Genomic DNA, 57671 nt, shown 5'->3' on the forward strand with positions numbered 1-57671 from the left:
CGTGTCGTATCCGGTATTAGCACCGGTTTCCCGGTGTTGTCCCAGAGTGCAGGGCAGATTGCCCACGTGTTACTCACCCGTTCGCCACTGATCCGCCCCGAGGGGCTTCACCGTTCGACTTGCATGTGTTAAGCACGCCGCCAGCGTTCGTCCTGAGCCAGGATCAAACTCTCCGTGAATGCTTCATCAGCAATCAGCGGAAGAGCGGCGCGGCCCCGGGCGGAATAGGCCCGGTCCGCGCACAGCGTCCTCGCTGCTGTGTATCTTCAAAGGAACCCAGAGGGTTCAAATATCTGGCGTTGACTTTTGGCACGCTGTTGAGTTCTCAAGGAACGGACGCTTCCTTCGCGGCCCCTGCGGGCCCCTCCGGGCGCTTCGTTCTTCCGTGTCTCCAGCTTATCAGACCCGCGGAGTGTTCTCTCCGCTTCGCTGACCCCCGCCGGCGGGGTTTTCCGCTTTTCTTCGTTCCGAAGCCTATCAGGCTCTCGGCACTCCGTTTAACGGATTCACCGTTCCGGACGCACGCCTCCGCAGAGGAATTCTGAATTCACTGCGGATTCGGCGGTCTGCAAACCGGACCGGCGGTGTCGTAGACACTAACGCCGACTTCCGACCTTGTCCAGTCGGAGGCAACCGTTCGAATCTACTGGTTCGCCCGACCGAAGTCAACGGTCCGGCGGACGATCACGAGACTACCAGCTCGGCCGCGCCGTCCCGCGCAGGCCCTCACGCGGCGACGGGAAGTTCGTCGGCTCGGTCCGCGGCCTCGACGTCCCCGACGTGTCCTGCGCGGAACGCCCGGCGGCCGACCACGAAGACGTAGGCGAGGAAGAGGGCCTCGGCAAGCCCTCCGATGCCGATGCGTGCCCAGGTGGGCAGCGGGGAGGGAGTGACGAAGGCTTCGAGGACCCCGGAGACGAGCAGGACGGCGGTCAGGCCCACGATCGTCCCGATGATCGCCCGCCCCTCCTCCGCGAGAGCGACCGCACGGGTGCGCGGCCCCGGGTCGATGACGGTCCAGGCAAGGCGCAGGCCCAGGCCCGCGGCGACAAAGACGGCGCTCAGTTCCAGCATGCCGTGCGGGAGCAGCAGTCCGAGGAAGAGGCCGAGCCGCCCGGCCGAGGCCATCACGCCGACACCGATGCCGAGGTTGACGACGTTGACCACCAGTGCGTAGAGGACCGGCAGGCCCAGGAAGACGCCGCCGACCAGGCAGAGGGCGGCGGCCCAGGCGTTGTTGGTCCACACCTGGGCCGCGAACGAGCTCGCCGGATGGCTGGAGTAGTAGGCCTCGTACTCGCCCCCGGGACGGGTCATCTCCCGGATCTGCCCGGGTGCGGCGATGGCCGCGCGGACGTCCGCGTCGGTGGCCACCCACACCGCGACGACCGCGACGAGGGCGAGCGACGCCAGAGCGGTGGGCACCCACCAGTGCCGCGTCCGGTACAGCGCCGCGGGGAAGTCGGCGGCGAAGTAGCGCCCGGCGTCCCGCCAGCCCGCCGACCTGGCACCCGTCACGGCGCTGCGCGCGCGGGCCACGAGGGAGGTCAGGCGGCCGACGAGCAGGGGGTCGGGGGCGGCCGACTGCACCTGGGAGAGGTGGGAGGCCACCCGCTGGTACAGGTCGACGAGTTCGTCGGCCTCGGCGCCGGTGAGGCGGCGGCGTCCGCAGAGCTGTTCCAGGCGGGCCCACTCCGCGCGGTGGGTGGTGACGAAGACGTCCAGATCCATGCGCGGGCTCCGGGCTCGGGGGCGTTCGGGGTCGGGGACAGCTTGCCAGAGCACCGTCCCGGCTATCGGCGGTCCGCACCGCGGCCTTATCTTGGGCGCCCGGAGAGCACGGGGGCGAGGACGGGTGGGAGCGGCAGTGAGCGACCTGGTGACCGGCGAGGCCGTGGTGCTGGGGGTGCAGCCGGCGAGGCTGCCCAGCAGGATGCTCGCCTGCGCCCTCGACCTCACGGCACTGTTCGCCCTGCTGATCGCCCTCACCGCCGGTCTGGCGTTCGCCGTGCCGGACCTCGACTCGGCTGCCGCCGCAGCGGTCACCCTGAGCCTGACCGTGGGGATCCTGGTGGGCATACCCGTCGCGGTGGAGACCCTCTCGCGGGGGCGCTCGCTGGGGAAGCTCGCCCTGGGACTGCGGGTGGTCCGCACCGACGGCGGGCCGGTCCGCTTCCGGCAGGCGCTGGTCCGCGGCCTGGTGGGGTTCTTCGAGATCATCGCGCTGACCGGGGTCCCGGCCGTCGTCTGCTCCCTCGTCTCGGACCGCGGGCGCAGGCTGGGGGACGTCTTGGCGGGGACCCTGGTGGTGCGCGAGCGGGTGCCGGGGGCGGGCGCCGGGCGGGCACCGCTGCCGCCCCTGCCGCCGCAGGCCGCGGGTGCAGCGGGAGGGGAGCTGTCCTCGCTGGACCTCTCCGCCGTGCCTGACGCTCTGTGGCTGGCCGTGCGGCAGTACCTCGGACGGATCCGGGAGCTGGACCAGCAGGTCGCCTGGAACCTCGGCCGGCGGCTGTCGGCCGACGTGGCGGTGCGGACGGGCCGGGCCGTTCCCGGGGGAGTGCACCCGGCCGCCTACCTGGCGGCGGTGCTGGCCGAACGGCAGCACCGGGAGTGGGTGCGGACGGCCGCCGCGCACCGGGCCGCCGCAGCACCCGCAGCACCCGGCGTGCAGACGCCCGCGTCCGGAGCCGGACCGGCCGCACCGGCACCCGGGCCGTGGGCCGGGCCCGGCGCGGCCCCGCAGGCTCCGGTGCCGACGCCGCCGATCCGGTCGGCGGCGGAGCCGTCGGACACCGGTGCCGGCCGGAGCGGCGGCGGTACGGCCGGAGGGGGCTTCGCGCCGCCGGCCTGACGGCACGCACGACGGCTCCGCAGCCCCTCCCGGTCCTGCCCGGTCCTGCGCGGCCTGTCTTCCCGGCTTCCCGCTCCCCCGTTTCCCGTTTCCCCTGCGGTCAGTCCGCGGAGGCCGCCGGGCGCTGCTGGTTGGGCGGACCGTCGAGGGCCTCCAGCTCGACCCCGGGCGCCGCGAGCACGACGTCGCCGGCCAGGTGCACCGTCTGCTGCTCACCGGTCTCGAGGTCGGCGACGGTGTAGCGGTGGACGAGCAGCGGGCCGTTGTCGGTGGCGTGTGATTCGATGCCGTCCAGTGACCAGCCCTGGTCGAGGGTGCGTGGTGCGAGTACGGGTTCGGTGAGGGCGACCAGGCGCAGCCTCGTCCTGTCGCCGGGTTCCAGCCGGAGCAGCCGGGCGGTGGCGACCAGGAACGCGGGCGAGCGCCCGGTGAAGGTGTGGGCGCGGTCGTGCCCCTCGGTGGCGTCGGGAGGCACGTCCCCCGCGTCGGGGGCGGCGGCCCGGGTGCGTACCCAGGCGAGGCCGTCGAGCATGCCTCCGCGGACCTGCCAGTCACCGGTCCGCAGGTGGAGGCGGAGCGGTCGGCCGCGGGAGTCGAGGGTGAGGTCGACGGAGCCTGCGGGTGCGCCGTCGGGGGTGAAGGTCTGCGAGGTGTAGCGCCAGCCGGCGGGGCCGGGGGCGCAACTGAAGTGTTCCTCTCCGAGGGGGGTGTCGTCGTGGGGGTCGTACAGGGAGTACCGGCCGCTGGGCATGGTCGCATGCTACGGCGGGGACGGGCCGGGCCCCGGACCTGGCTGCAGGTCCGGGGCCCGGGGTGGCGCGCTGCCGCGCGGCGGCTGTCAGTAGCGGTAGTGGTCCGACTTGTACGGGCCCTCGACCTTGACGCCGATGTACGCGGCCTGCTCCTCCGTGAGCGTGGTGAGCTTGACGCCCAGCGCGTCCAGGTGGAGGCGGGCGACCTTCTCGTCCAGGTGCTTGGGGAGCGTGTAGACGCCCACCGGGTACTCCTCGGTCTTCGTGAAGAGCTCGATCTGGGCGATCGTCTGGTTCGCGAAGGAGTTGGACATCACGAACGACGGGTGGCCGGTGGCGTTGCCCAGGTTGAGCAGGCGGCCCTCGGACAGCACGATGATCGTCTTGCCGTCCGGGAAGGTCCAGGTGTGGACCTGGGGCTTGACCTCGTCCTTGACGATGCCGGGGATGCGGGCCAGGCCGGCCATGTCGATCTCGTTGTCGAAGTGGCCGATGTTGCCCACGATGGCCTGGTGCTTCATCCGCTCCATGTGGGAGGCGAGGATGATGTCCTTGTTGCCGGTGGTGGTGATGAAGATGTCGGCGGTCTCGACGACGTCGTCCAGGGTGGTGACCTGGTAGCCGTCCATCGCGGCCTGGAGGGCGCAGATGGGGTCGATCTCGGTGACGATCACGCGGGCGCCCTGGCCGCGCAGCGACTCGGCGCAGCCCTTGCCCACGTCGCCGTAGCCGCAGACCACGGCGACCTTGCCGCCGATGAGCACGTCGGTGGCGCGGTTGATGCCGTCGATCAGCGAGTGGCGGCAGCCGTACTTGTTGTCGAACTTCGACTTGGTCACCGCGTCGTTCACGTTGATCGCCGGGAACAGCAGGCTGCCGTCGCGGTGCATCTCGTACAGGCGGTGGACGCCGGTGGTGGTCTCCTCGGTGACGCCCTTGATCGCGGCCGCGGCCTCGGTCCACTTGCGGGGCGACTCGGCCAGGGTGCGGTTGAGGAGCTCCAGGATGATCCGGTACTCGTCGTTGTCGGCGGTGGAGGGGTCCGGGGCCGCACCGGCCTTCTCGAACTCCACGCCCTTGTGGACGAGGAGGGTGGCGTCGCCGCCGTCGTCCAGGATCATGTTCGGGCCGACCTCACCGGGCCAGGTGAGGGCCTGCTCGGTGCACCACCAGTACTCCTCCAGCGTCTCGCCCTTCCAGGCGAAGACGGGGACGCCCTTCGGGTTCTCCGGGGTGCCCTCGGGGCCCACGGCGATGGCCGCGGCGGCGTGGTCCTGGGTGGAGAAGATGTTGCAGGAGCACCAGCGGACCTCGGCGCCGAGGGCCGTCAGGGTCTCGATGAGCACGGCGGTCTGCACGGTCATGTGGAGGGAGCCGGTGATCCGGGCGCCGGCCAGGGGCTGCTGAGCGGCGTACTCCTTGCGGATGGCCATCAGGCCGGGCATCTCGTGCTCGGCGAGCTGGATCTCCTTGCGGCCGAACGGGGCCAGGGACAGGTCGGCGACCTTGAAGTCGCCGGTGGTCTGGGACGCCATGCGTCTGCTCCTCGGGCTGGTTGTGGGGCGTTGCGGGCGCGCCGGGCGTGCCCGGCGCTGTGGGCTGGTCCGGTGTGCTGCAGCGGGACGGGATCGGGCTCGGGCAGGTGCGGCCGCGGAGCCGGCGGTGCCCGACGGCGCGGACACACCGATCCCCACGGGGTGGTGCACTCCCGTGGTCCACGGGGCCCGGCGGACCGGTCCCCTCGCTCCAGCACAGCCCGTCGGAGGCCCTCTCTCCCTCGACCGGAGGACGCGTCGGAGCGCGCACCGTCCGATCGACCGCCATCAGCAGCGACGTCTGGCTCTGCCCACGAATCTACACCGGCGGCTCCGAAGAGGACCCGGGACGCCGGTCGATCCGGCCATCCGGAGTGCCCGCCGCCCCGGGGCGCGGGCGGGACGCGCCGCTACGATCGCGGGCGCTCCCCCGCAGGGAGGAGCACCACGGGAAGGGACGGCGTCCATGGCGGAGAACGGGTGGGACCAGGTGTGGGCAGCGCCGCAGGACGGTCCGGGCCGGGGAGTCGCCCCATCGGGGGTGCCGGTGCAGGGCGGTCCGGTGCAGGACGGTCCGGCACGGTGGCCGACGGGACAGCCGTGGGCGGGGCAGCGGCGTCCCGCCCGGCCCGGCCGCCGGGCGGCGGCCGTCTGCCTGGCGGTGGCGGCGGCGGGCGTGGTGGCCGCGGTGCTGGGTGCGGCCCTGCTGGTGACCGGCTACCACCGCTACACGATGGGCGGCGCCTCGATGCAGCCGACGCTGCGTGCGGGCGACCGGGTGTGGGTCCGCAGGATCAGCACGTCGGAGGTGCGGCGCGGCGATGTGGTGGCGCTGTCGGTCCCCGCGTGGGGATGGGGACGGCAGCCGGTCGTCACGCGCGTCGTGGGGGTCGGCGGGGACCGGGTGTCCGCACGTGCCGACGGACGGCTGACGGTGAACGGCAGGGCGGTGGAGGAACCGTACACGGCGGGGTCGGGGCAGTTCTCCGGTCCTCCGTTCGCGGTGACGGTGCCGCGGGGGCGCTTCTTCGTGATGGGCGACAACCGGGAGGACTCCAACGATTCCCGCTACCACCTCGGGGACGGCATGGGCGGCGTGGCCGCGGCGGGCTTGCGCGGGCGCGTGGAGCGGGTGGAGGACGTCTCGGGCTTCCACGCCCTGGTGCCGACGCGGGCGTTCGCCGACGCGGGCGTCGGGCCGGCTGCCGGGCCGGGGACCTTCGGGGCGTACGTGACGGTGCTCGGCTCGGGTGTGATGGCCGCGTTCACGGGCCTGGCCGCGCTGCCGGTGTCGCTGTGGACGACGCGGAGGCGCGCCCGGTCCCGGGCCGCTGGAATCCCCGGGTCCATGGCGGCCTGACGGCTCCGTACCGCCTCGGGGGCCCGGGAACCCGAGAACCAGGGAGCCCGGGGGCCGGAGTGCGGCACGGACGCGGAGGCACGGGACGCGGAGGCACGGACGCGGAGACCGGGACCGGCGTGGGAGCCCCGGGCCGGACGGGGCAGGTCCGCACGCGCCGGAACCGGGAACGGCGCCGCCTCCCGGGGCACGGGGTCCCGGGAGGCGGCGGGTGCCGACGGGCGCCCGGGTCCGGCACGGGTGCCGGACCCGCAGGACGGCGGGCGTCAGTGGGTGTCGGCGGGCGTCGGTGGGTGTCAGTGGGCGCCGGAACCGGGAGCGTCCGGAACGGGACCGCCGGGGGTGGCCAGGCGGTCGGGGCCGGCGGCGGCCTTGTCGGCGCTGTAGACGTCCGGTTCGAGGTAGATGACGCGGGCGATGGGCACCGCGCGGCGGATGCGGGCCTCGGCCTCGTCGATGGCACGGGCCACGTCGGCGGCCGTGTCGTCGTGCCGGACGGCGATCTTGGCCGCGACCAGGAGCTCCTCGGGGCCGAGGTGGAGGGTGCGCATGTGGATGAGGCCCGTCACGGTGTCGTGGTCGACCAGCGCCCTGCGGATGTCGGCGACGGTCTCCCTGGTGGCGGCCTCGCCAAGCAGCAGGCTCTTGGTCTCCACCGCCAGCACCAGGGCGATGGCGATCAGCAGCGAGCCGATGCACAGGGTGCCGACCCCGTCCCAGACGCCGTTGCCCGTGAGGACGGCCAGTCCGACGCCGAAGAGCGCCAGGACCAGGCCGATCAGGGCGCCGAAGTCCTCCAGCAGGACGACGGGGAGCTCGGGCGCCTTGGCCCGCCGGACGAACTGCGACCAGGTGAGGGAGCCGCGGATCTCGTTGGACTCCCTGATGGCGGTGCGGAAGGAGAAGCCCTCCGCGACGATGGCGAAGACCAGGACGCCCACGGCCCAGTACCAGCTGTCCAGCGGGTGGGGGTGGACGACCTTCTCGTAGCCCTCGTAGAGGGCGAACATGCCGCCGACGGTGAACAGGACGATCGACACCAGGAAGCCGAAGATGTAGCGCTCACGCCCGTAGCCGAACGGGTGCTCCTCGGTGGCCTCCCGTTTGGCCCGCTTGCCGCCGAGCAGCAGCAGTCCCTGGTTGCCGGAGTCGGCGACGGAGTGCACGGCCTCCGCGAGCATCGAGGAGGAGCCGGTGACGACGAACGCCACGAACTTGCTGGCAGCGATCGCGAGGTTGGCCCCCAGGGCCGCGACGATCGCCTTGGTGCCGCCGGATGCACTCATGGTGCGGTTCAGTCCTTCCGCCGGGCCGCTGCGGGCCTGCTGTCTCGTCGCCGCGGCGTCCCGTGCCCGGGATCGCCGCCGCGGCGCGCCATTCTCGCACCAGGCGCCGCCGGTTGCTCCTGCCCGCCCGGGCGCGGCGTCAGTCGCGGCGCAGGCCCCCGCGCGGCGCGGACGTCACCCGAGGGCGACGGTGGCGCGGAAGACGACGGCGCCCTCACCGGTGAGGACGGCGTCCTCACCCGCCGGGAGGTACGCGGACCCTCCCCTGGGCAGGACGAGGGACGCGCCCCCGGGGCCGGTGACCACGGCCTCGCCCGCGGTGCAGAGCAGGATCTGCGGCGCCCGGCCCGCCACGGACCGGTCGGCACCGGTGAGGTTGTACCGGGAGAGGCGGAACTCCTCCGTCGGGGCCGGGTAGACCTCCTCGCCGTCCGCCCCGGGGACGGGGACGGGCTCCAGCACGGCGGGCTCGGCGGCCCGGAAGTCGACGACCCGCAGCAGCTCGGGCACGTCCACGTGCTTGGGGGTGAGGCCGCAGCGCAGCACGTTGTCGGAGTTGGCCATGAGTTCCACCCCGAGGCCGCGCAGGTAGGCGTGGGGGACGCCGGCGCCGAGGTGGAGCGCCTGGCCGGGCCGCAGCGTGACGTGGTTGAGCAGCAGCGCGGCGACGATGCCGGGGTCGCCGGGGAAGTCGCGGGCGGCGACGGCGTAGGCGGCGCAGGCGGCGGCGTACGGGCCGTCGCCAGCAGCGGCCTTCTCCAGCGCCTCGGCGACCTCGGTGGCGCAGGCGGCCGTGCGGTCGCGGTCACCGCCGAGGACCTCGGCGAGGACCGTGCGCAGGGCGGCCTCCTCCGGCTCGGAGCGCAGGACGGCGATCCACGGGGCCAGGGAGGGGACGCGGAGGGAGTCCATCAGGTCGGCGGTGGCGGCGGGGGCGCGGAAGCCGCAGAGCCCGTCGAAGTCGCTCAGCGCGCAGATCATCTCGGGCTTGTGGTTGGCGTCCCGGTAGTTGCGGTGCGGGGCGTCGCGGGGGACGCCCCGTGCCTCCTCGTCGGCGAACCCGGCCCGGGCCTGTTCGAGGGTGGGGTGGACCTGGAGGGAGAGCACGTGGCCGGCGGCCAGGACCTTGAAGAGGAACGGCAGGGCCGGTCCGAAGCGGTCCACCACCGCGTCGCCCAGCTCGCCCCGCGGGTCGGCGGCGATCACGTCGGCGAGGGAGCGGTCGCCGTCGCCGCGGTCGACCCGCGACGGCGCGCCGGGGTGGGCTCCCATCCACAGTTCGGCCTGCGGCTCACCGGTGGGCTCCTGGCCGAGCAGCTCGGGGATGGCGGTGGTGGAACCCCAGGCGTACGGGCGGACGGTGTTCGCGAGGCGGTCCATGCGCGCTGCTGCCTCTTCCTGTGTCGGGTGCCGTGGCGGGCGGTGGTCCGGGAGCCTGCCGGACGGGCGCGCCCGGCACGCCCCCGAGGGGCCTGCCGGGCGTCGCCGTACCGGAGGCACGACCCTAACCGACGTGGATGACATCGGGCCGCGGCATCGGGAAGGTGTCCACGATGCGGCCGCCGGGTGTCGGCGGGGCGGCGGGGCGGCACACCGGTGAGGCCGGTGAGGCCGGTGAGAGCGCGGCACCCGGCCCCGGCGGGAGGGGGGCCTGGGCCGGCCCCAGGAGGGTCCGGGCCGCGGGGGCCGGGGCTGCGGGGAGGCGCGGGGCCGGGGAGCACCGCCGGGGGCACGGGCGAGGGGGCCGATGCGGCCCCGGTTCAGGAACCGGTGGCGAGGCCGAGGTAGACGGCGGCGAAGTCGGCGGTGCCGACGAGCTCGGCGAACGCCCCGACCGGGTCGTCCTGGGCGACGGCCAGCTCGCTCAGCACGACGCCGTGGTCCTCGGCGAGCCGCTGGGCGCGGGCGACGGCGCGGTGCAGCGCGGCCGCGTCCCGGTCCTCCCGCGTCGGCGCGCTCCCGCCCTCCGCACCACCGGCGGCGGACGGGCCGGAGCCCTCGAGGTCGGGCTCCTCGGCGGGGACGGGCTCGGCGACGCGGCGCAGCAGCAGGACGTGGAGCCGGAGCGGGTCGGGCTCGTCGACGCGGTCGCGGAAGAAGTCGTCGGTGCCGGTACCCCCGCCGAGGCGGGCGGAGAACAGGCCGCGGTGGCCGGTGAGGACCTGCGGCAGGACGCCGGTGAGGGCCGGCTGCCCGGCCCGGTCGGCGAGGAGGGAGGCGAAGCGGCGGGCGGCAGCGGCGGTGAGCGGACCGTCGCCCCAGAGCAGGGGGAGGACTCCCGACAGGCGGCCGGCCAGGCTCTTGCCGGGGTTGAGGTAGGCGGCGGCGTCCGGCCGGCACCGCACCGCGACCTCGTCCAGCCGGTCGGCGGCCGCCTGGAGCGACCGCTCGTCGACGGCGGCGACGCCGATCCGCCCGGCGAGGGCGAGGAGCGGGGGGAGGAGGGACCACAGGGCGGCCGGGTCCTCGGCCGGCAGTTCGCCCGCGGCCTCACCGCGCGCTCCCTCCCGGTCCCGTTCCCGCTCCCCGTCGGGGCCTTCGGCCGCGGCGGAGTGCAGCAGGGGAAGGGCGCGGGCCTGGATCGCGGCCTCGGCGAGCGGACTCCCGGCGGGGGCGACGACGGCGGCCGAGCAGCCGCGGATGTAGGCCTGCTCGACGAGGGAGCAGAGGCCGGGTTCGGCTCCGTCCGCGGAGACGGCGACCACCAGGTCGAGGGAGCCGACCCAGCCCGGCAGGTGCCAGCCGAGGTCGAGGAGGCCGGCGGGGCCGGCGTGGGTGGAGGCCCCTTCCTCGGGGGCCGCGGCGGCCGGGCCCAGGGGCAGCACGGGGCAGGTGACGCCCCCGAGGGCGGCGAGGACGTCGGCGGCGGTCAGCGCGCTGCCCTGCCCGGCGACGAGGACGGTGCGGGGGCGGCCGTCGGGCCGGAGCCGGCCGAGCCCGGACTCCTCGGCGCGGCGCAGGGCGTTGCGGACCCGGGCACCGGCGCCGGCCAGGGCCAGCAGGGCGCCGCCGGTGTCGGCGCGCTCCAGCGCCGCCGGGTCGTCGAGCAGGGCGTCGTCGAGCATGCGCCGGTCCTTCCGGGGAGGGCGGAGGGCCCTGGGTGCCCTCCGCTGCGGGGCGCGGTGGCCGCGGGTGCCGGGCCGGGCGGCCGGGTCAGGCGGGGCGGCGGGCCTCGTCGACGAGCAGGACGGGGATGCCGTCGCGGACGGGGTACGCCAGCCCGCACTCGGCGGAGGTGCAGACCAGCTCGGGCCCGTCCTCGTGCTCCGCCTCGGTGAGCGGGGCCCGGCACTGCGGGCAGACGAGGATGTCCAGCAGGAAGGGTTCCAGCTTCATGCGCTGCGGCTCCGGAGTGCGGGGGCGGGGTGGTTCGTAGGGCATTCTCAGCCTACCGGCCGAGGGGTCCGGTGCCCTGCCGCGCGGCGCCCCGGTCGGGGAGCCGCGCGGCGGGGAGGGCCGGTCGCGGGCGGCGGCGCGGGGCGCACGGCACGGCCGGGCGGACGGGTCAGCCGGACCGGCCGGGCGGACGGGTCAGCCGCGGACCAGGGCGAGGACCTCGTCGCGGAGCTTCTCCATGGTGGCCGCGGAGCGGGCCTCGACGTTCAGGCGCAGCAGCGGCTCGGTGTTGGAGGGCCGCAGGTTGAACCACCAGTCCGGGCCGGCGACGGTCAGGCCGTCGAGCTCGTCGACGGTCGTCCCGGGCACGTCGGCGTAGGCGGCGCGGACGGCGGCGGTGCGGGCCGCCTGGTCCTCGACGGTGCTGTTGATCTCGCCGGAGGCGGCGTAGCGGTCGTACGCGGCGACCAGCTCGGACAGCGGGCGGTCCTGGCCGCCGAGGGCGGCGAGGACGTGCAGGGCCGCGAGCATGCCGGTGTCGGCGCGCCAGAAGTCGCGGAAGTAGTAGTGCGCGGAGTGCTCGCCGCCGAAGACCGCGCCGGTGCGGGCCATCTCCTGCTTGATGAAGGAGTGGCCGACGCGGGTGCGCACCGGGACGCCGCCGTGCTCGCGGACGACCTCGGGGACGGTCCACGAGGTGATCAGGTTGTGGATGACGGTGGGCTGCTCCTCGCCCGCGGCGCGGGCGCGGGCCAGTTCGCGGACCGCGACCAGGGCGGTGATCGCGGAGGGGGAGACGGGCTCGCCCCGCTCGTCGACCACGAAGCAGCGGTCGGCGTCGCCGTCGAAGGCGAGGCCGATGTCGGCCCCGGTCTCCTTCACGCGGGCCTGCAGGTCGACCAGGTTCTTCGGGTCGAGCGGGTTGGCCTCGTGGTTGGGGAAGGTGCCGTCGAGCTCGAAGTACATCGGCACCAGGTCGACCGGCAGGTCGGCGAAGACGGTGGGCACGGTGTGCCCGCCCATGCCGTTGCCGGCGTCGACGGCGACCTTGAGGCGGCGCAGCGAGCCGAGGTCGACGAGGCCGAGCAGGTGGTCGGCGTAGGCCTGGAGGAGGTCCTGGCTGCTGAGGGTGCCGTGCTCGCCCGGGTGGGCGGGGACGGTGACGGTGCCGTCGGCGGCGGTCCAGCCCTCGACCAGTTCGCGGACGCGGTCGAGGCCGGTGTCCTGGCCGACGGGGGCGGCGCCGGCCCGGCAGAGCTTGATGCCGTTGTACTGCGCCGGGTTGTGGCTGGCGGTGAACATGGCGCCGGGCAGGTCGAGCTTGCCGCTGGCGAAGTAGAGCTGGTCGGTGGAGCAGAGCCCGATCTGGACGACGTCGGCGCCGCGGGCGGCGGCGCCCTCGGCGAAGGCGCGGGCCAGGCCCGGGGAGGAGGGCCTCATGTCGTGGCCGACGACGATCGCGGTGGCCTCGGTGACCTCGGTGAACGCGGCGCCGAAGGCGCGGGCCAGGTGCTCGTCCCACTGGTCGGGGACCACGCCCCGCACGTCGTACGCCTTCACGATCTGCTTGAGGTCGCGCACTCCGGCTCCACCCTGCTCTGCGCGGCTGGGCCGCGGCGGTCTCCTGGCACCCACGTCCGTGGGGGACTGCACGGCGGACCACCTCCGCCCCGGCCCGCGGGCCCGGACGGGTGGCTGCGCCTCGGCGGCGGGCGCGCGGGGGCGCAGGTGTGCGTGCGGTGGAGAGACTACCTGCTGCGCGGCGGCCGGCCGGTTCCCGGGCGGGGGTGCCGTCGGGGCAGGCGGCACGGCCGGGGACGGCGGGAGCGGGCGGACCCGGAGTCCCGCCGGCAGCCGTACGCGCGGGCCAGCGGGACTCCGGGGGCCGCGGGACTTCAGGAACCGCGGGGAGCGGCGGCGCCGGGCCGCCCGGCGCCGTTCAGCTGTCGGGCGAGCGGAGCACCCGCAGATGTCCGCGGCGCGCGACCTCCAGCGGGTCGCCCGGTCCGTCGGGGCGCTCCCGGCCGCGCTCGGGGCGGGGCTGGGGACGGGCGGCCTCGCGGACCGCGTTGGCCAGCGCCTCCAGGTCGTCGCTGCTGGGCCGGGCGGGCCCGGCGTCCACGGCGAGGCGCACGACGTCCCAGCCGCGCGGGGCGGTGAGGCGCTCGGAGTGCTCGGCGCACAGGTCGTAGCAGTGCGGTTCGGCGTACGTGGCGAGGGGGCCCAGGACGGCGGTGGAGTCCGCGTAGACGTACGTCAGCGTCGCGACGGCGGGACGACCGCACGCGGTCCGCGAACAGCGACGTACAGGGCTCACGACGATGGACGGTACCGCACTCCTGACCGGGCCGCGACGACTCTCCCCCACCCGTTTGCGACGTGTCGCCCCGCAGCAGGGGCGCGGGGGCCGCCGCAGCCGTGCGCGGAGGCCGCCGGGGACGCGGCGCGGGGGCCCCGGGGGCCGCGGTTCGGATGCTCCGGCGGGCGGGTGCCGGCCGGAGCGGGCGGTGCCGTGTCGGCCCCGGGCGGGCTCCGCGGCGACTAGGCTCGTGCCTGCTATGGACAGGTCCGCACCCCACCGCCCCCCCGGTCCGCGCCCCCGGCGCCGCGACCGCCACGGCCGCGGCCTGCGCGGCCCCCTGGCCCCGCCGCAGGTCCCGATCGCCCTGACCCGCGCCGAGGTCTTCGACGACTTCGTGCGGGACTCGGTGGAACGGCTGGAGCGGCGCTGGCCGCAGCTGGGCGAGGTGGAGTTCGCCGTGCAGGAGGTGCCGTGGCCGCCCACGGCCCCCGAGGAGGCGGCGGGCGCCCTGGGCGAGAGTGTGCCGCTGGGCCGGCTCGTCCCCGCGGGCAAGGACCGGCCCACCCGGATCGTGGTCTTCCGCCGTCCGGTGGAGATCCGGGCCAAGGGCCGCGACGAGCGGGCGGCGCTGGTGCACGACATCGTGGTGGAGCAGGTCGCCGAGCTGCTCGGCCTCTCCCCCGACACGGTGGACCCCCGCTACGGCGAGGAGTGACCCGCCGCCCGGCGTGTCGCCGGGCGGCGGGGGCGGCGGGAGGCGGCCGCGGGGCCGGGTGCGGCCGGTTCAGCCCGGGAGGACCGCGATCCGCCCGGTGGTGGTGCCGTCGGCGACCCGCTGCACGGCGTCGGCCGCGCCGTCGAGGGGGACGCGCTCGCTGACCAGCGGCCGGACGACGCCCTTGGCGGCGAGTCCGGTGAGTTCCGCGTGGGCCCGGTGCACGGCCTGCGGGTCGTGGGTGTTGTACAGGCCCCAGTGCAGGCCGAGGACCGAGTAGTTCTTGATCAGGGCGTGGTTGAGCGCGGGCGCCTGGACGGCGCCCCCGGCGAAGCCGACGACGAGGATCCGCCCCTCGAAGGCGGTGCACCGGGCGGAGCCGGTGTAGGCGTCGCCGCCGACCGGGTCGAAGACCACGTCGGCGCCGCGGCCGCCGGTCGCCTCCTTCACGGCGGCGGTGAAGTCCTGCTCCCGGCGGTCCACGACCAGGTCGGCGCCGAGCGCGCGGGCAACGGCGGCCTTCTCCGGTCCGCCGACCACGCCGATCACGGTGGCTCCGGCGGCCTTGCCCAGCTGGACGGCGGCGCTGCCGACGCCGCCCGCCGCGGCGTGCACGAGGAGGGTCTCGCCGGGGCGCAGCGCGGCACGGCGGTGCAGGCCGAACCAGGCGGTCTGGTAGCCGATGTGGAGGGCGGCCGCCTCGGCGTCGTCGAGCGCCGGGGGTGCGGGGAAGGCGGCGGCGGCGTCCATGAGCGCGTACTCGGCGTACGCGCCGTGGGGCAGCAGCGGGGTGCCGATCACCCGGTCGCCGACGGCGGGCACGCCGTCCCCCGCGCCCTCCCTGCCGGGACCGCCGGGACCACCGGGACCGCCGGACCGGCCGCCCTCCGCCGGGCCGCCCGCGGCGACGACCTCGCCGCACAGCTCGACGCCGGGGGTGAACGGGAGCGGGGGCCGCACCTGGTACTGGCCGCGGCACATGAGCGCGTCGGGGAAGTTGACCGCGGCCGCCCGCACCCGGACCAGCAGCTGCCCCGGGCCGGGCTCCGGCCGGGCGGTCTCCGCGAGCCGCATCGCGCCGCGGGGTTCGCCCGGCTCCGCCACCTGCCATGCCTTCACGCCGTCCTCCTGTTCGCCGATGCCCTTACTAAGCGCTTGCTCAGAATAGGAGCGGCCCCGCAGGATGGGAACCCCGGACCGGGACCGCCCCGGACCGGCCGCCCGCCGAGACGGATCTGCGAGGATGCCCCCCATGACCGCGACGCCCCCCGCCGACCTCTGGCCCGAGGTCCGGCCCGAGGCCGCCCGGCGGCTGCTGCTGGCCGCCGTGGAGTCCTTCGCGGGCCGCGGGTACCACGCCACCACCACCCGCGACATCGCCACCGCGGCCGGGATGAGCCCGGCGGCCCTGTACGTGCACTATCCCTCCAAGGCCGCCCTGCTCTCCGAGATCAGCCGCACCGGGCACCAGCGGACCCTCGCCCTGGTGGAGGACGCGGCGGCGGGCCCCGGCGGTCCCGACGACCGCATGCGCCGCCTCGTGGAGGACTTCACCGCCTGGCACGCGCGCACCCACACCGTGGGCCGGATCGTCCAGTACGAGCTGCAGGCGCTGCCGCCGGAGGACTTCGCCGCCGTCGCGGAGCTGCGCCACCGGATCGAGGAGACCGTGCGGGCGATGATCGCGGAGGGGGCGGCGGCCGGGGTCTTCGCCGTGCCGGACGTCCGGACGGCCGCCCGGGCGGTGCTCTCCCTCGGCATCGACGTCGCCCGCTGGTACAACGAGCGGACGGCCGAGCCCCCGGAGGAGCTCGGCCGCCGCTACGCCGACCTGGTGCTGGGCATGCTGGGCGCCCGCGGCAGCGCCTGAGACGCCGCCTGGGACGCCGCCCGCGGCGCCGCCCGCAGGACCGTCAGGAACCTTGTCCGGAAGGCCGCCGGCCCCGCCGACGGCCGGGGCGGGCAGCGGGGGCCGTCAGCCCCCGACGAGGATCGCCGGGTCCTGCGCGGCGTGCGGCACCAGCACCGTGGAGCGGTCGTCCTGGAGCGGCTGGACCGTGAACGCCGCCCCTCCGCCCGTACCGCCGGTCAGGATGCGGGCGGCGGCGACCGGTCCGCCGGAGAGGGTCTCCACCGTCACGGCCCACGGTCCGGCCGCACCGGACGGCGCCGGGGGGGCCAGGGCGACGGTGCCCCCGGCGGGCAGCTGCACCTCCTTGACGGCGGGGCTGCCGCCCCGGGCCCCGGCCGACGAGGTCACCCGGACCTTCGCCGCCTCGCCGGTGGAGGTCAGGACGAGCGTCGAGGCGCCGGCCCGGTTCTCGGCGGCGGTGGCCCTGGCGCCGACCGGCGCGCTGGAGGCCAGCCAGGCCGCGTCGGACGAGCCGCCCTTGCGCCGGTCGACCCGCAGCCCGGCGACCACCGGTGCGGCGTGCTTCGGGTCGGTGGGGCTCAGCCGCAGCGCCGACGCGTTGCCGCGGGTGACGGCCCCCAGGTCGGCGGCGGCCACCATGCCGGCCTTGACGTGCAGGGTCTCGTGGCCGGCGGGGGTGAACCAGCCGTTGGGTCCGGAGAGCTGCACCTTGAGGTCCGCGTCGTCCTCGCCCGGGGCGAGGACGACCAGCCGGGCCGAGGCCAGGTCGCCCGGGAGGCCGGGGACGACCACCGTGCCGGCGGGCGCCGCCGCGGCGGGCAGCCAGTCGCCGCCCCGGCCGGCGTCGGAGGCGTGGAGGGCGGCGGCCACCCGGCCGGTGCGGGCGGCCACGTGGACCGCCAGGTCGGGCGCGGGCGTCCTGGTGAGCGTGGAGAGCAGGATCGGCATGGAGGCGCCGGGCGGCACGGTGACGCTGCCCGCGGAGCCGCCGTCCAGCTCGCCGTCGGCCCCGTACAGGACGACGTCGACGATGGCGGGCTGGTCCTCGGGGTTGACGAGGTCGACGTAGTCGGCGCGGCCGCTCGCGGTGGAGGCGCCGGCGAACCAGAAGCCGGTGCCGGAGGCGCCGCAGGTCAGGCCGGACATGCCCCGGCCGGGGCCGACGGTCGCGGTGGTGGTCTGCTGCACGGTGAAGCCGGGCGCGAGGCCGCCGTCGGCGACGGCCGCCACCGCGGGGGCCTCGTCGCCGCCGGGCGCCTTGGCGGTGACCGGCGCGCCCGCCTTCGCGAGGGTGGCGAGCGGGCCGCCCCGGGACGCCCCGGCCCGCGGCGCGGCCGAGGCGCTGCGGCCGGGCTTCGCACCGGCCCCGCCGCCCGGCGTTGCGCTCGCGGACCCGCTGGACGAGGGGGCCGGGGAGCCGCTGGGGACGGCGCCCGCGGCGACGGGGACGAGCGTGCCGTGGCCGCCCGCCGCCCCGCCGGCCGGGGTGAAGGCGGTGTACGCGGTGGTGCCGGAGAAGCCCTGGAAGGGCTGCGGGCACACGGCGGAGGTCCGCTCCACCGTGGCCCGGGTGGTGCCGGCGGGACCGTCGGCGGCCGGGTCCGCGGGCGGCCGCAGCTCGGCGACGCCGAACGCGGCGGCCAGCACCGCGGCGGCGGCGAGCAGCGAGGCGGTGGTGCGGTTGGAGGTCAGGTTCCTCATCACTCGTCAGCTCCCGGATCCGTCGCGGCGGCTGTCGCCCGGCCCGTAGGGGTCGGCGTGGCCGCCCTGCTGCAGCCAGGGGTCGTCGGCGTCCAGCGAGCCGTAGGCCCCCTGGTCGCCGTCCTGCCCGGCGCCCTGGGCGTAGGGGTCCCAGCCGTAGCCCGCGGCCTGGTCGTAGCCCGCGGCCTGGTCGTGGCCGGGGTGGGGTGCCGGGGCCCCGTAGGGCTCCTGCCGGGGCGCCGCGTACGGGTCCCAGGCGGCGGGTCCGGCCTGCTGGTAGGGCTGCTGGGCGTACCCCGGGTCCGCGTAGGCGCCGGCGGGCGTGTGCGGGTCGTAGCCGTACGCGTCGGCGGCGGCCTGCGACGGGACCGCCGCCGCGTACACCGCGCCGTCGGCCTCCGCACCCTCCGGCAGGGAGGCGTCGCCGGGGCCGTCGCCGTCCGGGTCCGCCCCCTCGGCGGCGGCGAGACGGCGGGCGCGGCGGCTGCCGGGCACCGGCGGCTCGGCGGCCTGCGGGGCCTCCTCCTCCGGCAGGTCGTCGTCGTTGGTGGAGCGCCGGGCGGGCAGGGCCAGCACGACGAGGGTGAGGGCGAGCAGCACCTGCACCCAGATCCGGCCGGTGTGCAGGGCGCCGCCGCGGTGGGTGACGGCGAGGGTGCCGCCGGAGGCGGGCAGCCGGAAGCCCTGCGCCCAGCCGTCGACGGCGGGGACCGCCGGGAGGGCGCGGCCGTCGAGGGTGGCCTGCCAGCCGTCGTCCGCACGCTCGGCGAGGCGCAGCACCCGGCCGTCGGGGCCGGCGGGGACGGCGGTGCGGATGTCGGACGGCCCGGAGGGCACGGGGGTGACCGTGCCGTCGGGGGCGGTGAGCACGGCGCGGGCGGCGGGGGCGCCGTCGATCCGCCACAGGGCCGTGCCGCCCTCCTGGCTGACCCGGGTGAGGCCCGGGGTGGTGTCCAGGACGTCCTGCACCTTGGCGGTGAGCGGGTCGTGGACCAGCACGTACTGCACCGCGTAGCCCGCGAGCCGCCCGGACTGGTCGCCGCCGGAGCCGGCCAGCAGGTTGCCGACCAGGGTGGTGAGGCCGGGCGCCGGGGTGTCGGTCTCGGCGTCGCCGAGGGACAGGCCGGAGCCGCGGACCAGCGCGTAGGTGACGGCGCTGCCGTCGGCGTCGCCGTGCAGGACGAGGGTGCGGGTGCGGTCGACGGTCCCGGACTCGGCGGCGACGAACGCCGGCACCTGCACCGGGCTGGTGCGCCGCAGCGGGTCGCCCGCGCCGCGCACCGCCCACCACAGGGCCGTACCGAGGGGGGCGAGGACGGCGGCGAACACCACCAGGGCGGCGACCGGCTGCCGCCAGCCGAAGTCGATGCCGGCGACGCGGGCCTGCGCGCCGTCGGCGCCGATGCAGGCCGCGGCGAGCAGGGCGGTTCCGGTGAGCAGGGTGGCGGGCCCGGCCCAGGCGGCGACCGGCAGGGCGCCCGGCCCGGGGGTGACCGCGGTGCCCGCGACGACGACGGCGAAGAGCAGGCCGACCGCGGCGCCGGCCCAGGCGGCCAGCACGGCGCGGCGCCGGTCGGCGCGCAGCAGGGCGGCCAGGGCGGCGAGCACCACGCCCGCCGAGAGGAGCAGGGGCGGGGTGCCGGCGCCGCCGGGATTGACCAGGACCAGGCCGAGGGGGGTGGCGGCCGCGCCGGCGCCGCGGGGCAGTCCGGCCTCCAGCAGCAGCCGGGAGGGCGAGCCGAGGACGTCCAGCGACCAGGGCGCCAGCACCAGGACCGGCGTGGCGGCGACGGCCAGGCAGCGCAGCCCGAGGCGGCGCACCGCGACCGCGCCGCTGCCGTACGCGCCGCCGCGGACCGCGGCCGCGGCCACCGCCGCGGCGCACAGCAGCAGGGCGAGCACCCAGACGGCGGGGACGAAGGCGGTGACCGCGGTGAGCAGCAGGGCGGCCGTCCACACGCTGCGCCAGCCGGGGCGGGCGCCGCGGGCGGCGGTCTCCCGGCGGATGCCGAGGCCGGCGGCGACGGCGGCGGCGCGGGCCAGCGGCGGCAGCAGCACGGCGAGGACGGCGGTGCCGATGCGGCCCTGGGCGAGGGCTCCGGTGGCGGCGGGGAGGAAGGCGTAGGCGGCGCCGGCCCAGGCGCGGACGGCGCGGGACTCCACCAGCGGCCGGGTGACGAGGTAGGCGGAGACGCCGGCCAGCGGCACGGAGAGCACGAGCAGCAGGGTGACCGCGAGGTCGGCGTCGCCGCCGAGGAGCCAGGAGAGCACGGCGAGCACGCCGAGGTAGGGCGGGGCGGTGGCGGTGGACCCCGCGCCGACGGGGTGCCAGGCGTCGGCGTACGCGTGCCACAGGGCGGCGGCCCGGTCGGCGGGCAGGAGGGCGCCGCCGAGCAGGGTGCCGCCGCCGACCAGGTCGCGGCAGGCGGCGAGGGCGACCAGCAGCAGTCCGGCGAAGAGCACCGGGGCGGGGCGGCGGGCGATCCGCTTGAGCCGCGCGAACTGCTCGACCTCCAGGAAGTCGGCGTCGTCGTCGGTGGGTCCGCTCTCCGCGCCGCCGTGGCGTCCGGCGCCGGAGTCGTCGCCGCGGCCGGCGCCCAGGGCGCCGGCGGCCTGCTCGACGGTGAGGCGGACGGTGGCGCCCGGGGCGGGGAAGAGCGTCCGGTCGTCGAGGGCGTCGGCGGAGCGGGTGCGGGAGCGGCGGACGCGGGCGCCGAGGACGCCGGGCAGCCGCAGCAGCACGTGGCCGAGGCCGGCGAGCTCGTCGAGCGACTGGCCGGGGGCCTTGCCCACGAGGTAGCCGACGGCGCGGACCAGGGTGGAGAGCAGCACCCGCAGCAGGACGTAGGGCAGCAGCAGGCCGCGGGAGTTGGCGAGGAGGGTGAAGACGGCGCCGGCCTTGTCGACCCGGTGGGGGTGGTCGGGGGCGCAGTCGATGGGGCGGCGCTCGCGGCTGGCGGCCTCGGCGTGGCGCAGGACGGCGTCGGGGGCGACGACGACGCGGTGGCCGGCGGCGTTGACCCGCCAGCACAGGTCGACGTCGTCGCGCATCAGGGGCAGCGCCCGGTCGAAGCCGCCGAGCTGCTCGAAGACGTCGCGGCGGACCAGCATGCCGGCGGTGGAGACGGCGAGGACGGGGCGCACCTGGTCGTGCTGGCCCTGGTCCTGCTCGCGGCGGTCCAGGCCGGTCCAGCGGCGGCCGGAGCGGGCGATGGTGACGCCGACCTCCAGCAGCTGGCGGCGGTCGTACCAGCTGCGGAGCTTGGGGCCCACGACGGCGGCGGAGGGGGTGGAGTCGGCGACCTGGAGGAGGCGGCGCAGGGCGTCGGGCTGCGGCTCGGAGTCGTCGTGGAGGAGCCAGAGCCACTCCACGGGCTCGCCGGAGCCGCCGTGCCCGCCGCCGTCGAGGGCGTCGTCGCGGCCGAGCGGGTCGCCGTACTCGTCCCAGGCGCCGGCGGAGGCGGCGGGCCCGGCCGGGGCGAGGTCGTAGGGCAGGTCCTCGGGGCGCAGCGGCGCGGTGGAGCGGACGGCCTCGCCGACGGCGGCTCCGAAGCCGGTGCGGCGGGCCAGGTGGAGGACGCCGCCGCCGAGCGCGTCGGCGAGCAGCCGCGGCGAGGCGTCGGCGGAGCCGGTGTCGGCGGCGACGACGCGCTGGACCGGGCGGTCCTGGCCGAGGAGGCCCTGGAGGGTCCTGGGAAGCCAGCGGGCGCCGTCGTGCGCGACGACGACGGCGGTGACCAGGTGCCTCGGGTAGGCCGGCGGTCGGGTGTGGCTGTAGGCAGTCATCGCGTGAGCGGGCCCCGGTTCGCATGGACGGCAGGTTGCGCGCGCTGTGCCTGCCGGGGGCGGGGACGGCCTGCCCGGGTGCCGGCGGTGCGCGGTCCGGACGACGCTTCTCCGGATGGCGCACCACACTAACGGCTCCGCCGGGGGCGGCGGGCCGCGAGGCCCGCACACGGCTGCGCCCCGCCGGTCGGGCGGGGCGCAGCCGTGGTGCTCGTGTGCAGATGTCCTGGCGCCGGTGTGCCGACGGCCGGTCAGGTCGCCCTGCCGGACCGCGGGCCGGGCGCGGCCGTCAGACCGCGCTCTTCTTCAGCCGGCGGCGCTCCCGCTCGGAGAGGCCGCCCCAGATCCCGAACCGCTCGTCGTTGGCGAGGGCGTACTCCAGGCACTCGGAGCGGACCTCGCAGGACAGGCAGACCTTCTTGGCCTCCCTGGTGGAACCGCCCTTCTCCGGGAAGAACGACTCGGGATCGGTCTGGGCGCACAGGGCGCGCTCCTGCCAGCCGAGCTCCTCCTCGGTGTCCTCACCGATCATCAGCTCAAAGAGCTCGCTCATGCGGCGCGCCTCCTAGCCCCTCTTCAGCTTCCCCGTGTGCCGCCCTCGTCCGTGGCGGTGAACGACACGAGTGAAATTACAAGTGCGTCACTCTGGCTCAGTCAAGCCGGGCTCTGGTATTGGCCGGTGGATTCACTCCCCGGAACCAAGGGGCCACGAATAGTGTGCATATTCGGGCAAACCGGAACCATCACCTCGGGGAGGAGCACTGCCGGCCGGACCCCCGCCGTCTCCTCGGGAAAGACGGTCTCCGCAGCCCGGCGGTTGCCCGGTCGGCGGCGGAGGCGGTGTGGATCACAGCCGGGCACGGGACCGCCCAGGGCTGATGACGCGCTGCTTCCCGGGGGCTCCGGCATGCAAACACCGTGCCCGCAACATCCGTCGATCGAGTGACGGCCGGCGGTACCCGCGCTGACGGTTTGACATCCGGCGGGCCTCCGGGGTCTCCTTGGCCCCATGTCCGCGCGCCTCGCCCACCGGAGCCTCCACGTCGAGCTCCGCCGTGCCGCCAGCGCGCTCTGTTGTCCTCGCACCCGCCGTCCGTAGCGCCCGCTCCGCCGGGCGCCGGCACGCACCCCAGGCCCCTGCCCCCCGCGCGCCCGGCCCTGCGGCCCGAGCACCGCCTCCCGCTCCCGGCCCGCGCGCACGCCTCCGCGAGGACCCACCCGTGCACCGCACCCCCGAGCACCCCGCCGCCCGTCCCACCGCGCCCGCGCCCCGCTGGTCCGACGGCCTCAGCGACCTCTCCGTCGCCGGCGACCCCCTGGCCTTCCCGCACCTCGCCGTGGACGCCGCGCCCGCCGGGCCGGCCACCGTCGCCGACTTCGCCGCGCTGGTCCGCGGGACCGCCGCCGACCGCGGCCGCTGGGAGCCGCTGGTCCGCTACGACGCCCTCACCCGCTGGTACGCCCGGCTGGCGACCGGCCCCGGCCACGAGGTGTGGCTGCTGAGCTGGCTGCCCGGCCAGTCCAGCGGGCTGCACGACCACGGCGCCTCGCTCGGCGTGATGACCGTGGTCCGCGGCGAGCTGGCCGAGCGCTCGCGGGACCGCTCCGGCGAGCGCTCCCGCACCCTGCGGCCCGGCACGGTCCGCGTCCTGCCGGGCCGCCCGGCGCACGGCGGCGCCGGGGCCGGGCGGGCCGGCGGCACCGGGGCCGTCCACGAGGTGGTCAACGCCTCCCTGGAGCCCGCCGTGAGCATCCACGTCTACGCACCCGGCCTGGTGGAGATGAACCGGCACCGGCCGTCCGCGGAGCCCGTGCGGCCCCCCGCGCGGCTGCCCGCCGGCGGCCCGCCCGGGCCCGGCGTGTACGAGGGCGCCTGACGGCGGGGCGCGCCGCGCCTGCGAGGATGGCCGCATGCGCATCGTGGCACTGGCCGGAGGGATCGGAGGGGCGCGCTTCCTGCGCGGCCTCAAGGAAGCCGTCGCCCCCGGCGGCGACCCGTCCCCGTCCGCTCCCGCCGAGATCACCGTCGTCGGCAACACCGGCGACGACATCCACCTCTTCGGACTGAAGGTCTGCCCCGACCTCGACACCGTGATGTACACCCTCGGCGGGGGCATCCACGAGGAGCAGGGCTGGGGCCGGGCCGACGAGACCTGGTCCGTGAAGGAGGAGCTGAAGGCGTACGGCGTCGGGCCCGACTGGTTCGGCCTGGGCGACCGCGACGTGGCCACCCACGTCGTCCGCACCCAGATGCTCGCCGCCGGCTACCCGCTGAGCGCGGTCACCGAGGCGCTGTGCGCCCGCTGGCGGCCGGGCGTGCGCCTGCTCCCGATGTCCGACGACCGGGTCGAGACCCACGTCCTCGTCGAGGACGCCGAGGGCCGCCGCGCCGTGCACTTCCAGGAGTACTGGGTGCGGCTGCGGGCCGAGGTCCCGGCGCTCGCGGTGGTCCCGGTCGGCGCCGAGGACGCCAAGCCCGCGCCGGGCGTGCTGGAGGCGATCGCGGAGGCCGACGTCATCCTGCTGCCGCCGTCCAACCCGGTGGTCAGCGTCGGCACGATCCTCGCCGTCCCCGGGGTCCGGCAGGCCGTCGCGGAGGCGGACGCGCCCGTGGTCGGCCTCTCCCCCATCGTCGGCGGCGCCCCCGTGCGCGGCATGGCCGACAAGGTGCTGGCGGCCGTCGGCGTGGAGTCGACCGCCGAGGCGGTGGCCCGGCACTACGGGCCCGGGCTGCTGGACGGCTGGCTGGTGGACACCTCGGACGCGGACGCGGTGCCCGGCGTGGAGGCGGCCGGCATCGCCTGCCGGGCGGTGCCGCTGATGATGACCGACACGGCGGCCGCCGCCGCCATGGCCCGGGCCGCCCTGGACCTCGCCGAGGAGGTGCGCGGATGACCGGCTACACGGTCCTGCCCCTCCCCGGCGTCCCCGAGGTGGCCCCCGGCGACGACCTCGCCGCCCTGGTCGCCGCCGCGGCCGCCGCGGAGGGCGGTCCGGGCCTGCGCGACGGCGACGTGCTGCTGGTCACCTCCAAGGTCGTCAGCAAGGCCGAGGGCCGGGTCGTGGCGGCCGCCGACCGCGAGGCGGCGATCGACGCCGAGACCGTCCGCACCGTGGCCCGGCGCGGCCGCACCCGCATCGTCGAGAACCGGCAGGGCCTGGTGATGGCCGCCGCCGGGGTGGACGCCTCCAACACCGCCCCCGGCACCGTGCTGCTGCTGCCCGAGGACCCGGACGCCTCCGCCCGCGCCCTGCGCGCCCGGCTGCGCGCGCTGACCGGCGCGGACGTCGCCGTCGTCGTCACCGACACCGCCGGCCGGCCCTGGCGCAACGGCCTCACCGACATCGCGATCGGCGCCGCCGGGGTCGCCGTCCTCGACGACCACCGCGGCCGCACCGACAGCCACGGCAACGAGCTGGCCGTCACCGTCACCGCCACCGCCGACGAGCTGGCCGCCGCCGGGGACCTCGCCAAGGGCAAGACCTCCGGCACGCCCGTCGCGGTCGTCCGCGGACTGGCCGGCGTCGCCACCGCCGAGGACGGGCCCGGCGCCCGCGCGCTGATCCGGCCCGCCGCCGACGACATGTTCCGCCTCGGCACCTCCGAGGCGCTGCGCGAGGCGGTCACCCTGCGCCGCACCGTGCGGCGGTTCACCGGCGAGCCGGTGGACGGCGGGGCCGTGCGCCGCGCGGTGGCCGCCGCGGTCACCGCGCCCGCGCCGCACCACACCACGCCCTGGCGGTTCGTGCTGCTGGAGACCGAGGCGGCCCGCACCAAGCTCCTCGACGCGATGCTCGACGCCTGGCGCACCGACCTGCGGGAGATCGACGGCTGGGACGAGGAGCGGATCGCCCGCCGCACCCGCCGCGGCGACGTGCTGCGGGACGCCCCCTACCTGGTGGTGCCCTGCCTGGTCGCGGACGGCGCCCACGCCTACCCGGACCCGCGGCGCAGCGCCGCCGAGCGGGAGATGTTCGTGGTCGCGATGGGCGCCGCGGTGCAGAACCTGCTGGTGGCGCTGGCCGGCGAGGGCTACGGCTCGGCGTGGGTGTCGTCCACCATGTTCTGCCGGCCGACGGTCCGCGGGGCGCTCTCGCTGCCGGACGGCTGGGACGCCATGGGCGCGGTCGCGGTCGGCCGGCCGGCCGAGGCCCCCGCGGTCCGGCCCGCCCGGCCGGCGGACGCCTTCGTCGAGGTCCGCTGACCCCGGATCCGCCCTTCCCGCCCCTCCCGGCGCCGCCCGGGACCTTCCGGCGGTGGACGCACGGCGCCGCCCGGACCCCGAGGGGTCCGGGCGGCGTGCGTACGGGCACGGGGACCGCACGGCAGCCGGCCCGCCGGAGGGGGAGAGGACGGCGGGCCGGCTGCGGGGCCCGGCCTGGTGCCGGAACGGCCGGAGAGTGTCCGTACCCGTGGGGCCGTTCCGGCGGCCGGGCGGTCCGTGGGACCGCGGCCTGCGGGGCCGCGGTCAGCGGGGCGGCATGCCGCCGCCGCGCGGGTCGGCGTACGGGTCGTGCGGGTCGGCGTACGGCTCCCGCGGCGCGCCGGCCGAGCCGGGCTGCCCGCCGGGGGTGTCGCCCCACTGCGGGGTGGCCTCGTGGGCCTGCGGGCCGGGCTTCGGTGCGCCGGTCCCGTACCCGGACGCGGCACCGCCCTGGCGCTCGGCGCCGCCGGGCACCTCGCCCCGCCAGGCGCCACTCTCGGCGCCCCGCGACTCGATGTACTCCTTGAACTTCTTCAGGTCGCCGCTCACCTGCCCGCGGACCACGCCCAGCTTGTCGCCGGCCTGCTCGACGATGCCCTCCGGCTCGAAGTCGAGCTGCAGCATCACGCGGGTGTGGGTGTCGTCCAGCCGGTGGAAGGTGACCACGCCGGCCTGCTTGGTGCCGCTCAGGCTGTGCCAGGCGATGCGCTCGTCGGGCCGCTGCTCGTCGATCTCCGCGTCGAACTCGCGGCTCACACCGGCGATCTTCGTGTGCCAGTGCGTCAGCCTGTCGGAGCGCTGCTCGATGCGCTCGACGCCGGACATGAACCTCGGGAACTCCTCGAACTGCGTCCACTGGTTGTAGGCCGTGCGGACGGGCACGTCCACGTCGATCGAATGCTCGACGGTCGTCACGCCGGATCACTCCTCACCCTGTCGGGGATCACTCTCGAAGGTCGCTCACTGGATCGGCTGCCCCTGGCCAACCGGGCAAAACGCCCGTTTCTCGGGGGATGCACCGGGTAGAAACGGGCCTTCGCGCCCGGGGTGCCCGGCTGCCCCCGGCGCCCGGCGGCCGGGTGCCGGGCGGCCTCCGGCGGGGTGCGGGGAGAGTCCTCCGGCGGGGTGCCCGGCGCGTTGCGGACGCGCTCCCGCCCCGGCCCGCGGCCCCCTCCCCGCAGGACCGCCCGGTCCCCGTGCCGGACGGCACGGGGACCGGGCGGCGGGGCGTCACACGGCGCGGAAGTCGCGCGGCGCGAACCGGGGGGCCCGGCGCGGCGGGCGCGCCCCGCAGAGCCGGACCAGCCGGCAGGCGCGGTGCCGGTGCCCGAGGTAGGGCTCCAGCAGCTCCAGCATCCCCGCGTCGTCCGTGCGGTGCCGCCCGGCCAGCACCCACCCCACCGTGTTCGGCAGGTGCAGGTCGCCGACGCTGACGGCGTCGGGGTCCCCGTTGCTGCGCTGCAGCGTCTCGGCGGCCGTCCACACGCCGATGCCGGCCACGGTGGTGAGGCGGGCGACGGCCTCGGCGGGGCCCATCGCCGACGCCTCCTCCAGCCGCGGCGCCAGCCGCGCCGCCCGGACGACGGCCGCCGCCCGCCTGGCGTCCACGCCCGCGCGGTGCCACTCCCAGGAGGGGACGGCCGCCCAGTCGCGGGCCGCCGGGGCGACGCGCATGCGGGCCACCGGCGAGCCGGGGGCCGCCGCTGGGCCGGGCGCGGGCGTGCCGAACCACTGCAGCAGCAGCCGCCAGCCGCGGTGCGCCTCGACGACGGTGACCTTCTGCTCCAGCACGGCCGGGACGAGCGACTCCATCACCAGCCCGGTGCGGCCGAGCCGCAGGCCGGGATGGCGCCGGTGGGCGTCGTGCAGCAGCCGGTGGCGCGGGTCGGGGGCGAAGCCCGACGGGTCGTCGGCGGCGCCGAGCAGGTCCGGCAGCCGGTCCAGCAGCCATGCGGCGCCCGGCCCCCACGCCTGCGCCTCGACCACGCCCTCGGCGGGACGGGCGGCGATCCGCACGGTGCCGGGTCCCGCCGGGGTGCGGGAGGCCCGCCACACGGCGCCGTCCGGCGCGGTGCGGTACGCCGGGTCGCCGGGCCCCCGGCACAGCACGCCCAGGGTGAGCGGCACGTCCACCGGGCCCGGCGGGCGCCAGGTGCGGCACGGTCCGGCGCCGGCGGGCTGCGGGCCGGGCGCGGACCTGGGCGGGGGGACGGTCATGACGGCCCCAGCGTACGCGGCGGGCCCGGTCCGGGCCCGCACGACGGCCCCGCACGGCGGATCCGGCCGGCGGATCCGGCCGGGTCCGCCGGGGCGGGACGGCGGCCCGGCGCCCGTCCGCACGGGGCTACCGGCCCTGCAGGTCCGCGGCCTCGCTGCGGACGTCCTCGAGGTCCGCGTAGAGGGCGTCGCCGGGGCACTGGGTGGCGAGGGCGTCGCGGTGGCCGGAGATGCCCCTGAACTCCGCCTTCTTCGACCCGAGCACGGCGGTGCCCTTCGGGTCGCGGCCGCCGAGGCCGAGCTTCCAGGCGGCGAGCCGGGCGATCGCGTCCAGCATGTCCTGGGGCACGTCGCCGTCGCCGTCGCCGAAGCTGCCGATGGCCGCGATGCCGGCGGAGTCGCTGTTGTAGCCGAGGGTGTGCGCGCCGAGGACGGCCCTGGAGACCCCGCCCGCGCGGCCCTCGTAGAGGGTGCCGCACTTGTCGACCAGGAAGTTGTAGCCGATGTCCCGCCAGCCGTTGCTCTTCACGTGGTAGCGGTAGATGCTCCGGACGATCGCGTCGGCGTCGGAGCACGCGTAGTCGTTCTCGGTGGCGGTGTGGTGGACGAAGACGACCCGCACCGTGCCGGTGTACTGGGGCGGTTCCGTCCGCAGCTTCTCGTCGGCGCCCCAGCCGGCCCGGGTGACGATCTCCGGCCGGTCGGCGGCGTACTCCCGGCGGGTGAGGCGCCGGCCGACGGCCGCGGCGCCCGCGGCGGGCAGGACGCGCGGCAGGGCGGCGCTGTGCACCCCGGTGCCGGGGTCGACGAGGTCGACCCGCAGCCCGGCGGGCAGGGCGCGGCGGCCGGGCACCACCTCGACCTCGACCCCGTCGGAGGGCCCCGTCCACAGCGGGGCGGTGCCGCCGCGGGTGCCGGGGGCGTCGCGTTCGGCGGCTCCGACGTCCGGCGCGTCGTCGGAGCCGCCGGAGATGCGGTGCCAGCCGCTCCAGCGGCCGGTCCGGCTGTCGCGGGTGCGGGCCCGCACCGTGCCGTCGAGCTCGGCCCGCGGGTCGTTCCAGGTGACGCCGAGCAGGGAGAAGCGGTGGGTGCGGCGCGCGGGGAGCTCCCGCGGCCCCCGGGCTCCCGCGCCGCCCGCCGGGGAGGCGGCGAGCAGGCGGCGGGCGGCGCCCGCCGGTGCGGCGGTGAGCGGGATGACGGTGGTTGCTCCGTCCGGTCCGCCGCCGGGGGTGGCGGCCGCCGCGTCGCCGGGGAGGAGGCCGGCCCGGACGGCCGGTCCGGCGGCGGTGCCGGTGGCGAGACCCTGCAGGGCGAGGGCGGCGGCACAGCCCGCCCCCAGTACTGTCACGAGAGCAATGCGCATAAAAAGGATATTGAGCCCAATGAACTCATGACGCCACCTCAACTGGCGAACCGCCAGTTCCGCCCGGCCGCCGCCGCGACCGTGGCCATTCCGTGCCTCGCCCGCGCGCACCGCCGGGGGGTCCAGGCCTTAGTCTGGGGCGCACCATGACTGCGACATTCGCCGCCGACGCCCGCACCCCCGCCGACCTGCTGCGATCCGCGCTCGACGGGGACCCCGCCCGCCCCCTGGTGACCTTCTACGACGACGGCACGGGGGAGAGGGTCGAACTGTCCGTCAGGACGTTCGACAACTGGGTCGCCAAGACCTCCAACCTGCTCCAGGACGAACTCGGCGCCGGTCCCGGCGACCGGGCGGCCCTGCTGCTCCCCGCGCACTGGCAGACCGCGGTCTGGCTGCTCGCCTGCTGGTCCGTCGGGGTCTGCGCCGCCCCCGGCGCGGACCCGGCGGAGGCCGACCTGGTGGTCAGCGGACCGGACGGCCTGGAGGCCGCCCAGGCCTGCTCCGGCGAACGGGTGGCGCTGGCGCTGCGCCCGCTCGGCGGACGGTTCCCGCAGCGGCCCGCCGGGTTCCTCGACTACGCGGCCGAGGTGCCGGCCCAGGGAGACCGGTTCGCGCCGTACTCCCCCGTCGACCCCGAGTCGACGGCGCTGGAGGTCGACGCCGGGGGCCGGGTGGAGCGCCTGACCGCCGAGGAGGTCGTGGCGCACGCCCGCGCGGGCGCGGCGCGCCTGGGCGTCGGCCCCGGGGACCGGGTGCTGTCGACACTGCCGTACGACACCTGGGACGGCCTGGAGGCCGGCCTGCTGGCCCCCCTGGCGGCCGGCGCGTCGCTGGTGCTGTGCCGCAACTCGGACGGCCTCTCCGCCGAGCAGTGGGAGAAGCGGGCCGCGTCCGAGCGGGTCACGCTGCGGCTGGGCTGACCACCGCGCCGGGGCGGCGCCCCATCCGCGCCGGCGAGCCTTGGGCGGCGCCTGCGCGGGTAGGCGCCGCCCGGGACGAACACGGCTTCGCGGGCTCGTGCAACCTTGCGATCCGCCGGTGTGTCTCACGGACGTATCCGTCGGGCGGCTGCGGCTCCAGCAGGGACGCACCCCCGGCCACGACGCACAGGGGGAACGAGAACCGACGTGTCCACTTCATCAGGCTCACCGAACACCCCGGGCACCCCCGAGCCCCACGCACACCCCGAGGGGACCGCGCCCGACACCGAGGCCGCGCCCGCGGCGGGCGCCCCCGCGGGGCAGCCCGCGCCGGCCGGGCCCTCCGCCGGGTCGGGGACCGACACCGAGGCCGAGGCGGCGGACCCCGAGATATCCGGCCCGGACAAGTCCGGCCCCGGGGCCTCCGGGGCACCCGCCCCGGACGGTGCCGCCGGCCCCTCCGGGGACGCCGGAGACACGGACGCCTCGGACACGGGGGACGCAGCCGCGGGGGACGCAGCCGCGGGGGACGCCGACGCCGACGCCGGGACCGGGAGCACCGCCACCGCCGGCGGCCCCGACGCCGGCCGGGACGGCACCGGGTCCGACCACGCCCCCGCCCCCGGCCGGCCGCACCGGCGCCGCCGCAGGCTGGTCGCCGCCGGCGCCGCCGCCCTGATCCTGCTCGCCGCCACCGGCGGCGCCGGGGCCTGGTGGGCGTACCACCGGCTGGACGGCAACATCCGCACCGACGCGGCCACCAACCGCATCCTCCAGGACGAGGAGTCCGCCCGCCCGGCCCGGGGGGCCGACCCGAAGACCTACGGCGCCGAGAACATCCTGCTCATCGGCAGCGACGACCGCAGCGGCGCCAACGCCGCGTACGGCGCGTCGGGCGGGCAGCGCTCGGACACCACGATCCTGCTGCACCTCTCCGCCGACCGGCGGCGGGCCGTGGGCGTCTCCATCCCGCGCGACGCCATGGTGCACGTCCCGGCGTGCGAGCGGCCGGACGGCTCCCGCACGCGGCCGGCGTTCGTCCAGTTCAACTGGGCCTTCGAGCGGGGCGGCGCGGCCTGCACCATCCGCACCGTGGAGGACCTCACCGGCATCCGCGTCGACCACCACATGATCGTCGACTTCACCGGCTTCAAGCGGATGGTGGACGCCGTCGGCGGCGTCGACGTCTGCCTGGACCGGGACGTGCACGACAAGGACGCCAAGCTGGACCTCACCGCGGGTCCGCACCGGCTGGACGGCGAGCAGGCGCTCGGCTTCGTCCGGGTGCGGGAGACCCTCGGCGACGGCAGCGACACCGCGCGGATGGGCCGCCAGCAGGAGTTCCTCGGCTCCCTGGTGAAGAAGGTGCAGACGGACGGGGTGCTGCTCAACCCGACCCGGCTGTGGCCGCTGCTCGACGCGGCGACCTCGTCGATCACCGCCGACCCGGGCCTCGGCTCGCTCCACGCGCTGTACGGCCTGGCGCAGAGCCTCCGGTCGGTGAGGCCCGAGAACGTGGCCTTCCTCACCGCGCCCCGCGAGCCCTACGCGGCGGACCGCAACCGCGACCAGCTGGTGCAGCCCGCGGCGGACCGGCTGTTCGAGGCGCTGAAGGAGGACCGGCCGGTACAGGTGGCGCCCTCGGCGACGCCCTCCTCCCCCACCGGCTCCTCCCCCGCCGGATCCGCCTCCCCGTCCTCCCCGTCCGGCTCGCCATCGCCCTCCGCCGGCGCGGACGCCGGGGCGTCCCCGGTCTTCGGAGGACGTACGGCGGATCAGCAGGTCTGCGGCAAGAGTTGACCATGCACCCCTAAAATCCTCGCCACTCTGCACCGTTTTGCCCGTTCCGGCGAGGGCGGGACTTGTCACACGGCTGCCGACCGGCTGAACTAGGCAGCTAGTGTGTGCCCGGTCGGCCCAGGGGGCCCGTCCGGCACAGGCGCCCCGGGGGGCGGCGGACGCACCGGACGCCGCGGGCCCCGACAGGGGGGCGCGTGTCTCAGTACTACCCAGGAACCACAGGATCCACTCGCGCAGGGGGAGCGCGGTACACCGGCACAGCGGGAGAGGTTGGAACCGTGAACGCGGGAGACGGCCGTACGCACGGCGCCCCGGGCAGCGGCCCGGACTGGTCGGGCGGCGACCCGGCGGACCAGTGGGTCCTCGACCCTGCCACCGGCAGCTACCGGCTGCGGGGCGAAGCACCCGGATCCGGGGCAACCGGATCCGGGGCGCCAGGCATCGGGGCACCCGGCCGCCGGTCGGGCGGCGTACCCCGGCAGGGCGGCCCCGGAGGCCGCCCTGCCGCCGGTACGGCGGGCCGCCCGCGCGGCGCCGCCCCCGCCGAGGACCGCGCCGCCTCCGGCGTCCCCCCGCAGGGGGGCCGCGCCGCGGCCCGCAGGGCGCGCGGCGCCCGGCCCGGTCCCGCCACGGCGGTGCCGGAGGCCGGCGGCAGGGCCGCGCGCCGCAAGGCGGGCCGGGCGCCGTCCCGGAAGGGCCGCGCCCTGAAGTGGACGGCGGGCGTGGGCGGCTTCGTCCTGGTGGCCGGCTGCGCCGGGGGCATCTACGCCTACCAGCACTTCAACGGCAACATCACCGGTGTCCGGGTGAACCTCGGCGACGAGGCGGACCGCCCGAAGTCCGCCAACAAGGCGATGAACATCCTGGTCATCGGCACCGACAGCCGGAAGGGGCTGGGGAAGAAGTACGGCGACGCGGGCAGCGTCGGCCACGCCGACACGACCTTCCTCTTCCACGTCTCCGCGGACCGGACCAACGCCACCGCCGTCTCCATCCCGCGCGACCTCATGGTGAAGATCCCCGAGTGCAAGACGGGGGACAAGGTCATCCCGGGCCAGGAGAACGCCATGTTCAACACCAGCCTGGGCCAGGACGACCGCGACCCCGGCTGCACCTGGAAGACGGTCGAGCAGCTGACCGGCGTGCGCATCGACCACTTCGTCGAGGTGAACTTCGAGGCCGTGAAGACCATCTCCACCGCCGTCGGCGGCGTCGAGGTCTGCGCCGCGAAGAACCTCGTCGACCCCAAGTCGCACCTGAACATGACGGCGGGCCGGCACACCATCATGGGCGACGAGGCGCTGGCCTTCGTCCGCACCCGGCACGCGGTCGGCTTCGGCGGAGACCTCACCCGCATCCCGCTCCAGCAGCAGTTCATCAGCGGCCTGATCCGCAAGGTGAAGAGCGACGGGACGCTGACCAGCCCGACCAGGCTGCTGAAGCTCGCGGACGCGGCCACGAAGGCGCTGACGGTCGACGACGCCATCGCCGGCGTGTTCAAGCTGAAGGACCTCGCCCAGGACCTCGGCGGAGTCGACACCAAGCACATCACCTTCACGACCGTCCCGGTCCTGGACGACCCGACGGACAAGAACCGCCTCGTGCTCAAGCAGCCGGACGCCCGGCAGCTCTTCGCCCTGGTCGCGGCGGACCAGTCGCTCACCAAGGTGAAGAAGAAGCACGCCGCGCCCGCCGGCACCCCCTCGCCGCAGGCCACCGCCAAGGCGGCCCCCGCCGACGTGCGGGTGACGGTGAAGAACGGCAGCGGCGTGACCGGACAGGCGCAGACCACGGTCGACTGGATGCAGAACACCCAGGGCTTCCTCCGCAGCAGCAACGGCGCCAACGCCCCGGAGACGGAGAAGACGGTCCTGTACTACGCCCCCGCCCACGCGGACCAGGCCCGCACGCTCGCCGCGGCCCTGGGCCTGCCCGCCTCCCAGATGAAGGCCACCGACCAGTACGGCACCGGGGAGAGGGACCCGATGCTGCTGGTGCTCGGCAAGGACTTCCAGGGTCCCGGCGTCCCGCTGACCGTGCCGACGGCCGCCCCCTCGGGCCTGCAGCGCGTCGAGGCGTCCGACACCAACGCCTGCGCGAAGTGACGCACCGTCAGTGACGGTCCGCACGCGGTGCGCATTCACCCCGCCGGAACACCCGCACGCAATTGCGCGGCAAAAGGTTGCACCGCGCCGTGCGTGATCTGCATCACAGCGCCCTATTGCCCCCCTCATTCCCCCGGACATGTGCGCGGAGGGTCCGCAGAAAGGTAGATTGCGGAATGGCGGCGGCCGGCCGGCCGCCGGCGTCCTCCGGGGGAAGGTGAACCGACCGATGGCCACGCATGACCGCGCCGCCCCGGTCGGCGGGACGCCCGACCCCCGCGGAACCGCCCCCTCCGGCCGCCGGGGCGGCGGCCCGGCGGCGTCCGGAATTCCGGTCCAGCGTCCGGCGGATGATACGCCGAAAATACCGGGAAGCCGCCGGAGGCCCAAAACCGGCGCCCGGCGGTACCTGAAATGGGCTGCCATCGGAACCGGCGCCTGCGTGGCGGTGGCCGCCCTTTCCGGGTGGCTCTACTACGAGCATCTCAACGGCAATATCCAGTCGTCGAAGAAGAACCTCAGCGACGCCACGGGACAGCGCACCGCACCCAACGCCTTCGGCCAGGTCCCGCTGAACATCCTGCTGCTCGGCTCGGACAGCCGGGCCACCGAGCGCGCCCGGGAGCTGGGCGGCGGCAAGGACCTGAGGAACGACCCGCCGCTCGCGGACGTGCAGATGCTGCTCCACGTCTCCGCCGACCGCAGCAACGCCTCGCTCATCAGCATCCCCCGCGACACCATGGTGACCATTCCCGAATGCCGCAGCGCGGACGGGAAGCAGGACTGGAAGGCCTCGCCCTACACCCGCATCAACGCCTCCCTGGCCCACGGCGGCCCGGGCTGCGTGCTGGGCACCTGGACCGAGCTGACCGGTCTCGAGATCGACCACTTCATGATGATCGACTTCGGCGGCGTGGTGGACATGGCGCAGGCCGTCGGCAAGGTGAAGGTCTGCGTCGACGAGAACCTCTACGACCGGAGGAACAGCCACGGCGGCACCGGCCTGAAGCTGCCCGCGGGCGACAACTACCTGGACAAGGAGCAGTCCCTCATGTGGCTGCGCACCAGGGACGCCTGGGGCAGCGACCTCAACCGCACCAAAGCCCAGCACATGTACCTCAGCTCGATGATCCGGATGCTGAAGGAGCAGGGCACGCTCACCAACCCGGGCAAGCTGATGGACCTGGCGGAGGCCGCCACCCGGGCCCTCAAGGTCGACGACGGCCTCGACAGCATCAGGAAGCTCTACGACCTGGGGACCGAGTTGCGGAAGGTGCCGACCAACCGCATCTCCACCCTCACCATCCCGGTCCTGCCCGACCCGCGGAACCCCAGGGCGACCGTCGTGCTGAACAAGCCCGACGCCGACCGGATCTGGCAGATGCTGCTCGCCGACACCCCGCTGGACGGCAACGGGAAGCCGAAGGCCGCGAAGCCCGCGTCCGCCTCCCCGACGGCCTCTCCGGCTCCGGCCGTCGACCGGGCGGCGGTCGCCGTCACCGTGCAGAACGGCACCCCCGTCCGCCGGCGGGCCTCCGTGGTCGCCGGCGCGCTCACCGGCGCCGGCTTCACCAAGGCGGCCGTCGGGGTCCCGGGGAACGCCCCGGCGCAGGCCAGGACCACGGTCTCCTTCGGTGCGGGGCACCGCGCCGAGGCCCAGGCCGTGGCCGCGGCCCTGAAGCTGCCCGCCTCCGCGCTGTCCCGATCGGCCGGCGGCGGCGCCGGCGTGGCGGTCGTCATCGGCGGGGACTGGACGGAGGGCACCGCGTTCCCGGTGCAGGCCGCACCGAAGGCGGGCGCCGTCCCCAGGTCGGCGGACGCGAGGACCGCGGACGAGAAGGGCTGCATGCACGTCGTGGACCAGGGCGGGTTCTACACCTACTGACCCCGGACCGCGGCCGGCCGCCGGGCCGGACCGCGGGACCGCCCTCCGGGCGGAAAGGGGGACCGCCGCCCCCGGATTCCGGGGAGGGTGCCGGGCCGTTCCGCAGGCTGTTCCGCGAACCGCTCCGGGGCGCGTTCCGCGAACCGTTCCGCGAACCGTTCCGGGGCGTCGGCGGTCCGCCGCGTCCGACATCCCGTCCGAAACCCGTCAGGAAAGGGCAGTCGGGCGGCCGGAGCCCTGCGACCTGCGCTTTCACCTGCGTTCCGGGGGCACGGAAGAGCCTCGCGCGACCCGCCCCTTTCCGCACGGACCGACGGGCGAGTCACCTTCCGTGCACGTTCCGCACATTCCGGTTCGTGCACGAAAGGTTGCATGCGGGGCGCGTGACATACATCACCGGACCATAAGGGTTTGCATTCCCTCCGGGCTTACTGAGGGATCGTCACCCGGTGTTAGATTGAGCGCCCCCGGCCGCGCACGACAGTTCCGGCCTTTCCGCGGACAGGTGGAGGGACCCCGATGGCCTCGCACGACGGCTCCGGCACCACGGGCGGCGGACACGCCGCCCGGACCGGCACCACCGCCTCCGCCCGGACCGGCGCCACCCCCGCGGCCGACGCCCCCCGTGTCCCGGGACCGCGGCAGCGGGCGCGTCAGGAGGCCCGGCAGCGGCCGGGCCGCCGGAAGCGGAAGACCGGCGCGAAGCGCTTCCTGAAGCCGGTCGCGATCGGCGCGGGCACCTGCCTCGTGGCCGCCGCCGCCTCGGGCTGGTTCTACTACGAGAGCCTGAACGCCAACATCAAGCACGGCGCCCTCAACACCAGCGACGTCAACGTGCCGCAGACCCGGGCGAACGCCGCCGGGCAGACCCCCCTCAACATCCTGATGCTCGGCTCGGACGGCCGCGGGGACAAGCGCGACTGCGCCCTCGGCGGAGCCTGCGACAGCGGCCCGCCGCACGCGGACGTCGAGATGCTCGTGCACGTCTCGGCCGACCGCAGCAACGCCTCGGTCCTCAGCATCCCCCGCGACACCAAGGTCGACATACCGCCCTGCAGGGATCCGAAGACCGGCCAGTCCTTCCCCGCGGTGCACGACATCATCACCACCAGCCTGGGCCGCGGCGGCCCCGGGTGCGTGGTGGGCACGTGGGAGCAGCTCACCCGGATCCACATCGACCACTACATGATGGTGGACTTCGGCGGCGTGGTGGACATGGCCGGCGCCGTGGGCGGCGTACCGGTCTGCGTCGACCACAACGTCTCCGACAACCAGGTCTCCGTCGACCGGCAGGGCCGCCGGCACGTGGTGGGGTCGCACCTGAGGCTCCCGCAGGGCACCCACGTCATCCGCGGCGTGCAGGCGCTGGAGTGGCTCCGCACCCGGCACGCCTTCGAGGACGGGACCGACATCGGGCGGACCCACGCCCAGCACCTCTACATGAACTCGCTGATCCGGCAGATGAAGGCGGCCAGCACGCTGGCCAATCCGCTGAAGCTCAACGCGCTGGCCCAGCAGGCGACGAAATCCCTCACCGTGGACGACGGGCTGAGCAGCATCAAGGCACTGGCGGACCTGGCCCTGGACCTGAACAAGGTCCCGACCCGGCGCATCACCATGACAACGATGCCGTTCTCCTACATCCCCACGGACCAGGCGCACGTGCAGCCCAGGCCCGAGGCCGCCCGGGTGTTCGCGATGATCGCGAACGACATCCCGCTGGACCGGAACGGCCCCGCGAAGGCCGCGGGCGGCAGGGGCGCGGGCGCCGCGGGGGGCGCGTCCCCGGCCTCCTCCACCGCCGCGTCCCCCGCCGCCGCGCCCTCCGCGCCCGTCGACAAGGCCGCCGTGCGGGTGGCCGTGCGCAACGGCGGCGGGGTCAACGGCCGTGCGCGCGCCATGGCGGGGTTCCTCACCGCCCGGGGCTTCTCCCAGGCGTCGGTGGACGCGACCCCGCTCACCGCGAAGACGACCTCCGTCTTCTACCCGGCCGCCGACAGGGCGCAGGCCCTCGCGGTGGCCGCGGCGCTCGGCATACCCGTGTCCCGGACGACCGCGTCCCCCCGCGTCGACCGCACCACGGTGGTGATCGGCGCGGACTGGAGCAGCGGGACCGACTTCGCGAGCACCCTGCCGAAGGCCGGCGACCTCCCGGCCACCGCGGTCTCCCAGAACGCCGAGACCGACAAGGGCCAGTGCATGCGGGTGAACACGGCGAAGTACGCGGACGGCCGCTACATCTACATCTGGTAGGCCCGGCCGCGTCCGGCGGGTGCGCGGGCCGGGCGGCGCCCCGCCGGTCAGGCCCCCGCCCGGTCCCGCCCGTCAGGCCTGGACCAGCGCCCCGTCCCGCTCGGCGTACTCCTCACCCGTGCGGGGGCAGCGCCAGCGGAGGGTGCCGTCCCCGTCCCCGCCCGCGGGCTCCAGCGGCTCGCCGGCGCGGCCGACCCACTTGATGCGGCGGGCCGGGACCCCGGCGACCAGCGCGAAGTCCGGCACGTCGCGGTGGACCACGGCGCCCGCGGCGACCAGCGCCCAGCGGCCCACGGTGACCCCGGCGACGAGCACGGCCCGCGCGCCGACGGAGCAGCCCTCGCGGAGGACGACCCCGCGGGCGTCCCAGTCGTCGCCGCGCTTGAGCTTCCCGTCCGGGTCGACGGACCGCGGGTAGAGGTCGTTGGTGAGCACCGCGGCCGGGCCGACGAAGACGCCGTCCTCCACCACGGCCGGCTCGTAGACCAGCGCGTGGTTCTGCAGCTTGACGCGGTCGCCGAGCCGCACGCCGGGGCCGACGTAGGCGCCCCGGCCGATGATGCAGTCGCGGCCGACCACCGCGCCCTCCCGGACCTGGGCCAGGTGCCAGACGAGGGTGCCGTCGCCGATCTCCGCGCGCGCGTCGACGTCCGCGCTCGGCTGGATGCCCCCCGTACCGCCCTGCGACGCCATCGGCCGCCCCTTCCGGTCGTCCCGTGCCTGCGGATGGCGCGAGCGTACCGAGCGGGGGCGGCCGGTGCGGGGAGGTTCAGCGGTCGGCGAGGCTCCCGTCGAGGGTGCGGCTGCCGACGGCGCCGGCCTCGGGGGCCCTGCTGGCGATGACGCGGCGGGCCAGCGAGCGCGGCGAGGTGAGGAAGCCCCAGCCCCAGGACATGTGCATGGTGGCGAGGGCGACCGGCAGCCGGAGCCGGGCCCGGGCGGAGAGGCCGCGGCCCTCCTTGAGCGAGCCCAGCAGGATCGCCGCGGCGTAGGCGCCGGGGACCGCCAGGAACACCGGGTGCACGGCCGCGCCCAGCATCAGCCCGCCGACGACGCCGGCGAGGGCCGCCGGGGGCGCCAGGTAGCGCAGGTTCACCGAGCCGCGGTGGTAGCGGGTGACGACCCGGCGCCAGCGGCCGTAGTCCTTGTACTGCTTCGCCAGGGCCCGCACCGAGGGGCGCGGCCGGTAGGAGACCCGCAGCTCGGGGGTGAACCAGATGAGGCCGCCGCCCTGCCGGATGCGGTAGTTGAGCTCCCAGTCCTGGGCGCGGACGAACTCCTCGTTGTAGCCGCCGAGGCGCTCCAGCACCTCGCGGCGGAAGACGCCGAGGTACACGGTGTCGGCCGGGGCCGCCTCGCCCCCGGTGTGGAAGGCGGCGTTGCCGACGCCGATGCGGGAGGTCATGGCGGCCGCGACGGCCTTCTCCCACTCCGTCTCGCCCTCGGCGTGCATGATGCCGCCGACGTTGGCCGCGCCCTTCTCCGCCAGCAGCCGCACCGCGGTCGCGATGTAGCCGGGGGTGAGCATGCCGTGGCCGTCGACGCGGACCACCACGGGGTGGCGGGAGCCGCGGATGGCCGCGTTCAGCGCCGCCGGGGTGCGGCCGGTGGGGTTGGGGACCGTGCGGACGCGGGGGTCCTCGGCGGCGAGGGCCGCGGCGATCTCGTCGGTCCGGTCGGTGGAGGGGCCGAGCGCGATCACCACCTCCAGCCCGCCGGCGTAGTCCTGCTCCAGGATGTGGCGGACGGCGGTCCGCAGGTGTCGTTCCTCGTTGAGCACCGGCATGATCACGGAGACCGCCGGCAGCTCCTCGGCAGTGTTGGCGCTCATCGCGCCCACCGTACAGGTGGCCCGCACCCCGCCGCTCCCCGCCCGCCACGGTGACGCAGTTCATGTCAAGGAGAAGCGGATCCATTCACCCGAAAAGGCGCAACGGGGCGCGCGGCAGCGTGTGCTGCGCCCCCGGCGCCGCGGACACGCCTACCGTCGCAGGAGTGCCCGACGACTCCCCCGTCCCCGATCCCGCCGCGACCCGACGGCGCCGCTGGGGGGCCCGGCTCGCCGGCGCCCTCTCCCTCGGCGTCCTCGCCACCTCGGGCGCGGGTTGGAGCGTCCTGAACGGCGTCGGGGACTCCCTCGGCCGCGTCGACGCCTTCGCCGGGGCGCACGACCGGCCCGCCGCCTCCGACGGCAGCGCGCCCACCTTCCTCCTCGTCGGCACCGACGACCGCGAGGGCATCCCGCGCCGGCGCCTCAAGGAGGTCCTGCACGCCGGCGGCGAGTCCTGCCACTGCACCGACACGATGATGCTGGTCCACCTCTCGCGCGACCGCTCCCGGGCCACCGTCGTCAGCATCCCCCGCGACTCCTACGTCACCATCCCCGCCCACACCGACCCCGCCACCGGCAGGCCGGTGAGCGCCGGACGCGGCAAGATCAACGCCGCGTACGGGATGGGCGGGGCGCCGCTCACCGTGCAGACCGTGGAGCAGGCCACCGGACTGCGCGTCGACCACTACCTGGAGGTCGACTTCCGCACCTTCGTCTCCACCGTCGACGCCCTCGGCGGCGTCGAGGTGTGCAGCGCCGTCCCCCTCCACGACACCTACGCCGGCCTCGACCTGCCCGCCGGGGCCACCCGCCTCGACGGCGCGGGCGCGCTGAAGTACGTCCGCGCCCGGCACGTGGACGCCAGCTCCGACCTCGGCCGCATGCAGCGCCAGCAGCGGCTGGTCGCGCAGGTCCTGCACGAGGCCACCTCCGGGGGCACCCTGCTCAATCCCGCCAGGCTCGGCCGGGTGATGGGCACCGCCCTGGCGTCCGTCAAGGCCGACCGGGGCCTGTCCACCCGGGACCTGCTGGACCTCGCCTCCTCGCTGCGCGGCTTCTCCACCGACGACGCCGCCTTCACGACCGTCCCGGTCGCCGACGTCAACCACGTCGTCCCGGGCTGGGGCTCCACCGTGCTGTGGGACGCGCCCGCCGCCCGGGCCCTCTTCGACGCCCTGCGCCACGACCGGCCGCTGCCGGCCGCGCCGGGCACGGGGGCCCCGGGCACGGGCGGGACGGGCCCGGGCGCCCCCTCCGCCGGGAGCACGGGCGGCGCCGCAGCGCACCGCACCGCCGCCCCGGCCCCGGGCGGCCGCGCCCTGACCGTCCCGCCGCTGCAGGTCCGGGTCCAGGTGCTCAACGGCACCCGCACCCCCGGCCTGGGCGCCCGCGTCGACCGGGAGCTCCGGCAGGCGGGCTTCGCCACCACCGGACTGGCCTCCAACGCCGCGGGCGGCGGCGCCGCCCGCACCGCCGTCCGGTACGACCCCCGGTGGGACGAGTCCGTGCGGACCCTCGCCGCCGCCCTCCCCGGCGCCCGGCTGGTCCCGGTGCCCGGGCTCGGCGCCGTCCTCCAGGTGGTCGTCGGCTCCGACCACACCGCGCCCCGGCGGGTCACCGTCGCCCCGCACCCGGCGGCCGTCCCCTCGGCCACCACCACCGCCACCCGGGCCGCCTGCCCCTGACCCGGGCGGGGGCGGGCGCGGGGCGGGACGCGGGGGCGGGACGCCGGCCGCCCGGGACGGCCCCGCACGCCTCTCCCCTTCCCCCGCACGCCTCTCCCCCCGCACACGGACAGCAGGGCGGCCCCGGCGCACGCGGGGTGCACCGGGGCCGCCCCCGTCCGGCGGACCGGCGTCAGTCGGTGGCGATGGCCGCCAGCACGTTCATCCGCGAGGCGCGGAACGCCGGGCCCAGGGCCGCCAGCAGGCCGACCAGCGCCGCGCCGGCGAAGACCGCGGCGATGGTGCCGACCGGGACCGTCAGCAGGTCGAGGCCCTGGGACTCCAGGACCCGCTGCGCCGCCGTCCCCCACGCCAGGCCCAGACCGGTGCCGAGGACCGCGCCGAAGACCGCGATCACCACCGACTCCAGGCGGACCATGCGGCGCAGCTGGCGCCGGGACAGTCCGAGGGCGCGGAGCAGGCCGATCTCCCGGGTCCGCTCCACCACCGACAGGGCCAGGGTGTTGACGACGCCGAGCACCGCCACCACGATCGCGAGTCCCAGCAGGCCGTAGACCATGGACAGCAGCTGGTCGACCTGCTTGCGGATCAGCGCCTTGTAGTCGGCCTGGTCCTTGACCTGCACCTGCGGGTAGTCGGCGAGCGACTTCTGCAGGTCGGCGTAGACCTTGCCGGTGTCCGCGCCGGGAGCCGCGGCGGCGAGGAGCATGACGTCCAGCGGCAGCCGGTCGGCGGGCAGCGCCCGCTCGGCGACGGCCAGGCCCACGAACAGCTGGCCCTTGTACAGCTCGCTGTCGTCGGCGGTGACCGCGGCGACCGGCAGGGTCTCGGTCGCGCCGCCCCGGAAGGCGACCTTCAGCGGGTCGCCGACCTTCAGGCGGTGGGCGTCGGCGAAGCCCTGGTCCACCGAGATGCCGCGGGTCAGGGCGGCGCCGAAGTCGCCGGAGGCCGCGGGCACCCGCAGGTCCCTGGCGTAGGTGGGGCTGACGGCGTTGACGCCGGTCTCCGTGCTCCTCCCGTCCGGGGTGGTGACCGTGGCGGGCACCTGCTTCTGCCGGCTGACGTGGTCGAGCCCGGAGGTGCCGGTGACCGCCCGGACGACCTGCGGCGGGAGGGCGCCGGAGGCCGAGCGGACCACGTAGTCCGCGCCGACCGACCGGTCGATCTGGCTGGAGGCGGAGGAGACCATCGAGGAGGTCACCACCGACGCGCCCGTCACCAGGGCCAGGCCGATCATCAGCGCGGCGGCGGTGGCGCCGGTGCGGCGCGGGTTGCGCAGCGCGTTGCGCTGGGCGAGCGTCCCGGCCGGGCCGAACAGGGCCGGGAGCGCCGCGCCGAGCACCCGCACCACCCCGGCCGCCAGCAGCGGACCCGCCACCACGAAGCCGACCAGCGTCAGCACCACGCCCAGCCCCAGCAGCGACCCGCCGGCCGCGCCGCCGTGCGACGCCGCCGCGCCGGCCAGCGCCGCGGCGCCCGCCGCGGTGAGCACCAGGCCGACGGCGGCCCGGACCCGGTGGGCGGAGGGCTCGGCCGGGGTGCCGTGGTCGCGCAGCGCGGCCATCGGCGAGATCCGGGACGCCCGGCGGGCGGGCAGCCAGGCGGCGAGGACCGTGACGACGACGCCGATCGCGTACGCCACCGCGGGCACGTAGCCCCGGACGGAGAGCTCGGAGGCGTCCAGGTGCATCCCGAGCGACCCGATCAGCCGGACCAGGCCCACCGCGAGGCCGAGGCCCGCCGCCAGGCCCAGCGTGGAGCCGAGGAGGCCGAGCAGCAGCGCCTCCGCCAGCACCGAGCGGTTGACCTGGGCGCGGCTGCCGCCGACGGCCCGGAGCAGGCCGATCTCGCGGGTCCGCTGGGCGACCAGCATGGAGAAGGTGTTGACGATGAGGAACGCGCCGACCAGCAGCGAGATCCCGGCGAAGCCGAGCATCGCGTACTTCATGAAGTCGAGGAAGCCGCCCACGCCCACCTTGGCCTGCGCGGCCGACTCGGCGGCGGTCCGCACCGTGTAGGAGGGGCCCAGCTCAGCGGTGACCTCCGCCTTGACCCGGTCGTCGCTGCGGCTGCCGTCGCCGTACGCGGCGACCGAGGTGAAGACGCCGGTCCGGCCCAGCAGGTACCGCTGCGCGGTCGGGGTGTCGAAGAAGACCAGCGCGGCGCCGGGGTTGGTGGTGGTGAAGGTGGCGACGCCGGAGATGGTGAGGCGGTGGTCGCCGAACGGGGTGACCACGCGCAGCGCGTCCCCGGTCCCCAGGCCGGCCTTCCCGGCGGTGTCCGCGTCCAGGACCGCCTCGCCGGGGCCGTGCGGGACCCGGCCGGAGGTGATCCGCAGGGCGGGGTTGGGGGTCTCGTACCAGTTGCCGGCGATGGTCGGGGCGCCGCCGGTCGGGCCGATCGCCTTGCCGGTCGCGGGGTCGACGACGGTGGCGTCCTGCACCGAGACGTCGCCGGCGGCGCTGCGCACGCCGGGCTGCGCGGCCACCCGCCGCACCACGGAGTCGGGCAGGGTCGCGGCCCGGGCGCCGCCGTACTGCCGGTCGTCGTCGGAGCCCGCGCCCTTCGGGCTCACCGAGACGTCGGCGGCGGTGGAGGCGAAGAGGCGGTCGAAGGTGGCGGTGGCGGTGTCCGCGAAGACGAGGGTGCCGGAGACGAAGGAGACCGAGAGCACCACCGCGACCAGCGAGAGCGCCACCCGGCCCTTGTGGGCGAGGAGGTTCCTGAGGGAGGTCCTGAGCATCATGGCCGTGTCCCGTCCCCGTCAGCCGGCGGTGCGGTCGTCGGCGCCCTTGCGGAGGGCGTCCGGGGCGGGGGCGGGCCGGGCGCCCGCGGCGGGGGCGTCGGCGCCGGAGAAGCGCAGCATGCGCTCCAGGACGGCGTCGGCGGTGGGGTCGGCCATCTCGTCGACGATCCGGCCGTCGGCGAGGAAGAGCACGCGGTCGGCGTAGCCGGCGGCCACCGGGTCGTGGGTGACCATGACGATGGTCTGGCCGAGCTCGTCCACCGAGCGGCGCAGGAAGGTGAGCACCTCGGCGCCCGCGCGGGAGTCGAGGTTGCCGGTGGGCTCGTCGCCGAAGATGATCTCGGGCCGGGAGGCCAGGGCGCGGGCCACCGCGACCCGCTGCTGCTGGCCGCCGGAGAGCTGGGCGGGCCGGTGCCGCAGGCGGTCGGCGAGGCCGACGGTCTCTACGACCTGGTCCAGCCACGCGCGGTCGGGACGGCGGCCGGCGATGTCCATCGGCAGGGTGATGTTCTCCAGCGCGTTCAGGGTCGGCAGCAGGTTGAACGCCTGGAAGATGAAGCCGATCTTGTCCCGGCGCAGCCGGGTCAGCTGCCTGTCCTTCAGCCCCGTGATCTCGGTGTCCCCGATCAGGATCCGGCCGGAGGTGACCGAGTCCAGGCCCGCGAGGCAGTGCATCAGCGTGGACTTGCCCGAACCCGACGGGCCCATGATCGCCGTGAACCGCCCGCGGGCGATGTCCACGTCGACCGCGTCCAGCGCCGTCACCCGGGTCTCGCCGGTGCCGTACGCCTTGGTCACCTGCCGCGCGCTCGCCGCGACGGCCGGCGCGCCGCCGGCCGCTCCCGCGGGCGCTCCCGCCGCAGGGGACCCGAAGGGGGCTGCTGCTGCCGTCGTCACTGGTCTCACTCCTCGGTCGCGGTCCTGCCCGGTGCCGCCCGGCCGCGGGGCCGGACCGCGGCGGCACGCCGCGCACGGTCCTCCGCAGCCGGGGGTCCTCCCCGTCCGGCCCGGTGGGCCGGCGGGATGCCACGACGCTACGGGGTGCACCGCCCCCCGCGACTCCTCCGGCGGGAGGAACCCGGCACCGGAGGTTGTCCGGGGTGCCGGACCGCGCCCCCTAGGGGGGCCGGGGACGCCGTCTCGGGGTGCCCCCGCGCCCCGGCCGGTCCCCGCCCGCCGGTCCGCCCCCACCTGCACCGCGACCGGCCCGCGACCATGCCCCCGGGCCGTCCCGTACCTGCACCAACTCTGCTACAGCGGCCACCCGGCTGGGGTTCGATCGGCCGGATGGGGCATCCTTCCGGCATGAACTCGTGGGAGGACGGCCGCTACGGCGGCGCGCAGCAGGGCCAGGGTGGCGGCGGGTACGGAGGCGGCGACGCCGAGCCGACCCGCTCGATGCCGCACGTGCAGCGGCAGCGCCGCCCCGGCGCCCCGCACGGCGGGTACGGGCAGGCCGGGTCCCCCGCCGAGCCCCCGCTGCCGCCCGGCCTCAACCCGCGCGGCCCCGCCGCCGGCGCCCCCGCGGGCGGGTACGGCGCGACCATCCCGCAGCAGTCCTCGGGCGGCTACGGGGGCGGCCCGGCCGCCCCCGGGTACCACGACGGGCCCCCGCCGGGCGCCTCCCCGGTCCGCTCCTCCCGCTGGCCGCGCCGCCGCAAGGTGAAGGTGGCGCTGCTCACCCTCCTGTGCGCGCTGCTGGTGGTCACCGCGGGCACCTGGTTCTGGGCCGACGGCAAGCTGCGCCGCCAGGACGTGCTGCAGGACTACCCGGGCCGCCCCGGCGAGGGCAAGGGCACCAACTGGCTGATCGTGGGCTCCGACAGCCGCGAGGGCATGACGAAGCAGGACGCCAAGGACCTGCACACCGGCCTGGGCGCCAAGGGCAAGCGCACCGACTCGATGATGCTGCTGCACATAGGCGACCACGGGAACACCATGATGAGCATCCCGCGCGACTCGTGGGTGACCGTCCCCGCCCACCAGAGCAGCATCAACCCGGGCCAGACCGTCTCGGCCCGCAAGCACAAGATCAACGCGGCGTTCGCCATCGGCGGCGCCCCGCTGCTGGTCAGGACCGTCGAGACGGCGACCGGGCTGCACGTCGACCACTACGCGGAGATCGGCTTCGCGGGCTTCCGCGACCTGGTCGACTCCCTCGGCGGGGTGCGGATGTGCCTGGACAAGCCGATGAAGGACGCCAAGTCGGGCGCGGACTTCCCGGCCGGCTGCCGGGAGTTCAACGGCACCGACTCGCTGAAGTACGTGCGCTCCCGCTACGTGGACGGCACCGGCGACCTCGGCCGCATGAAGCGCCAGCGGCAGTTCCTGGCGTCCATCGCCAACGAGGCCGCCTCCCCCGCCACCATCGCCAACCCCTTCACCCTGTACCCGACGATCAGCTCCGGCCTGGGCACCCTGATCGTCGACAAGGACTGCGGGCTCACCGACCTGGCCTCCATGTTCTTCGCCATGAAGGGCGTGAGCAGCGGCAGCGGGAAGACCATCACCGTGCCGATCGCCAACCCGGGCCTGCCCACCTCCGAGGGCTCCGCGGTCGACTGGAGCGACTCGCGGTCCAAGCCGGTCTTCGACGCCCTCCGCAACGACACCGCCGTCCCGGACGTGAAGTAGCCGGCGCGGGGCGGCGCGCCGGACCGGCCGTCGCCCTCCGGGGCACGAAGGCCCGGGCCCCCTTCTCCGGGGGCCCGGGCCTTCGCCGCACAGCGGCCCGGCAGGGCGGCGGGAAACGCCGGAGGCGCCCCCTCGGGGGCGCCTCCGGTCTGCGTCTACGCGACGGCTTCCGCCTCCGTCACGGCAGGTTCCGGGCCATCACGATCCGCTGGACCTGGTTCGTCCCCTCGTATATCTGCGTGATCTTGGCATCGCGCATCATGCGCTCCACCGGGTAGTCGCGGGTGTAGCCGTAGCCGCCGAGGAGCTGGACGGCGTCGGTGGTGATCTCCATGGCGACGTCGGAGGCGAAGCACTTGGCGGCGGCGCCGAAGAAGGTGAGGTCGGCGTCGACGCGCTGCGACTTGGCGGCGGCGGAGTAGGTGAGCTGGCGGGCCGCCTCCAGCTTCATGGCCATGTCGGCGAGCATGAACTGGACGCCCTGGAACTCGGCGACGGCCTTGCCGAACTGCTTGCGCTCCTTGACGTAGCCCTTGGCGTAGTCGAGGGCGCCCTGGGCGATGCCGAGGGCCTGGGCGGCGATGGTGATCCGGGTGTGGTCCAGGGTCTTCATCGCGGTGGCGAAGCCGGTGCCCTCCTCGCCGATCATGCGGTCGGCGGGGATGCGGACGTTGTCGAGGTAGACCTCGCGGGTCGGGGAGCCCTTGATGCCGAGCTTCTTCTCCGGGGCGCCGAAGGAGACGCCCTCGTCGCCCTTCTCGACCACGAACGCCGAGATGCCCCGGGAGCGCTTCTCGGGGTCGGTGACGGCCATCACCGTGTAGAACTCCGAGACGCCGGCGTTGGTGATCCAGCGCTTGACGCCGTTGAGCACCCAGAAGTCGCCGTCGCGCACCGCGCGGGTCTTCATGCCGGCCGCGTCCGAGCCGGCCTCGGGCTCGGAGAGGCAGTAGGAGAACATGCCCTCGCCCCGGGCGAGGGCGCCCAGGTACTTGGCCTTGAGCTCCTCGGAGCCGGAGAGCTGCACCGGCAGCGAGCCCAGCTTGTTGACCGCCGGGATGAGCGAGGAGGAGGCGCAGACGCGGGCGACCTCCTCGATGACGATGACGGTCGCGAGGGCGTCCGCGCCCGCGCCGCCGTAGGTCTCCGGGACGTGCACCGCGTGGAGGTCGTTGGCCTGGAGGGCGTCCAGCGCCTCCTGGGGGAAGCGGCCCTCCTCGTCCACCTCGGCCGCGTACGGGGCGATCTTCGCCTCCGCGAGCGACCGCACGGCGTCGCGGAGCATCTCGTGCTCCTCGGAGATGCGGAAAAGGTCGAAGTCTTCGCTGCCCGCCACGGAACCCCTCCGGTTAACTACTGTTAAGTACCCCCACGATTCTACGACCGGGCCCCTCCCCCGCATCACGTGACGTGCGCGACAGCCCGCGGGGGGCGGATACCATCGCCGGGTTCGGTCGGGACGTCGGAGGGATGCAGGGCCGTGACACTCAGGATCACCGTGATCGGCACCGGGTACCTCGGCGCCACCCACGCGGCGTGCATGGCCGAGCTGGGCTTCGAGGTGCTGGGCTACGACATCGACCCGGACAAGGTGGCCACGCTGACGGCCGGCCGGGTGCCGATGTACGAGCCGGGGCTGGAGGAGCTGCTGGTCCGGCACGTGGCCGGGCACGAGGGCTCGACCGGGCGGCTGCGCTTCACCTCGTCGGTGGAGGAGGTCGCGGAGTTCGGCGACGTCCACTTCGTCTGCGTGAACACGCCGCAGAAGGGCGGCGAGTTCGCCGCCGACATGAGCTACGTGGACGCCGCCGTCGACGCGCTGGCGCCGCACCTGACCCGGCCGACGCTGGTGGTGGGCAAGTCCACCGTGCCGGTCGGCAGCGCGGCCCGGCTGGCCGCCCGCCTGGCCTCGCTGGCCCCGGTCGGGGAGCGGGCGGAGCTGGCGTGGAACCCGGAGTTCCTGCGCGAGGGGTTCGCGGTGGGCGACACCCTGCACCCGGACCGGCTGGTGGTCGGCGTGCGCAGCGAGCGGGCCGAGGCGCTGCTGCGGGAGGTGTACGCGACGCCCGTCGGCCGGGGCGTGCCGTTCGTGGTGACGGACTTCGCGACGGCGGAGCTGGTGAAGGCCGCGGCGAACTCCTTCCTGGCCACCAAGATCTCCTTCATCAACGCGATGGCGGAGGTCTGCGAGAGCGCGGGCGCCGACGTGGTGCAGCTGAGCCGGGCGCTGTCGTACGACGAGCGGATCGGCGGGAAGTTCCTCAACGCGGGGCTGGGCTTCGGCGGCGGGTGCCTGCCGAAGGACATCCGGGCGTTCATGGCGCGGGCCGGGGAGCTGGGCGCGGACCAGGCGCTGACGTTCCTGCGCGAGGTCGACTCGATCAACATGCGGCGGCGCTCGCGGATGGTGGAGCTGGCCCGGGAGCAGTGCGGGGGCGGGTTCCTGGGCCGCCGGGTGGCGGTGCTGGGTGCGGCGTTCAAGCCGAACTCGGACGACATCCGGGACTCGCCGGCGCTGAACGTCGCCGGGCAGATCCAGCTGCAGGGCGCGCAGGTCGCGGTGTACGACCCGAAGGCGATGGACAACGCGCGCAAGATGTTCCCGGGCCTGGCGTACGCGGAGTCGGCCCTGGAGGCGGCCCGGGGCGCGCACGTGGTGCTGCACCTGACGGAGTGGCAGGAGTTCCGGGAGATGGACCCGGAGGCGCTGGGCGCGGTGGTGGCCGAGCGGCGGATCCTGGACGGGCGGAACGTGCTGGACCCGGTGGCGTGGCGGGCGGCGGGCTGGACCTACCGGGCGCTGGGCCGGCCGAGCTGAGCCGAGCCAGGCCCTCCCGGCCGTGTCCGGCCGTGTCCGGCCGGGCCCGTCCGGAGAGGCCTGCGGCGGGGTCCGGCCGCCGCGGAATCCGGTGGCGGGCCCGGTCGTTGGACCTGCCATGACGGACTACGGTGACGACGCGGCCGTGCGGGAGATCCTGACCGGCACCGGCGACGTGTGGGCGGTGGTGGGGCTCTCGGGCAACACCTCCCGGGCCGCCTACGGGGTGGCGCGGGTGCTGCAGCGGTTCGGGAAGCGGGTGGTCCCGGTGCACCCGAGGGCGGAGACCGTGCACGGGGAGCAGGGGTACCGCTCGCTGGCGGAGGTGCCGTTCCCGGTGGACGTGGTGGACGTCTTCGTCAACTCCTCCCTGGCGGGCGGCGTGGCGGACGAGGCGGTGGCGGCCGGCGCCCGGGCGGTCTGGTTCCAGTTGGGCGTGGTCGACGAGGCGGCGTACGCGCGGGTGCGGGCGGCGGGGCTGCCGATGGTGATGGACCGCTGCCCGGCGATCGAGATCCCGCGGCTGGGCCTGGGCTGAGGCCGGGGCGGGGCGGGGCTGCGGCCGCCGCCTGGCGCGGCCGGGGTTTCCGGGACTGCTGCAGGGACTGCCGGGGGCTGCCGCGGGGGTGCGGACGTGGGTCCGCGCCGCCCGGGGTCGGAGTCCGCCGGGCGGCGCGGGATCGGGGGGCGGGATCAGCAGGCGCCGAGGTCCTGCCAGACGCCCCACTCACCGGTGGTGCCGGGCTCCTCGCCCTGGGTCCACCACTTGGCCTTCCACGTGTGCCCCTGGTGGGACACCGTGTTGCCGCCGACGTAGACCGCGGTGCGGTCCCAGGCGGGGGCGGTGCAGGTGCCGCCGGTCGGGGTGGGGGTCGGGGTCGCGGTGGGCGTCGCCGTGGGGGTGGGCGTCGGGGTCGCCGTGGGCGTGCCCGTGGGCGTCGGGGTGGGGGTGGGCGTCGGGGTCGCCGTGGAGCCGGAGCAGTCGGCGGCGGAGCCGTCCGTGGCGGTCACGATCCGGTTGAAGAGCGTGGCCGAGGCGTCCAGGTCGAGCAGCGAGTACATCATCGACCCGGCGAGGCCGTGACAGTGCGCGTAGTCGGCCTTGGCCTGGATGCCCTGGGCGCCGAGTCCGGTCCAGAACTCGGTGCCGTTGTAGAAGTAGTTCGACTGCGTCCTGGGGTCCCAGTAGGTGGAGGCCGGGTTGTCGACGATCCCGGTGAGCTCCTTGGCGTAGGCGATGCCGGCGGTGGCGCTGAGGCCGCGGGCCGGGGCCGGGCCGGTGGCGGACTGGTACAGGCCGTGGTTCGCGCCGGCGGGGACGCCGGTCCAGCCGCGGTAGTACAGCGGGTAGCCCATGGTCAGCCTGGAGGCGGGGAAGCCGCCGGGGATGCCGTAGGCGGGGTCGCCCTGCGTCCAGGCGCGCAGCGCGTTGTCGCTGCTGTACTTCCCGGTGCCGGGGGCGATCGGCGTGGAGGGGTCGTCCGGGGACTGGTAGGTGGGGTCCTGGTGGTTGGTGGGGCCGGTGGAGTCCCAGGCGCCGTGCATGTCGTAGGTCATGATGTTCGCGTAGTCGAGGTACTGGCCGACCTTGTCGGTCTCGATCTGCGCGATCTTGTCCTGGCCGGCCGGGAGGGCGGCGGTGAGGAGCATCCTCCGGCCGTTGGCGGTGCCGTAGGCGTCGAGCTCGGCGCGGAACTCGGCGAGCAGCGCGGTGTAGTTCTTCCGGTCGTTCGCGCTGTAGTGGTTGCCGACGTGGCCGTTCGGCGAGCCCGGGTACTCCCAGTCGAGGTCGAAGCCGTCGAAGATCCCGGCGGCGCTGCCGGGGCCGCCGAAGCCGCCGTCGACGGGCAGGTTGCCCTTGACGAACATGTCGATGCAGGAGGAGACGAGCTTCTTGCGGCTCGCGTCGGTGGCGGCGGCGTCGGAGAAGTACTTGGAGTACGTCCAGCCGCCGATGGAGGCGACGATCCGCAGCCTGGGGTACTTGGCCTTCAGCTTCCTGAGCTGGTTGAAGGTGCCGGCGATCGGCTGGTTCCAGACGTCGGCGACGCCGTCGACGCTGATGTCGGCGCCGAAGGACTTCTGGTAGTCGGCGAAGGCGTCGCCCGCGCCGTCGCCGGCGCTGGGGTTCGACTCGTTGGCGGAGTCGGAGGCCTTGGTGGCCTCGAAGCAGGTGAGGTCGGTGGGGTGGATGTTCTCGAAGGAGTAGTTGAGGACGTCCAGCTTGCCGGCGATGCCCCGGGTGTCGAGGTCCTTGGGGTAGAAGGCGTTGCCGTAGACGGACCACTGGTCGTAGTAGGCGATCTTCACGCCGCCGCTGGTGGCGGCGGTCGCGGCGGCGGGGACGGCGGCGGCGTCGGCCTGTCCGGCGCCGGCGAGGACGCCGAGGGCGCCGGCGGCGAGGGCCAGGGCGGAGAGGGCCGCGGTGAGCGGTCCGCCGGTCCTGCGGGGGGTGGGGTGCACGGTGGGGGACCTCCTGGGGAGGGGGGAGTGTGGGGGCCGTGCCCGGCGGCACCCTGGTGCGCGGTCAGGTATGGGATACCGGTTCTGTAGGTGCGCGGTCAATGGTATGGACCAATAAGGTCTGGACCAATATCCGGAACCATGCCTTCCGGGCGCGTGACGCACCCCGCACGCCCCCGGATCGAGTGAGTGTTCGCCCGAGCGGGGCCGGTCCGGCCGCCGGTCGCGGGATGCTGATCCCTGCTGTACTCCCGTGCCATGCTGGGGTTCGGAGACGCCGCTGGAGGCAGTGATGGCCATGAGCACCGCCCACCGCATCGAGGACCACGCCGGCGCCTGGACCGTCGACGAGGTCCTCGCCCTCGACGAGCACCCGGCAGGCAGCCACTACGAGCTCGTGGACGGTGTGCTCATGATGTCCCCCGCGCCCGGCTGGGCCCACCAGGACGCCTCCTTCGAGCTGGCGAGCCAGCTGAAACGCGCCGTGCGCGCCGCTCGCGCGCCCTTCCGGGTGGCGGAGGCCGTCAACGTGCGCGGCGACTCACGGCTCTTCGTGCCCGACATCGTGGTGGCGGACCGGTCCGCGGTGCGGCGGGACACCGTCGCCGTGCCGCTGGAGGCGGTGCTGCTGCTGGTGGAGATCGTCTCGCCGTCCACCCGGCCGCAGGACCGGATCCTCAAGCCCGCCCTCTACGCCCAGGCGGCCGTGCCCCTGTACTGGCGACTGGAGCTGGAGCCCGAGCCGCACGTCGTCGTGCACGAGCTGTCCGACGGCACGTACCGGGAGGGGGAGGTGCTGAAGGGGCGCCGGACCGTGCGGGTGGCGGACGCCTTCACGGCGGAGCTGGACCTGGGCGCCCTGCTCGCCGACCTCGACGGCGAGGGCGACGGGGAGGGCGAGGGCGCCTGACCCTCCGTGACGGAGGCCACAGGGGCGGTCCACTTCCTTAAATACGAATCTTTAATACCTCTTTGATACTCTCCTGCCGTGCGGTCGACGCGGGCAGCCGACGCCGCGTCCGACCGCGAAACGCCCACGGAACAGACGGAACAGTGGGTGATGCGGGCGGAGCAGGGAAGACCGACCTCTGCACGTGCCCCGACCGGCCCTGGCCGGGCGGCTGCCTCCGCCCGAAAATATGAATCCCGCATCCACATAAGGGAGTCGACATGCTCTCCGCCGAGTCCACCCCCGTCGTCCGCGCCACCCTCCCCGCCGTGGGCGCCGCCATCGACGAGATCGCCGCCCGCTTCTACCAGCGGCTGTTCGCCGCCCACCCGGAGCTGCTGCGCGACCTCTTCAACCGCGGCAACCAGGCCAACGGCGAGCAGCGCCGGGCGCTGGCGGGCTCGATCGCCGCCTTCGCGGGCATGCTGCTGGACCGTCCCGACGAGCGCCCCGACGCCCTGCTCTCCCGGATCGCCCACAAGCACGCCTCACTGGGCGTCACCTCCGCGCAGTACAAGGTCGTCCACACCCACCTGCTGGCGGCCGTCGCCGAGGTGCTCGGCGACGCGGTGACGCCCGAGGTCGCGGCCGCCTGGGACGAGGTGTACTGGCTGATGGCCAACGCGCTGATCGCCGTCGAGGCCGAGCTCTACCAGCGGGCCGGCGCCCCCGAGGGCGACGTGTGGCGGCGGATGCGGGTCGTGGGGCGCACGCAGGAGACCGCCGACACCGCCTCCTTCGTGGTGCGGCCCGAGGACGGCTCGGCCGCCGGGGGCTTCCGCCCCGGCCAGTACGTCTCGGTGCAGGTGGAACTGCCGGACGGCGCGCACCAGATCCGCCAGTACAGCCTCTCCGCGGCGCCGGGCCGCGCCGACTGGCGGATCACGGTGAAGCGGGTCCTGGGCGGGGACGCGCCCGAGGGCGAGGTGTCGTCCTGGCTGCACGGGCACGTGCGGACCGGCGACGTGCTGAGGGTCTCGGCGCCCTTCGGCGACCTGGTGCTGCCCGACGGCGACGGTCCGCTGCTCCTGGTGTCGGCGGGCGTCGGCTGCACCCCGATGCTGTCGATGCTGGACCACCTGGCCGCGACCGGCTCCGCCCGGCCGGTGACCGTGGTGCACGCCGACCGCTCCCCCGCCGCCCACGCCCACCTGGCGGAGCTGCGCGAGCGGGTGGCGGGGCTTCCGGGGGCGGCCCTGCTGCGCTGGTACGAGGAGCCGGGCGACGAGGCGGGACCGGACGTCCGCGCGGGCCTGGTGGACGTGGACGCGCTGGAGCTGCCCGAGGGCGTGACGGCGTACCTGTGCGGGCCGCTGCCGTTCCTGCGGGCGGTGCGCGGCGGGCTGCTGCGGCGGGGCGTGCCGGCCGCCGACGTGCACTACGAGGTGTTCGGCCCCGACCTGTGGCTGGGCCGGGACTGACGGGGCGGCAGGGGGCCGGGGCCGCGCACGGCGCGGTCCCGGCCCTCCGGCGTCCCCGGGGGCCCTCAGCCGTCGAGGCGGTCGATGGTGGCCGTGGACGGGCCGCGCACGGCCTGTGCCGCCCGCGCCGCGCCCTCGGCGTCGCGCAGCACCCGCACCGCGTTGTGCCAGGTCAGTTTGGCCAGGTCGGCCTCGGACCAGCCGCGCCCCAGCAGCTCCGCGAGAAGGTTGGGATAGCCGGAGACGTCCTCCAGGCCGACCGGGGTGAAGGCGGTGCCGTCGTAGTCGCCGCCGATGCCGACGTGGTCGACGCCCGCGATCTCCCGCATCCGGTCGAGGTGGTCGGCGACGGTGGCGACGGTGGCCACCGGGCGCGGGTCGGCCTCCTCGAAGGCCCGCTGGCAGGCCATGGCGGCCGGGGTGGTGTCCAGGGGGTGGAAGCCGTGGTCGGCCATGTTGGCGTCGGCGCGCCTCGTCCAGGCGATGGCCTCGGGCAGGACGAACTTCGGCACGAAGGTGGCCATGGCGACGCCGCCGTTGGCGGGCAGCCGCTCCAGGACGTCGTCGGGGATGTTGCGGGGGTGGTCGCAGACGCCGCGCGACGAGGAGTGGGAGAAGACCACGGGCGCCTCGCTGACCCGCAGGGCGTCGCGCATGGTGTCGGGCGAGACGTGGGAGAGGTCGACGAGCATGCCGAGCCGGTTCATCTCCCGCACGACCTCCTCGCCGAAGGCGGTGAGCCCGTCGGCCTCGGGGGTGTCGGTCGCGGAGTCGGCCCACGGCACGTTGTCGTTGTGGGTGAGCGTCATGTACCGCACGCCGAGCGCGTACAGGGCGCGCAGGGTGGCCAGCGAGCAGTCGATGCTGTGGCCGCCCTCGGCGCCCATGAGGGAGGCGATGCGGCCCTCGGCGCGGGCCGCCTCCATGTCGTCGGCGGTGAGGGCGAGCCGCAGGTCGCCGGGGTGGCGGTCGACGAGGCGGCGCACCACGTCGATCTGCTCCAGGGTGGCGCTGACGGCGTGGTCGCCCGCGAGGTCGGTGCGGACGTACACCGACCAGAACTGGGCGCCGACGCCGCCGGCCCGCAGCCGGGGCAGGTCGGTGTGGAGCCTGTGGCTCTGGTCGGCGGCGATGTCGCAGGCGTCCAGGTCGTAGCGGACCTGCTCGCGCAGCGCCCACGGCAGGTCGTTGTGGCCGTCGACGACGGGCGCCTCGGCCAGGACGGCCCGCGCCCGGGCGAGCAGCTCGGGAGAGGGGGCCCGGTACGCCACCGCGGTCAGCCGCCGAAGCCGAAGGAGTGGGAGCCGGCGACCTTGGCGCGCAGCTTCTTGCCCTTCTCGGTGGCCTGGTTGTTGAGCTCGGCCTGGAAGTCGGTCATCCGCTCGGCGAGGTCGGCGTCGAAGGCGGCGAGCATCCGGACGGCGAGCAGGCCGGCGTTGCGGGCGCCCGCGACGGAGACGGTGGCCACGGGCACGCCGGCCGGCATCTGGACGATGGAGAGCAGGCTGTCCATGCCGTCGAGGTACTTCAGCGGCACGGGGACGCCGATGACCGGCAGCGGGGTGACGGAGGCGAGCATGCCCGGCAGGTGGGCGGCGCCGCCGGCGCCGGCGATGATCGCCTTCAGGCCGCGGCGGTGGGCGTTCTCGCCGTAGGCGACCATCTCGCGCGGCATGCGGTGCGCGGAGACGACGTCGACCTCGTAGGGGACCTCGAACTCGTCGAGGGCCTTGGCGGCGGCCTCCATCACCGGCCAGTCGGAGTCCGATCCCATGACGATGCCGACGACGGGCTGGTCGGTGCTCACTCGGTGCCCTCTCGCTCTGTTCGGTTCGTGCGCTCTGTTCGGTTCGTGCGCTCTGTTCGGTTCGCGGTGCCCGGCGGGCGTGGTGCCCGCCGGGCGCGGACCCGCGGCGGCCGCGGGCCCGCGGGGCTCACTCGGTGACGGTGCCGCGCAGGTAGGCGGCGGCGTGGCGGGCGCGCTCGCGCACGTCCTCCAGGTCGTCCCCGAAGACGGTGACGTGGCCCACCTTACGGCCGGGCTTCACGTCCTTGCCGTACATGTGGATGCGCAGGCCGGGGTCGCGAGCCATGCAGTGCAGGAACGCGCCGTACATGTCGGGGTAGTCGCCGCCGAGGACGTTGACCATGACGGTCCACCGGGCGCGGGGGCGGGGGTCGCCGAGCGGCAGGTCGAGGACGGCCCGCAGGTGGTTCTCGAACTGCGAGGTGACGGCGCCGTCGATCGACCAGTGGCCGGAGTTGTGGGGGCGCATGGCCAGCTCGTTGACGAGGACGCGGCCGTCGCGGGTCTGGAAGAGCTCCACCGCGAGGTGGCCGGTGATGTCCAGCTCGCCCGCGATGCGCAGGGCGAGGGCCTGGGCCTCGGCGGCGAGCGCGTCGGACAGGTCCGGGGCGGGGGCGGTCACCTCGGCGCAGACGCCGTTCTCCTGGACGCTCTCCACGACGGGGTAGGCGACGGCCTGGCCGCTGGGCGAGCGGACCACGTTCGCGGCGAGCTCGCGGACGAAGTCGACCTTCTCCTCGGCCAGCACCGCCACGCCGGCCCGGAAGGGCTCCGCGGCCTCCTCCTCGGAGGAGACCACCCACACGCCCTTGCCGTCGTAGCCGCCGCGGACGGTCTTCAGGACCACGGGGAATCCGGAGCCCTCGGCGGCGAACGCGGCGACGTCGGCCGGGTCGGCGACGATGCGGTGGCGGGGGCAGGGCACTCCGATGGAGTCGAGCCTCGCCCGCATGACGCCCTTGTCCTGGGCGTTGACCAGCGCCTCGGGCCCGGGCCGGACGGCGACGCCGGCGGCCTGGAGGGCGTGCAGGTGCTCGGTGGGGACGTGCTCGTGGTCGAAGGTGACCAC

Annotated in this window: 42 protein-coding genes, 1 rRNA gene and 1 pseudogene (1 of these 44 running past the window's edge); 18 read left to right on the forward strand and 26 right to left on the reverse strand. The window is 75.8% G+C overall.

What is annotated here, in order from left to right; genetic code table 11:
• Window positions 1-179 (reverse strand): 16S ribosomal RNA (locus LO771_RS04885); the annotation flags it as partial.
• Between the two features lie 547 nt (window positions 180-726).
• On the reverse strand, window positions 727-1731 hold the full coding sequence (locus LO771_RS04890) for a stage II sporulation protein M (RefSeq protein ID WP_230648396.1): 1005 nt from the start codon (window positions 1729-1731) through the stop codon (window positions 727-729).
• 136 nt (window positions 1732-1867) lie between these two features.
• On the opposite strand from LO771_RS04890, the gene LO771_RS04895 reads away from it, so the two are divergent.
• The gene (locus tag LO771_RS04895) at window positions 1868-2851 is read left to right on the forward strand and encodes an RDD family protein (RefSeq protein WP_230648398.1); all 984 of its coding nucleotides are present in this window, start codon (window positions 1868-1870) and stop codon (window positions 2849-2851) included.
• A gap of 100 nt (window positions 2852-2951) precedes the next feature.
• On the opposite strand, the gene LO771_RS04900 is transcribed toward LO771_RS04895, so the two are convergent.
• Window positions 2952-3602: a hypothetical protein gene (locus tag LO771_RS04900; RefSeq protein ID WP_230648400.1), complete on the reverse strand. Its 651-nt coding sequence runs from the start codon at window positions 3600-3602 to the stop codon at window positions 2952-2954.
• 87 nt (window positions 3603-3689) lie between these two features.
• Window positions 3690-5138 carry an adenosylhomocysteinase gene (gene ahcY, locus LO771_RS04905; protein ID WP_230648402.1) on the reverse strand — a complete coding sequence of 483 codons (1449 nt, stop codon included), beginning with the start codon at window positions 5136-5138 and terminating at the stop codon, window positions 3690-3692.
• A gap of 466 nt (window positions 5139-5604) precedes the next feature.
• On the opposite strand from ahcY, the gene lepB reads away from it, so the two are divergent.
• Window positions 5605-6498: a signal peptidase I gene (gene lepB / locus LO771_RS04910; RefSeq protein ID WP_230648404.1), complete on the forward strand. Its 894-nt coding sequence runs from the start codon at window positions 5605-5607 to the stop codon at window positions 6496-6498.
• Between the two features lie 296 nt (window positions 6499-6794).
• Here lepB and LO771_RS04915 read toward each other — a convergent pair whose 3' ends face one another.
• From LO771_RS04915 to LO771_RS04940, 6 genes are all read right to left on the reverse strand, one after another.
• A complete protein-coding gene (locus LO771_RS04915) occupies window positions 6795-7784 on the reverse strand; it encodes a cation diffusion facilitator family transporter (protein ID WP_230648406.1) in 990 nt (329 codons plus the stop codon).
• 174 nt (window positions 7785-7958) lie between these two features.
• A complete protein-coding gene (manA, locus tag LO771_RS04920; protein WP_230648407.1) occupies window positions 7959-9164 on the reverse strand; it encodes a mannose-6-phosphate isomerase, class I in 1206 nt (401 codons plus the stop codon).
• A 380-nt stretch (window positions 9165-9544) separates the two neighbouring features.
• The gene (locus LO771_RS04925; RefSeq protein WP_230648409.1) at window positions 9545-10849 is read right to left on the reverse strand and encodes an SIS domain-containing protein; all 1305 of its coding nucleotides are present in this window, start codon (window positions 10847-10849) and stop codon (window positions 9545-9547) included.
• Window positions 10850-10937: 88 nt separating this feature from the next.
• On the reverse strand, window positions 10938-11120 hold the full coding sequence (locus LO771_RS04930; RefSeq protein WP_230648411.1) for a Trm112 family protein: 183 nt from the start codon (window positions 11118-11120) through the stop codon (window positions 10938-10940).
• A gap of 195 nt (window positions 11121-11315) precedes the next feature.
• Complete coding sequence (locus LO771_RS04935) at window positions 11316-12701, reverse strand: phosphomannomutase/phosphoglucomutase (RefSeq protein WP_230648413.1); 1386 nt, start codon at window positions 12699-12701, stop codon at window positions 11316-11318.
• Between the two features lie 358 nt (window positions 12702-13059).
• On the reverse strand, window positions 13060-13488 hold the full coding sequence (locus tag LO771_RS04940; protein ID WP_230648414.1) for a DUF3499 domain-containing protein: 429 nt from the start codon (window positions 13486-13488) through the stop codon (window positions 13060-13062).
• Window positions 13489-13678: 190 nt separating this feature from the next.
• On the opposite strand from LO771_RS04940, the gene LO771_RS04945 reads away from it, so the two are divergent.
• The gene (locus LO771_RS04945; RefSeq protein WP_230648416.1) at window positions 13679-14137 is read left to right on the forward strand and encodes a metallopeptidase family protein; all 459 of its coding nucleotides are present in this window, start codon (window positions 13679-13681) and stop codon (window positions 14135-14137) included.
• Between the two features lie 69 nt (window positions 14138-14206).
• On the opposite strand, the gene LO771_RS04950 is transcribed toward LO771_RS04945, so the two are convergent.
• Window positions 14207-15256, reverse strand: a complete 1050-nt coding sequence (locus tag LO771_RS04950; RefSeq protein WP_230648418.1) for an NADPH:quinone oxidoreductase family protein — start codon at window positions 15254-15256, stop codon at window positions 14207-14209.
• 124 nt (window positions 15257-15380) lie between these two features.
• On the opposite strand from LO771_RS04950, the gene LO771_RS04955 reads away from it, so the two are divergent.
• Entirely contained in the window at window positions 15381-16007 is a 627-nt protein-coding gene (locus LO771_RS04955) for a TetR/AcrR family transcriptional regulator (protein ID WP_374228071.1), read from the forward strand.
• A gap of 105 nt (window positions 16008-16112) precedes the next feature.
• Here LO771_RS04955 and LO771_RS04960 read toward each other — a convergent pair whose 3' ends face one another.
• The 3 genes from LO771_RS04960 to LO771_RS04970 form a co-directional block, all read right to left on the reverse strand.
• Window positions 16113-17711, reverse strand: coding sequence for a DUF5719 family protein (locus LO771_RS04960; RefSeq protein ID WP_230648422.1), 1599 nt, complete (start codon window positions 17709-17711; stop codon window positions 16113-16115).
• A 6-nt stretch (window positions 17712-17717) separates the two neighbouring features.
• Window positions 17718-21497: a glycosyltransferase family 2 protein gene (locus tag LO771_RS04965; protein ID WP_230648424.1), complete on the reverse strand. Its 3780-nt coding sequence runs from the start codon at window positions 21495-21497 to the stop codon at window positions 17718-17720.
• 289 nt (window positions 21498-21786) lie between these two features.
• Window positions 21787-22050, reverse strand: coding sequence for a WhiB family transcriptional regulator (locus LO771_RS04970; protein WP_230648426.1), 264 nt, complete (start codon window positions 22048-22050; stop codon window positions 21787-21789).
• 667 nt (window positions 22051-22717) lie between these two features.
• On the opposite strand from LO771_RS04970, the gene LO771_RS04975 reads away from it, so the two are divergent.
• From LO771_RS04975 to LO771_RS04985, 3 genes are read left to right on the forward strand one after another with little or no spacing between them, the layout of a single operon-like run.
• Window positions 22718-23374 carry a cysteine dioxygenase family protein gene (locus LO771_RS04975; RefSeq protein ID WP_374228072.1) on the forward strand — a complete coding sequence of 219 codons (657 nt, stop codon included), beginning with the start codon at window positions 22718-22720 and terminating at the stop codon, window positions 23372-23374.
• Window positions 23375-23408: 34 nt separating this feature from the next.
• Window positions 23409-24392, forward strand: a complete 984-nt coding sequence (gene cofD / locus LO771_RS04980; protein WP_230648428.1) for a 2-phospho-L-lactate transferase — start codon at window positions 23409-23411, stop codon at window positions 24390-24392.
• Window positions 24389-25702: a coenzyme F420-0:L-glutamate ligase gene (locus tag LO771_RS04985; RefSeq protein WP_230648430.1), complete on the forward strand. Its 1314-nt coding sequence runs from the start codon at window positions 24389-24391 to the stop codon at window positions 25700-25702. Before cofD ends, LO771_RS04985 begins: the two co-directional genes overlap by 4 nt.
• 471 nt (window positions 25703-26173) lie before the next feature.
• Here the strand turns inward: LO771_RS04985 and LO771_RS04990 are convergent.
• The 3 genes and pseudogenes from LO771_RS04990 to LO771_RS05000 all read right to left on the reverse strand — a co-directional run.
• Window positions 26174-26617 (reverse strand): annotated as a pseudogene (locus LO771_RS04990) (SRPBCC family protein); the annotation flags it as partial.
• Between the two features lie 315 nt (window positions 26618-26932).
• Complete coding sequence (locus LO771_RS04995; RefSeq protein ID WP_230648432.1) at window positions 26933-27919, reverse strand: DNA-3-methyladenine glycosylase; 987 nt, start codon at window positions 27917-27919, stop codon at window positions 26933-26935.
• Window positions 27920-28046: 127 nt separating this feature from the next.
• Window positions 28047-29282: a peptidoglycan recognition protein gene (locus LO771_RS05000; RefSeq protein ID WP_230648434.1), complete on the reverse strand. Its 1236-nt coding sequence runs from the start codon at window positions 29280-29282 to the stop codon at window positions 28047-28049.
• A gap of 146 nt (window positions 29283-29428) precedes the next feature.
• On the opposite strand from LO771_RS05000, the gene LO771_RS05005 reads away from it, so the two are divergent.
• From LO771_RS05005 to LO771_RS05025, 5 genes are all read left to right on the forward strand, one after another.
• Window positions 29429-30205, forward strand: coding sequence for a TIGR03089 family protein (locus tag LO771_RS05005; protein ID WP_230648435.1), 777 nt, complete (start codon window positions 29429-29431; stop codon window positions 30203-30205).
• A gap of 207 nt (window positions 30206-30412) precedes the next feature.
• Window positions 30413-32005 carry an LCP family protein gene (locus LO771_RS05010; protein ID WP_230648436.1) on the forward strand — a complete coding sequence of 531 codons (1593 nt, stop codon included), beginning with the start codon at window positions 30413-30415 and terminating at the stop codon, window positions 32003-32005.
• Window positions 32006-32727: 722 nt separating this feature from the next.
• Entirely contained in the window at window positions 32728-34110 is a 1383-nt protein-coding gene (locus LO771_RS05015; RefSeq protein WP_308188839.1) for an LCP family protein, read from the forward strand.
• A 448-nt stretch (window positions 34111-34558) separates the two neighbouring features.
• On the forward strand, window positions 34559-35995 hold the full coding sequence (locus LO771_RS05020; protein ID WP_230648438.1) for an LCP family protein: 1437 nt from the start codon (window positions 34559-34561) through the stop codon (window positions 35993-35995).
• A 519-nt stretch (window positions 35996-36514) separates the two neighbouring features.
• Window positions 36515-38248: an LCP family protein gene (locus tag LO771_RS05025; RefSeq protein ID WP_230648439.1), complete on the forward strand. Its 1734-nt coding sequence runs from the start codon at window positions 36515-36517 to the stop codon at window positions 38246-38248.
• Window positions 38249-38320: 72 nt separating this feature from the next.
• On the opposite strand, the gene LO771_RS05030 is transcribed toward LO771_RS05025, so the two are convergent.
• Both LO771_RS05030 and LO771_RS05035 read right to left on the reverse strand, forming a co-directional pair.
• A complete protein-coding gene (locus LO771_RS05030) occupies window positions 38321-38941 on the reverse strand; it encodes an acyltransferase (RefSeq protein ID WP_230648440.1) in 621 nt (206 codons plus the stop codon).
• 76 nt (window positions 38942-39017) lie between these two features.
• Window positions 39018-40079, reverse strand: a complete 1062-nt coding sequence (locus LO771_RS05035) for a glycosyltransferase family 2 protein (protein WP_230648441.1) — start codon at window positions 40077-40079, stop codon at window positions 39018-39020.
• A 164-nt stretch (window positions 40080-40243) separates the two neighbouring features.
• Between LO771_RS05035 and LO771_RS05040 the strand changes: the two genes are divergently transcribed.
• Complete coding sequence (locus LO771_RS05040) at window positions 40244-41764, forward strand: LCP family protein (RefSeq protein WP_230648442.1); 1521 nt, start codon at window positions 40244-40246, stop codon at window positions 41762-41764.
• A 172-nt stretch (window positions 41765-41936) separates the two neighbouring features.
• Here LO771_RS05040 and LO771_RS05045 read toward each other — a convergent pair whose 3' ends face one another.
• Together LO771_RS05045 and LO771_RS05050 are read right to left on the reverse strand one after the other, a co-directional pair.
• Window positions 41937-44510, reverse strand: a complete 2574-nt coding sequence (locus LO771_RS05045; protein ID WP_230648443.1) for an ABC transporter permease — start codon at window positions 44508-44510, stop codon at window positions 41937-41939.
• Window positions 44511-44528: 18 nt separating this feature from the next.
• On the reverse strand, window positions 44529-45407 hold the full coding sequence (locus LO771_RS05050; RefSeq protein ID WP_374228073.1) for an ABC transporter ATP-binding protein: 879 nt from the start codon (window positions 45405-45407) through the stop codon (window positions 44529-44531).
• A gap of 408 nt (window positions 45408-45815) precedes the next feature.
• On the opposite strand from LO771_RS05050, the gene LO771_RS05055 reads away from it, so the two are divergent.
• Window positions 45816-47144: an LCP family protein gene (locus LO771_RS05055; protein WP_230648445.1), complete on the forward strand. Its 1329-nt coding sequence runs from the start codon at window positions 45816-45818 to the stop codon at window positions 47142-47144.
• A gap of 178 nt (window positions 47145-47322) precedes the next feature.
• On the opposite strand, the gene LO771_RS05060 is transcribed toward LO771_RS05055, so the two are convergent.
• Window positions 47323-48480: an acyl-CoA dehydrogenase family protein gene (locus LO771_RS05060; RefSeq protein ID WP_230648447.1), complete on the reverse strand. Its 1158-nt coding sequence runs from the start codon at window positions 48478-48480 to the stop codon at window positions 47323-47325.
• Window positions 48481-48624: 144 nt separating this feature from the next.
• Here LO771_RS05060 and LO771_RS05065 point away from each other — a divergent pair, with 144 nt between their 5' ends.
• Window positions 48625-49962 carry a UDP-glucose/GDP-mannose dehydrogenase family protein gene (locus LO771_RS05065; protein WP_230648449.1) on the forward strand — a complete coding sequence of 446 codons (1338 nt, stop codon included), beginning with the start codon at window positions 48625-48627 and terminating at the stop codon, window positions 49960-49962.
• 118 nt (window positions 49963-50080) lie between these two features.
• A complete protein-coding gene (locus LO771_RS05070) occupies window positions 50081-50500 on the forward strand; it encodes a CoA-binding protein (protein WP_230648450.1) in 420 nt (139 codons plus the stop codon).
• Between the two features lie 155 nt (window positions 50501-50655).
• On the opposite strand, the gene LO771_RS05075 is transcribed toward LO771_RS05070, so the two are convergent.
• Window positions 50656-52425, reverse strand: coding sequence for a glycosyl hydrolase family 18 protein (locus tag LO771_RS05075; protein ID WP_230648451.1), 1770 nt, complete (start codon window positions 52423-52425; stop codon window positions 50656-50658).
• Window positions 52426-52717: 292 nt separating this feature from the next.
• Here LO771_RS05075 and LO771_RS05080 point away from each other — a divergent pair, with 292 nt between their 5' ends.
• Complete coding sequence (locus LO771_RS05080) at window positions 52718-53335, forward strand: Uma2 family endonuclease (protein ID WP_230648452.1); 618 nt, start codon at window positions 52718-52720, stop codon at window positions 53333-53335.
• A 260-nt stretch (window positions 53336-53595) separates the two neighbouring features.
• Window positions 53596-54795, forward strand: coding sequence for a globin domain-containing protein (locus LO771_RS05085; RefSeq protein ID WP_230648453.1), 1200 nt, complete (start codon window positions 53596-53598; stop codon window positions 54793-54795).
• A gap of 65 nt (window positions 54796-54860) precedes the next feature.
• Here the strand turns inward: LO771_RS05085 and LO771_RS05090 are convergent, their stop codons facing one another.
• The 3 genes from LO771_RS05090 to LO771_RS05100 all read right to left on the reverse strand — a co-directional run.
• The gene (locus LO771_RS05090) at window positions 54861-56066 is read right to left on the reverse strand and encodes a dipeptidase (protein WP_230648454.1); all 1206 of its coding nucleotides are present in this window, start codon (window positions 56064-56066) and stop codon (window positions 54861-54863) included.
• Window positions 56067-56071: 5 nt separating this feature from the next.
• Complete coding sequence (gene purE, locus LO771_RS05095) at window positions 56072-56569, reverse strand: 5-(carboxyamino)imidazole ribonucleotide mutase (protein WP_230649056.1); 498 nt, start codon at window positions 56567-56569, stop codon at window positions 56072-56074.
• Window positions 56570-56729: 160 nt separating this feature from the next.
• On the reverse strand, window positions 56730-57671 hold the 3' portion of the coding sequence (locus LO771_RS05100) for a 5-(carboxyamino)imidazole ribonucleotide synthase (RefSeq protein ID WP_230648455.1). It continues 198 nt past the right edge of the window; only the last 942 of its 1140 coding nucleotides appear in the window; the start codon falls outside the window, past its right edge — the gene reads right to left on this strand; it ends in the stop codon at window positions 56730-56732.

Origin of the sequence: Streptacidiphilus sp. ASG 303, assembly GCF_020991365.1 — a bacterium.
Lineage (GTDB): Bacteria > Actinomycetota > Actinomycetes > Streptomycetales > Streptomycetaceae > Peterkaempfera.

Bases quoted from the DNA above. Each gene is read 5' to 3' on its own strand.
- LO771_RS05035 (WP_230648441.1), bottom strand. From the start codon at position 40,079: ATGAGCGCCAACACTGCCGAGGAGCTGCCGGCGGTCTCCGTGATCATG.
- lepB (WP_230648404.1), top strand. From the start codon at position 5,605: ATGGCGGAGAACGGGTGGGACCAGGTGTGGGCAGCGCCGCAGGACGGT.
- LO771_RS04965 (WP_230648424.1), bottom strand. From the start codon at position 21,497: ATGACTGCCTACAGCCACACCCGACCGCCGGCCTACCCGAGGCACCTG.
- LO771_RS05025 (WP_230648439.1), top strand. From the start codon at position 36,515: ATGGCCTCGCACGACGGCTCCGGCACCACGGGCGGCGGACACGCCGCC.
- LO771_RS05030 (WP_230648440.1), bottom strand. From the start codon at position 38,941: ATGGCGTCGCAGGGCGGTACGGGGGGCATCCAGCCGAGCGCGGACGTC.
- LO771_RS05000 (WP_230648434.1), bottom strand. From the start codon at position 29,282: ATGCGCATTGCTCTCGTGACAGTACTGGGGGCGGGCTGTGCCGCCGCC.
- LO771_RS05045 (WP_230648443.1), bottom strand. From the start codon at position 44,510: ATGATGCTCAGGACCTCCCTCAGGAACCTCCTCGCCCACAAGGGCCGG.
- LO771_RS05005 (WP_230648435.1), top strand. From the start codon at position 29,429: ATGACTGCGACATTCGCCGCCGACGCCCGCACCCCCGCCGACCTGCTG.
- manA (WP_230648407.1), bottom strand. From the start codon at position 9,164: ATGGACCGCCTCGCGAACACCGTCCGCCCGTACGCCTGGGGTTCCACC.
- LO771_RS04915 (WP_230648406.1), bottom strand. From the start codon at position 7,784: ATGAGTGCATCCGGCGGCACCAAGGCGATCGTCGCGGCCCTGGGGGCC.
- LO771_RS04900 (WP_230648400.1), bottom strand. From the start codon at position 3,602: ATGCCCAGCGGCCGGTACTCCCTGTACGACCCCCACGACGACACCCCC.
- purE (WP_230649056.1), bottom strand. From the start codon at position 56,569: ATGGGATCGGACTCCGACTGGCCGGTGATGGAGGCCGCCGCCAAGGCC.
- LO771_RS04985 (WP_230648430.1), top strand. From the start codon at position 24,389: ATGACCGGCTACACGGTCCTGCCCCTCCCCGGCGTCCCCGAGGTGGCC.
- cofD (WP_230648428.1), top strand. From the start codon at position 23,409: ATGCGCATCGTGGCACTGGCCGGAGGGATCGGAGGGGCGCGCTTCCTG.
- LO771_RS04930 (WP_230648411.1), bottom strand. From the start codon at position 11,120: ATGAAGCTGGAACCCTTCCTGCTGGACATCCTCGTCTGCCCGCAGTGC.
- LO771_RS05055 (WP_230648445.1), top strand. From the start codon at position 45,816: ATGAACTCGTGGGAGGACGGCCGCTACGGCGGCGCGCAGCAGGGCCAG.
- ahcY (WP_230648402.1), bottom strand. From the start codon at position 5,138: ATGGCGTCCCAGACCACCGGCGACTTCAAGGTCGCCGACCTGTCCCTG.
- LO771_RS04945 (WP_230648416.1), top strand. From the start codon at position 13,679: ATGGACAGGTCCGCACCCCACCGCCCCCCCGGTCCGCGCCCCCGGCGC.
- LO771_RS05070 (WP_230648450.1), top strand. From the start codon at position 50,081: ATGACGGACTACGGTGACGACGCGGCCGTGCGGGAGATCCTGACCGGC.
- LO771_RS04960 (WP_230648422.1), bottom strand. From the start codon at position 17,711: ATGAGGAACCTGACCTCCAACCGCACCACCGCCTCGCTGCTCGCCGCC.
- LO771_RS05080 (WP_230648452.1), top strand. From the start codon at position 52,718: ATGGCCATGAGCACCGCCCACCGCATCGAGGACCACGCCGGCGCCTGG.
- LO771_RS04955 (WP_374228071.1), top strand. From the start codon at position 15,381: ATGCCCCCCATGACCGCGACGCCCCCCGCCGACCTCTGGCCCGAGGTC.
- LO771_RS04925 (WP_230648409.1), bottom strand. From the start codon at position 10,849: ATGCTCGACGACGCCCTGCTCGACGACCCGGCGGCGCTGGAGCGCGCC.
- LO771_RS04970 (WP_230648426.1), bottom strand. From the start codon at position 22,050: ATGAGCGAGCTCTTTGAGCTGATGATCGGTGAGGACACCGAGGAGGAG.
- LO771_RS04890 (WP_230648396.1), bottom strand. From the start codon at position 1,731: ATGGATCTGGACGTCTTCGTCACCACCCACCGCGCGGAGTGGGCCCGC.
- LO771_RS05085 (WP_230648453.1), top strand. From the start codon at position 53,596: ATGCTCTCCGCCGAGTCCACCCCCGTCGTCCGCGCCACCCTCCCCGCC.
- LO771_RS04995 (WP_230648432.1), bottom strand. From the start codon at position 27,919: ATGACCGTCCCCCCGCCCAGGTCCGCGCCCGGCCCGCAGCCCGCCGGC.